This window comes from Leptolinea tardivitalis (assembly GCF_001050275.1).
Taxonomy (GTDB): domain Bacteria; phylum Chloroflexota; class Anaerolineae; order Anaerolineales; family Anaerolineaceae; genus Leptolinea; species Leptolinea tardivitalis.
Genome location: NZ_BBYA01000002.1, coordinates 1 through 57,671 on the forward strand (window position 1 = coordinate 1; position 57,671 = coordinate 57,671).

54 protein-coding genes and 1 tRNA gene (1 of these 55 running past the window's edge) are annotated in these 57,671 nt (G+C 47.3%); 24 read left to right on the forward strand and 31 right to left on the reverse strand.

Annotated features, from left to right (window positions below):
• The 3 genes from LTAR_RS01410 to LTAR_RS01420 all read right to left on the reverse strand — a co-directional run.
• Positions 1–1,873: TIGR03960 family B12-binding radical SAM protein (locus LTAR_RS01410; protein WP_062420355.1), on the reverse strand; the 1,873-nt coding region annotated here is incomplete at its 3' end.
• A gap of 49 nt (positions 1,874–1,922) precedes the next feature.
• Complete coding sequence (locus LTAR_RS01415; protein WP_062420356.1) at positions 1,923–2,714, reverse strand: SDR family oxidoreductase; 792 nt, start codon at positions 2,712–2,714, stop codon at positions 1,923–1,925.
• Between the two features lie 10 nt (positions 2,715–2,724).
• Positions 2,725–3,009, reverse strand: coding sequence for a DUF503 domain-containing protein (locus LTAR_RS01420; RefSeq protein WP_062420357.1), 285 nt, complete (start codon positions 3,007–3,009; stop codon positions 2,725–2,727).
• A 113-nt stretch (positions 3,010–3,122) separates the two neighbouring features.
• Between LTAR_RS01420 and LTAR_RS01425 the strand changes: the two genes are divergently transcribed.
• Positions 3,123–4,526, forward strand: a complete 1,404-nt coding sequence (locus LTAR_RS01425) for a bifunctional folylpolyglutamate synthase/dihydrofolate synthase (RefSeq protein ID WP_062420358.1) — start codon at positions 3,123–3,125, stop codon at positions 4,524–4,526.
• Between the two features lie 33 nt (positions 4,527–4,559).
• Positions 4,560–7,070: an endopeptidase La gene (gene lon / locus LTAR_RS01430; protein ID WP_081419736.1), complete on the forward strand. Its 2,511-nt coding sequence runs from the start codon at positions 4,560–4,562 to the stop codon at positions 7,068–7,070.
• Positions 7,071–7,122: 52 nt separating this feature from the next.
• Here lon and LTAR_RS01435 read toward each other — a convergent pair whose 3' ends face one another.
• Complete coding sequence (locus LTAR_RS01435; RefSeq protein WP_062420359.1) at positions 7,123–8,358, reverse strand: M23 family metallopeptidase; 1,236 nt, start codon at positions 8,356–8,358, stop codon at positions 7,123–7,125.
• A gap of 143 nt (positions 8,359–8,501) precedes the next feature.
• Between LTAR_RS01435 and LTAR_RS01440 the strand changes: the two genes are divergently transcribed.
• From LTAR_RS01440 to LTAR_RS01450, 3 genes are read left to right on the forward strand one after another with little or no spacing between them, the layout of a single operon-like run.
• Entirely contained in the window at positions 8,502–9,155 is a 654-nt protein-coding gene (locus tag LTAR_RS01440) for a TetR/AcrR family transcriptional regulator (RefSeq protein WP_062420360.1), read from the forward strand.
• Positions 9,156–9,159: 4 nt separating this feature from the next.
• The gene (locus LTAR_RS01445) at positions 9,160–10,095 is read left to right on the forward strand and encodes an ABC transporter ATP-binding protein (RefSeq protein ID WP_062420361.1); all 936 of its coding nucleotides are present in this window, start codon (positions 9,160–9,162) and stop codon (positions 10,093–10,095) included.
• Positions 10,079–10,858, forward strand: coding sequence for an ABC transporter permease (locus tag LTAR_RS01450; RefSeq protein WP_062420362.1), 780 nt, complete (start codon positions 10,079–10,081; stop codon positions 10,856–10,858). Before LTAR_RS01445 ends, LTAR_RS01450 begins: the two co-directional genes overlap by 17 nt.
• Before the next feature lie 57 nt (positions 10,859–10,915).
• On the opposite strand, the gene LTAR_RS01455 is transcribed toward LTAR_RS01450, so the two are convergent.
• The 3 genes from LTAR_RS01455 to recG form a co-directional block, all read right to left on the reverse strand.
• On the reverse strand, positions 10,916–11,377 hold the full coding sequence (locus LTAR_RS01455; protein WP_062420363.1) for an ATP synthase subunit B family protein: 462 nt from the start codon (positions 11,375–11,377) through the stop codon (positions 10,916–10,918).
• 75 nt (positions 11,378–11,452) lie between these two features.
• The gene (coaD, locus tag LTAR_RS01460; RefSeq protein ID WP_062420364.1) at positions 11,453–11,977 is read right to left on the reverse strand and encodes a pantetheine-phosphate adenylyltransferase; all 525 of its coding nucleotides are present in this window, start codon (positions 11,975–11,977) and stop codon (positions 11,453–11,455) included.
• The gene (gene recG, locus LTAR_RS01465; protein ID WP_062420365.1) at positions 11,978–14,656 is read right to left on the reverse strand and encodes an ATP-dependent DNA helicase RecG; all 2,679 of its coding nucleotides are present in this window, start codon (positions 14,654–14,656) and stop codon (positions 11,978–11,980) included. It abuts the gene before it with no gap.
• 48 nt (positions 14,657–14,704) lie between these two features.
• Here recG and LTAR_RS01470 point away from each other — a divergent pair, with 48 nt between their 5' ends.
• Both LTAR_RS01470 and tyrS read left to right on the forward strand, forming a co-directional pair.
• Positions 14,705–15,688, forward strand: coding sequence for a TIGR01777 family oxidoreductase (locus LTAR_RS01470; RefSeq protein ID WP_081419737.1), 984 nt, complete (start codon positions 14,705–14,707; stop codon positions 15,686–15,688).
• 88 nt (positions 15,689–15,776) lie between these two features.
• Positions 15,777–16,994 (forward strand): tyrosine--tRNA ligase, encoded by a 1,218-nt coding sequence (gene tyrS, locus LTAR_RS01475; RefSeq protein WP_062420367.1) that lies wholly within the window; start codon positions 15,777–15,779, stop codon positions 16,992–16,994.
• 16 nt (positions 16,995–17,010) lie between these two features.
• Here the strand turns inward: tyrS and LTAR_RS01480 are convergent, their stop codons facing one another.
• Together LTAR_RS01480 and mtnP are read right to left on the reverse strand one after the other, a co-directional pair.
• Positions 17,011–19,626: an FtsW/RodA/SpoVE family cell cycle protein gene (locus tag LTAR_RS01480; RefSeq protein ID WP_062420368.1), complete on the reverse strand. Its 2,616-nt coding sequence runs from the start codon at positions 19,624–19,626 to the stop codon at positions 17,011–17,013.
• A complete protein-coding gene (gene mtnP, locus LTAR_RS01485; RefSeq protein WP_062420369.1) occupies positions 19,623–20,495 on the reverse strand; it encodes an S-methyl-5'-thioadenosine phosphorylase in 873 nt (290 codons plus the stop codon). The genes LTAR_RS01480 and mtnP overlap by 4 nt, the downstream gene beginning before the upstream one ends.
• A gap of 76 nt (positions 20,496–20,571) precedes the next feature.
• Between mtnP and LTAR_RS01490 the strand changes: the two genes are divergently transcribed.
• Complete coding sequence (locus LTAR_RS01490) at positions 20,572–21,390, forward strand: class I SAM-dependent methyltransferase (protein WP_139044382.1); 819 nt, start codon at positions 20,572–20,574, stop codon at positions 21,388–21,390.
• On the opposite strand, the gene LTAR_RS01495 is transcribed toward LTAR_RS01490, so the two are convergent.
• From LTAR_RS01495 to LTAR_RS01510, 4 genes are all read right to left on the reverse strand, one after another.
• Positions 21,374–21,799, reverse strand: coding sequence for an FHA domain-containing protein (locus tag LTAR_RS01495; protein WP_062420371.1), 426 nt, complete (start codon positions 21,797–21,799; stop codon positions 21,374–21,376). The two genes, LTAR_RS01490 and LTAR_RS01495, sit on opposite strands and share 17 nt — an antisense overlap.
• A complete protein-coding gene (locus tag LTAR_RS01500; protein ID WP_062420372.1) occupies positions 21,796–22,578 on the reverse strand; it encodes an FHA domain-containing protein in 783 nt (260 codons plus the stop codon). The genes LTAR_RS01495 and LTAR_RS01500 overlap by 4 nt, the downstream gene beginning before the upstream one ends.
• Positions 22,579–22,667: 89 nt before the next feature.
• On the reverse strand, positions 22,668–23,153 hold the full coding sequence (locus LTAR_RS01505) for an aminoacyl-tRNA deacylase (protein ID WP_062420373.1): 486 nt from the start codon (positions 23,151–23,153) through the stop codon (positions 22,668–22,670).
• Positions 23,140–24,237: a CehA/McbA family metallohydrolase gene (locus LTAR_RS01510; protein WP_062420374.1), complete on the reverse strand. Its 1,098-nt coding sequence runs from the start codon at positions 24,235–24,237 to the stop codon at positions 23,140–23,142. The genes LTAR_RS01505 and LTAR_RS01510 overlap by 14 nt, the downstream gene beginning before the upstream one ends.
• A gap of 61 nt (positions 24,238–24,298) precedes the next feature.
• Here LTAR_RS01510 and secG point away from each other — a divergent pair, with 61 nt between their 5' ends.
• The 5 genes from secG to LTAR_RS01535 all read left to right on the forward strand — a co-directional run bounded on the left by secG (position 24,299) and on the right by LTAR_RS01535 (position 28,132).
• The gene (gene secG / locus LTAR_RS01515) at positions 24,299–24,523 is read left to right on the forward strand and encodes a preprotein translocase subunit SecG (RefSeq protein WP_062420375.1); all 225 of its coding nucleotides are present in this window, start codon (positions 24,299–24,301) and stop codon (positions 24,521–24,523) included.
• A gap of 85 nt (positions 24,524–24,608) precedes the next feature.
• The gene (locus tag LTAR_RS01520) at positions 24,609–26,294 is read left to right on the forward strand and encodes an ABC transporter substrate-binding protein (protein ID WP_081419739.1); all 1,686 of its coding nucleotides are present in this window, start codon (positions 24,609–24,611) and stop codon (positions 26,292–26,294) included.
• A 22-nt stretch (positions 26,295–26,316) separates the two neighbouring features.
• The gene (locus LTAR_RS01525) at positions 26,317–26,868 is read left to right on the forward strand and encodes a hypothetical protein (RefSeq protein WP_062420377.1); all 552 of its coding nucleotides are present in this window, start codon (positions 26,317–26,319) and stop codon (positions 26,866–26,868) included.
• A complete protein-coding gene (locus LTAR_RS01530) occupies positions 26,865–27,425 on the forward strand; it encodes a cob(I)yrinic acid a,c-diamide adenosyltransferase (protein WP_062420378.1) in 561 nt (186 codons plus the stop codon). Before LTAR_RS01525 ends, LTAR_RS01530 begins: the two co-directional genes overlap by 4 nt.
• Entirely contained in the window at positions 27,422–28,132 is a 711-nt protein-coding gene (locus tag LTAR_RS01535; protein ID WP_062420379.1) for a DUF554 domain-containing protein, read from the forward strand. Before LTAR_RS01530 ends, LTAR_RS01535 begins: the two co-directional genes overlap by 4 nt.
• Positions 28,133–28,189: 57 nt before the next feature.
• Here LTAR_RS01535 and LTAR_RS01540 read toward each other — a convergent pair whose 3' ends face one another.
• The 14 genes from LTAR_RS01540 to LTAR_RS01605 form a co-directional block, all read right to left on the reverse strand.
• Positions 28,190–28,861, reverse strand: a complete 672-nt coding sequence (locus LTAR_RS01540) for a DsbA family protein (protein WP_062420380.1) — start codon at positions 28,859–28,861, stop codon at positions 28,190–28,192.
• A gap of 98 nt (positions 28,862–28,959) precedes the next feature.
• Positions 28,960–29,832: a GNAT family N-acetyltransferase gene (locus tag LTAR_RS01545; protein WP_062531950.1), complete on the reverse strand. Its 873-nt coding sequence runs from the start codon at positions 29,830–29,832 to the stop codon at positions 28,960–28,962.
• Positions 29,833–29,849: 17 nt separating this feature from the next.
• Complete coding sequence (locus tag LTAR_RS01550; RefSeq protein ID WP_062420382.1) at positions 29,850–30,386, reverse strand: hypothetical protein; 537 nt, start codon at positions 30,384–30,386, stop codon at positions 29,850–29,852.
• Between the two features lie 3 nt (positions 30,387–30,389).
• Positions 30,390–31,298, reverse strand: a complete 909-nt coding sequence (locus LTAR_RS01555; protein WP_062420383.1) for a helix-turn-helix domain-containing protein — start codon at positions 31,296–31,298, stop codon at positions 30,390–30,392.
• A gap of 3 nt (positions 31,299–31,301) precedes the next feature.
• On the reverse strand, positions 31,302–32,612 hold the full coding sequence (locus tag LTAR_RS01560) for a TadA family conjugal transfer-associated ATPase (RefSeq protein ID WP_413784840.1): 1,311 nt from the start codon (positions 32,610–32,612) through the stop codon (positions 31,302–31,304).
• On the reverse strand, positions 32,612–32,911 hold the full coding sequence (locus tag LTAR_RS01565; RefSeq protein WP_062420385.1) for a DUF6812 domain-containing protein: 300 nt from the start codon (positions 32,909–32,911) through the stop codon (positions 32,612–32,614). Before LTAR_RS01565 ends, LTAR_RS01560 begins: the two co-directional genes overlap by 1 nt.
• On the reverse strand, positions 32,911–33,630 hold the full coding sequence (locus LTAR_RS01570; protein ID WP_062420386.1) for a response regulator transcription factor: 720 nt from the start codon (positions 33,628–33,630) through the stop codon (positions 32,911–32,913). Before LTAR_RS01570 ends, LTAR_RS01565 begins: the two co-directional genes overlap by 1 nt.
• 20 nt (positions 33,631–33,650) lie before the next feature.
• A complete protein-coding gene (locus tag LTAR_RS01575) occupies positions 33,651–34,853 on the reverse strand; it encodes a sensor histidine kinase (protein ID WP_062420387.1) in 1,203 nt (400 codons plus the stop codon).
• 34 nt (positions 34,854–34,887) lie between these two features.
• Positions 34,888–35,925, reverse strand: coding sequence for a sensor histidine kinase (locus LTAR_RS01580; RefSeq protein ID WP_062420388.1), 1,038 nt, complete (start codon positions 35,923–35,925; stop codon positions 34,888–34,890).
• A gap of 61 nt (positions 35,926–35,986) precedes the next feature.
• A complete protein-coding gene (locus LTAR_RS01585; protein WP_062420389.1) occupies positions 35,987–36,832 on the reverse strand; it encodes a ParB/RepB/Spo0J family partition protein in 846 nt (281 codons plus the stop codon).
• Positions 36,833–37,633 carry a ParA family protein gene (locus LTAR_RS01590; protein WP_062420390.1) on the reverse strand — a complete coding sequence of 267 codons (801 nt, stop codon included), beginning with the start codon at positions 37,631–37,633 and terminating at the stop codon, positions 36,833–36,835. It abuts the gene before it with no gap.
• Positions 37,630–38,496, reverse strand: coding sequence for a PfkB family carbohydrate kinase (locus LTAR_RS01595; RefSeq protein WP_062420391.1), 867 nt, complete (start codon positions 38,494–38,496; stop codon positions 37,630–37,632). The genes LTAR_RS01590 and LTAR_RS01595 overlap by 4 nt, the downstream gene beginning before the upstream one ends.
• Positions 38,497–38,504: 8 nt before the next feature.
• Complete coding sequence (locus LTAR_RS01600) at positions 38,505–38,990, reverse strand: double zinc ribbon domain-containing protein (protein WP_062420392.1); 486 nt, start codon at positions 38,988–38,990, stop codon at positions 38,505–38,507.
• A 21-nt stretch (positions 38,991–39,011) separates the two neighbouring features.
• Positions 39,012–39,350, reverse strand: a complete 339-nt coding sequence (locus LTAR_RS01605; RefSeq protein ID WP_062420393.1) for a PilZ domain-containing protein — start codon at positions 39,348–39,350, stop codon at positions 39,012–39,014.
• Between the two features lie 108 nt (positions 39,351–39,458).
• Between LTAR_RS01605 and radC the strand changes: the two genes are divergently transcribed.
• Positions 39,459–40,172, forward strand: coding sequence for a RadC family protein (gene radC, locus LTAR_RS01610; protein ID WP_062420394.1), 714 nt, complete (start codon positions 39,459–39,461; stop codon positions 40,170–40,172).
• Between the two features lie 16 nt (positions 40,173–40,188).
• On the opposite strand, the gene LTAR_RS01615 is transcribed toward radC, so the two are convergent.
• Together LTAR_RS01615 and LTAR_RS01620 are read right to left on the reverse strand one after the other, a co-directional pair.
• Positions 40,189–41,346, reverse strand: coding sequence for an HD domain-containing phosphohydrolase (locus LTAR_RS01615; protein ID WP_062420395.1), 1,158 nt, complete (start codon positions 41,344–41,346; stop codon positions 40,189–40,191).
• Between the two features lie 3 nt (positions 41,347–41,349).
• Positions 41,350–43,755: a CHASE4 domain-containing protein gene (locus LTAR_RS01620; protein ID WP_158423371.1), complete on the reverse strand. Its 2,406-nt coding sequence runs from the start codon at positions 43,753–43,755 to the stop codon at positions 41,350–41,352.
• Positions 43,756–44,038: 283 nt separating this feature from the next.
• Here LTAR_RS01620 and abc-f point away from each other — a divergent pair, with 283 nt between their 5' ends.
• The 10 genes from abc-f to LTAR_RS01670 all read left to right on the forward strand — a co-directional run bounded on the left by abc-f (position 44,039) and on the right by LTAR_RS01670 (position 53,870).
• Positions 44,039–45,691 carry a ribosomal protection-like ABC-F family protein gene (abc-f, locus tag LTAR_RS01625; protein WP_062420397.1) on the forward strand — a complete coding sequence of 551 codons (1,653 nt, stop codon included), beginning with the start codon at positions 44,039–44,041 and terminating at the stop codon, positions 45,689–45,691.
• Positions 45,692–45,730: 39 nt separating this feature from the next.
• Positions 45,731–46,900 carry a putative hexosyltransferase gene (locus LTAR_RS01630; protein WP_062420398.1) on the forward strand — a complete coding sequence of 390 codons (1,170 nt, stop codon included), beginning with the start codon at positions 45,731–45,733 and terminating at the stop codon, positions 46,898–46,900.
• A 21-nt stretch (positions 46,901–46,921) separates the two neighbouring features.
• Positions 46,922–46,996: transfer RNA gene (locus tag LTAR_RS01635), tRNA-Met, on the forward strand.
• 266 nt (positions 46,997–47,262) lie between these two features.
• Positions 47,263–48,921: a ThiF family adenylyltransferase gene (locus LTAR_RS01640; protein WP_062420399.1), complete on the forward strand. Its 1,659-nt coding sequence runs from the start codon at positions 47,263–47,265 to the stop codon at positions 48,919–48,921.
• Position 48,922: 1 nt separating this feature from the next.
• On the forward strand, positions 48,923–49,951 hold the full coding sequence (locus tag LTAR_RS01645; protein ID WP_062420400.1) for an RING finger protein: 1,029 nt from the start codon (positions 48,923–48,925) through the stop codon (positions 49,949–49,951).
• A gap of 21 nt (positions 49,952–49,972) precedes the next feature.
• The gene (locus LTAR_RS01650; RefSeq protein WP_062420401.1) at positions 49,973–50,824 is read left to right on the forward strand and encodes an EsaB/YukD family protein; all 852 of its coding nucleotides are present in this window, start codon (positions 49,973–49,975) and stop codon (positions 50,822–50,824) included.
• Between the two features lie 55 nt (positions 50,825–50,879).
• Positions 50,880–51,146, forward strand: a complete 267-nt coding sequence (locus LTAR_RS01655) for an EsaB/YukD family protein (RefSeq protein WP_158423372.1) — start codon at positions 50,880–50,882, stop codon at positions 51,144–51,146.
• Positions 51,147–51,211: 65 nt separating this feature from the next.
• Positions 51,212–51,856: a Mov34/MPN/PAD-1 family protein gene (locus LTAR_RS01660; RefSeq protein WP_062420403.1), complete on the forward strand. Its 645-nt coding sequence runs from the start codon at positions 51,212–51,214 to the stop codon at positions 51,854–51,856.
• A gap of 12 nt (positions 51,857–51,868) precedes the next feature.
• Positions 51,869–52,726 carry an FHA domain-containing protein gene (locus LTAR_RS01665; RefSeq protein ID WP_062420404.1) on the forward strand — a complete coding sequence of 286 codons (858 nt, stop codon included), beginning with the start codon at positions 51,869–51,871 and terminating at the stop codon, positions 52,724–52,726.
• A gap of 7 nt (positions 52,727–52,733) precedes the next feature.
• Entirely contained in the window at positions 52,734–53,870 is a 1,137-nt protein-coding gene (locus tag LTAR_RS01670; protein ID WP_062420405.1) for a vWA domain-containing protein, read from the forward strand.
• Positions 53,871–54,181: 311 nt separating this feature from the next.
• Here LTAR_RS01670 and LTAR_RS01675 read toward each other — a convergent pair whose 3' ends face one another.
• Both LTAR_RS01675 and LTAR_RS01680 read right to left on the reverse strand, forming a co-directional pair.
• Positions 54,182–57,160: a diguanylate cyclase gene (locus tag LTAR_RS01675; RefSeq protein WP_062420406.1), complete on the reverse strand. Its 2,979-nt coding sequence runs from the start codon at positions 57,158–57,160 to the stop codon at positions 54,182–54,184.
• Between the two features lie 157 nt (positions 57,161–57,317).
• Positions 57,318–57,671, reverse strand: the end of a protein-coding gene (locus LTAR_RS01680) for a glycyl-radical enzyme activating protein (RefSeq protein ID WP_062420407.1). Its footprint extends 570 nt past the window's final position; only the last 354 of its 924 coding nucleotides appear in the window; the start codon falls outside the window, past its right edge; it ends in the stop codon at positions 57,318–57,320.

The window sequence follows — 57,671 nt, forward strand, 5'->3', positions numbered from 1 at the left end:
GGGTGGGCGGGCAATTCCATTCGCCCGGTTTGATGCCGGTCTTAATGGCGGCATACGACGTCAAAATTCCACAATTATGGCAGCCTTCCCGGCAGTCATCGCGGATTTCACCCTTGAGACTCATCTCATAATCATGTTTTAAGTATTCCAGCTCTATGCCGCTCCCAAGATGCTGCCAGGGCAGAATTTCATCCAGATCGCGCGGTCGATGGCTGTAAGCAAAAGGATCAATACCGCACTCGGCAAACGCCTGCTGCCACAGGTCAAACCGGAAACAATCCTGCCAGGCATCGAAACGGCAGCCAAGCTCCCAGGCGCGGCGGATCACCTGTGCTGTCCGACGGTCACCGCGGGATAGCCAGGCTTCAAGCAAACTCGATTCGGGGTCAGCCCAGGTCATCTTCAGTCCGGGGCTGCGCAATTCATTGCGCAAAAAAGCCAGTTTCTCCCGGATGGCATCTGTGTTATCACAGGTGGCCCATTGGAAGGGGGTGTGTGGCTTGGGAATGAACGTGCTCACCCCGGCGTGTACTTTTACCCGGCCGCCGATTTTCTTCCGACCGATGGCATAAACCTGTTTGCACAGGTCAGCAATGGCGGCCACATCTTCCATGGTTTCAGATGGATGGCCGATCATAAAATACAGTTTGATGGAAGTCCAACCACGGTCAAATATCTCTCCGGCTGTCTGTAAGAGCTGTTCGGTGGAGACTGGTTTATTAATGATGCGGCGCATGCGTTCTGTAGCCGCCTCAGGAGCGAGTGTGAACCCCCCGGAGGGGCGCAGGTCATGGAGTTCTTCCATAAGATCAACGGAGAAGGATTCAATACGCAGGGAGGGAAGTGAGACAGTAATCTGCCGCCCGGCAAAACGGTCAAGGATGGCCTGTGTCAATTCGGTAATATGCGTATAGTCTGACGAGGATAAAGAGAGAAGAGCCACTTCCTCATAACCGGTCTGTTCCAAAGCTTCTTCGATGGCATTGACCACCTCTTCCACTGGACGTTCTCGCACCGGACGTAAGATATGTCCGGCCTGACAGAAACGGCAGCCCCGGCTGCAGCCGCGCATGATTTCAACAGCCACCCGGTTGTGTACAGTGTCAATATTCGGCACAAGAAAGCGGGTTACCGGAGGAGGCAGCGGAACAGCGAAACGTTTTAATATCTGTACAGGGGCATGAGAGTTATTCGTTTTGAAATCCGTCACCTGTCCGGTAGATGAATATTCCACATTGTAAAAAGATGGGATATACATCCCTTTAATTCCGGCCAGACGTTCCAGTAATTCCTGTTTGGTTCCGCCCGATCTTTTCCATTCCTGCCAGCAGGAGATCAGGTCATCCATCACGGCTTCACCATCACCCAGGAAGAAGGCATCCATAAAGGGTGCCAGAGATTCAGGATTGAATGTCGAGTGGCCGCCGGCAATGATCAATGGATAGGTTTCATCCCGCTCTGCGGACAGAAAAGGCAGTCCGGCAAGATCAAAAGCGTTCAGTACATTCGTATACAGTGTTTCGTATGGAACGGAAACCCCGATGATATCAAATGCTGTCAGTGGATTCTTGCTTTCCAATGAGTAGAGCGGAATACTGGCAGAACGCATTTCATCTTCCATATCCTTCCAGGGAAGGTAGGAACGTTCAGCCAGAGTATCTTCACGGCGATTGATGCAATCGTACAGAATGGAAATACCCAGATTGGGCAGGCCGATATCATAGATTTCCGGGAAGAGCAGCGCCACTCGTGTTTTAACGCTGCGCCAGTCTTTTTGAACCTGATTGTATTCACCGCCTACATATCGGCCGGGTTTTTGCACTTTTAATAACACCCGTTGTAACCGGGAGGATATCTCGGATGAAGAAATCAAACAAAATCTCCTGGAACGTATTATTTAACCGGATGGATTTTACCCGATTTTATAATGTTCCTTTATACATACCGCCATCTACCGGCAGCATTACACCTGTCAAATAGGAAGCTGCAGGAGAAAGAAGAAATACGGCGGATCGGGCAAATTCTTCTGGTGTCGCCATACGTCCTAACGGAGATTCAGCCGATTGCTTGCGCACTTCTTCGTCAATGGTTGTATGGTTGTTGGCCGCACGGATTGACAGCAAATCCGTTACCCGTTCTGTTGTCGTCCAACCGGGAAGGATGGAATTGAAACGGATCCCTTCATGCCCCAGCTCAAGCGCCAGGCTTTTGGTCAGGCCAATGGTGCCCAACCGTAATGAATTGGATAAAATCAGCCCTGAGATAGGCTGCTTGACGGAGATGGATGTGATGGTCAGCACACTGGCTGAATTTGACTTGCGAAGGTGGGGCAGGGCGGATCGGATCAAACGAACATGTGCCAACAGAACGAGGTCAAACGCTTTTTCCCAGGCGGCATCGTCAAAAGAATCAAAATTGCCGGCCGGTGGTCCGCCCGTGTTGGTAACCAGCAGATCAAGCGCTCCAAAATGGTTGATGGTCTGTGCCACAAGAAAATCAGGCACACCGGGATCAGCCATATCACCGGCCAGGGGGATGATTTCACCACCAGTCTCTGATCGCAGGGTTTCTGCCGCTTTGTTCAACCTTTGGGGATCACGGCTGTTGATGGCCAGACGTGCACCTTCCAGAAGAAGCTGTCTGGCAGTAGCATACCCCAGTCCTTTACTGGCTCCGGTAATAAGGGCGACCTTATTTTTTAATCCAAGGTCCATTGTGTGCTCCTTACACGCATTCTATGCGGTATTGAAGAATTTCGATATCCGGCCAATGTGAGGCGGTGAAATCAACAACTTTTTGGAGGAAAGCCTGCACCTCGCCATTGTTTGTACTTAAAGCTGCACACTGGATCAAAGCTTCTTCATGTTGATCAAGCCGTCCCGTTTCTGCGGCGGCGATATTGAATTCACGATGGAGACGGGCGATGATGGGTTGTACCCGGCTGCGTTTCTGTTTCAATGAATGACAGTCAGGAATGGAAAGGTGAAGAGTGAGCAGTCCAATGGCCATAGGGCACCTTCATTCATTGTAGGGAAATCCGTTCATCTGTCAAACTGGAGTCAAACAGCTTGCATAAACACCTCCGCATGGTTACAATCTTCTGTCAGAATCGAAGGAACCACATGGACAATACCGAAAAGAAATACCAGGAAAATCTGGATTACCTGTATAAATTTGTTGATTACAGTCTGACCCGCAATCTGCAATATTCACCTGAAAAGTTCAATCTGGACCATATGCGCGAGCTGGCAGAGGCGCTGGGTAATCCGCAGAATGCCTTTCCGGTAATCCATATCGCCGGGACAAAAGGGAAAGGATCCACGGCGGCCATGATCGCCTCCATATTGATGGCAGCTGATTATCGGACCGGCTTTTACATTTCACCGCACTTGCAGGATTTTGCCGAACGTATTCAGGTGAATAATCTGCCGATTCCACATGCCGCATTCAACAGGCTGGTTGATGAAGTCAGACCGCATGTCGAAAAGATCGGACGTTTGACGACCTTCGAGATCACTACGGCGCTGGCCTTTGAAGCTTTCCGCAAACAACATGTGGATGTTGCCGTTGTTGAAACCGGCCTGGGCGGACGGCTTGATTCAACCAATATTGTTGACCCGGTTCTGTCGGTTATTACGTCTCTGTCAATGGACCACATGAAAATTCTGGGAGATACATTGGAAGAGATTGCCGCGGAAAAAGCCGGGATCATAAAACCAGGCAAACCGGTTGTCTCAGCACCGCAACAGTCGAATGCCCTGGCGGTATTGGAAACGAGGGCAGAAGAAACTGGCAGCAAGTTCATAGTAGTTGGACGTGATGTTAAAACAAAGGTGTTAAAACACACGCTGGATGGGCAATGGTTTGAAGTGAGAGTTACCCCTCATGAAGGGGAGCGCACGCAGAAACACCTTCCTGCAAGCGGGAATGGGGAACATGGAAATTTATTCCCCCGGGAATATGAAAAAGGGGTGGATTTCTTTATTCCTTTGTTGGGGCAGCATCAGGTGGATAATGCCGCGACGGCAATTGCAGCTATCATGCAGCTGCGTCAACTCGGGTTTGAGATCAGCGAGAAAGCAATGGAAGATGGGCTGGCACATGTTGTCTGGCCATGCCGCTTTGAGATTTTGAGCCGAAATCCTTTGCTTGTGGTTGATTCGGCGCATAATCGTGATTCAGCTCACAAGTTGCGTCAGGCCATTGAAGATTATTTCCCGGGAAAACCAGTCACCTTGATATTTGGGGCATCGGAAGATAAAGATATATCTGGCATGTTTGCTGAATTACTACCGATCTGTTCGCGATTGATCGTTACCCGATCCACACATCCGCGTGCTGCGGATATCAATACTCTGATAAAATCGGCTGGCTCATACTCCTGCGCGGTGATTTCAGCCGAAACTGTGGAGATAGCCCTGCAATTCAGTATAGACCCGGGCGAACCAGACGGCGTAGTTCTGGCAGCTGGAAGTCTGTTTGTAGCTGCAGCTGTCCGTTCAGCCTGGTTCAACAGACAGAAGTAAATTGAGTCATAATGATTGACAGAGAGAATTAATATGGACGAATGGAATACGGGAAACGGTAACGACGAATATTCAGCCGCTTTACATCAACGGACGGAAGAACTGTACCGCATTCCGAATGCTGTCAGCGATGATGAAGGCATCATCGAACTTCCAGGTGTTGTGCTCACCGATCTGGTCATCTTTCCGCGTCTTACACTCCCGGTTTTTCTAACACCCGGACCAAATCTGCTGGCCATTGAAGAGGCGCAGGAAAATGTTGAACCCGTTATCGGATTGATGAAGCGCGAATGGGAATTGGAATTTCCTGATTCAGGAAAGTATCTGGGTATTGGTATTGAAATGGTAGTTGGACGTATTCTTACCATGCCCGATGGCAATAGCTCTGCCCTGGTGCAAGGTCGGCGGCGGGTCGAAATTGTGGAAGTACTGGAAGATGGCCCTTTCCCTCGGGTTCGCGCCAAAATCATTGAGGAATCTGTGCGGGTAACCCGCCGAATTGACGCCCTCATGCGCACCACTCGCGATCTGTTTGAACGCTGTGTGCAGCTTGACCGCAGCCTTCCGGAAGAAGCTCATCTGGTTGCCATGAACATCAACGAACCCGGCTGGCTGGCGGATATGATCTGCACATCCATTTCCCTGTCTGTGCATGAACGCCAGAAGCTGCTGGTAATCCTGGACCCTGAAGAACGGCTGAAAAGGGTCAACTGGCTGCTGGCACAGGAGCTGGATGTATTGCAATTGGAAGATGAAATCCAGACACGTGTGCAGAGTGAGGTTGACCGCAGTCAGCGTGAATTTTATCTGCGCGAACAGATGAAGGCCATCCAGACGGAACTTGGCGAAGGGGATATCTGGACTCGCGAAATTAATGAATTAAAAGAAAAAATTCAGACGACTGACCTTCCTACGGAAGCCCGGTCAGCGGCACTGAAAGAGATTGAACGCCTAAATCAGATGCCTCAAATGGCACCGGAAGTTGGAATTATCCGAACATATCTTGATTGGATATTGGAACTTCCGTGGAATGTTTCCACAGAAGACAATCTGGATGTCAAGCACGCGGCGGAAATTCTGGAAAACTATCATTATGGGCTTGGAAAGGCAAAGGACCGCATTTTGGAATATATTGCAGTTCGCAGCCTGAAACCTAAGAAAGACCGCCAGCCGATTCTGTGCTTTGTGGGACCTCCGGGTACCGGCAAGACGTCACTGGGGCGTTCCATTGCAGAAGCTCTGGGACGCAAATTTGTGCGGTTATCGCTGGGAGGCGTGCGCGATGAAGCTGAAATTCGCGGTCACAGGCGCACGTATATCGGTGCATTACCGGGACGCATTCTTCAGACCATGCGGCGGGCAGGATCCATCAATCCACTCTTCATGTTGGATGAAATTGACAAGTTGGGTGCTGATTTCCGCGGCGATCCCTCAGCGGCTTTGTTAGAAGTGTTGGATCCGGAACAGAATAATGCGTTCTCCGATCATTATCTAGAGCTTTCCTTCGATCTTTCGAAGGTGATGTTCATCACCACAGCCAACAGTATGACCACCGTACCGCCGGCTCTTATGGATCGTATGGAATTAATCGAATTCCCCGGTTATATTGAAGAAGAAAAAGTTGAGATTGCCCGGCGGTTCCTGATACCCCGGCAGTTGGAAGAGAGCGGGCTGGAAGAGCATGAAACCCGCCTTCAAGAAGTTGCGCTTCGCAAGATTATCCGGGAATACACCTATGAAGCCGGCGTTCGTAATCTGGAACGTGAAATTGGCCGAACATGCCGTAAGATTGCCCGGTTGAAATCCGAAAAGAAAAAGTTTCCACGCCAGATCACCCCGACTGTTATTGAGAAATTCCTCGGTCCGCCAGAATTCTTCCAGACCGAAGCAGAACGGACAGATGAAGTTGGAGTGGCCACAGCCATTGCCTGGACGGAAAACGGCGGCGAGATTATGCCGGTGGAAGTGTTGATCCTTGATGGAAAAGGCAACATGCAGATAACCGGTCAGGTTGGGGATGTAATGCAGGAATCGGCACAGGCGGCTTTTTCCTATATGAAATCACGCTGCCATGAATTAATGATTGATCCCGAAGAATTTGAGCATCTGGATATTCATATCCATATCCCCGAAGGTGCCATACCCAAGGATGGCCCCAGCGCCGGCATCACCATTGCCACTTCACTCATTTCTGCCATCACCGAACGTCCAATTTACAAGGATGTGGGGATGACCGGAGAAATCACCCTCCGCGGACGGGTGCTCCCTATTGGAGGACTTAAGGAGAAGATTCTGGCCGCCCACAGGGCTGGTCTCAAACGCGTACTGATACCGGTAAGAAATCAGAAAGACCTGGTAGATGTGCCAAAGAAGGTGCTGTCTGATTTGAAGATCATCCCGGTGATGCATATGGATCAGGTATTAGAAGTGGCTCTGCACCCACCCGTAGAGCGCAAGCCTCGTCTGCGTGCAGATAAGAAATCAGTAAAGAAACGTGCCGCAAAAAAAGCGGAAAAGACAGAGACCACCCAGCCTGCCTCCTGATTGTATTCTGGTTAAGGACCTCATTACCATTTGATAATGGGGTCTTTTTTTATCATGGGAATTCTGCTGGAGAAAAGGCTCTGGACCACACCTGCGCATAGGTTCCATTCGGATCCCCAAACGGATCAACACCTGTGTTGCCTACATCGAGGTGAACATGTGGTGCGCCAACATCTTTGCCAGTCCGTCCATTCGTTCCGATGATCTGACCGTTAAAGACTTCCTGTAATTCTGTGATTAAAATGGTATCCAGATGACTATAGGTGACGGATTGAGGAATATTATCGATCATAACCACAACCTGATTCCCCATAGTCTCTGATTTCCTGGCGGCTGCCATGCCGAATCCCATGGACAGGACAAAATCACCTTTCTGCCCGCCAATATCCACACCATCGAGATTGTCGGTCATCTTGTTGGGCGGATGGTTGTATGTTTTCGGTGTCAATCCCGTACGGCCGCGCCAATCCAGGCCGTATCCAATACGCGGATCATGGTCAAAGAAACTGTAAATATATGGTGACCCTTTCAACGGGGGATAGGGCAGAAAGCCTTGCATTAACCCGATCAACATTGGTTCATTATCAGCTGTGACATTGAATGTATTGGAAAGCTTCATGAGATTTGTCTGGACCAGGTGCTGTTCGGGTACTTTGACTCCATGCATCTCATATGCAGGAATTGTGACTGATTTAACATAGCGGTTCTGGTAACTCATCGTTCCCACTTTTTCTTCACGGGCATCGGATATGGTCAATCCGACTGCATCACCCAGACGAATAGACTCATTGGCCATCGAGAAATTCCCCTCGGCATCAGACACAGCGCACATGGATACGGTCTTCTTCAAGGTGGCACAAACCTGAAAACCGGAGAGGCCGGGTTCCATGATTGTGATGGTCGTGCCATCTTTTGTAAGGGGATGGAAAAGAATATATCTCTCGAGAACCTTAACCAGATCAGGGTTCTGACGAAAGCGGGGATTTTTCGGATGGATCAGGCCGTCATAATACTTCATCTCGATATTATTCCGGGATCCTGATCCATCAATGTCAAAGAATAAAGTTCCCTGTAAGGTTACAGGCAAGGGAGTCGCTGTTGATGTGGGTGAAGGGAGCGGTGTGGCCGTGCGGGTAGGTCTTGGTGTTGAAGTGAATGGCACTTCTGTTGGCCGGGCAGCAGTTTCTAAGGATTTTTCGGTTTGTTGGCTCTGCGGCGATGTGCAGGCATACAGGATGAAAACCAATATGACAATAGCGGAAAAAAGGGTAAGCCTTTTCTTGCTCATTTTCCCCTCCACTTTTGATTATGAGACAGTCATATCACTATTTATTATAGGATATCGAAAAAAAAGTATTCCACTTTTCAGAAAAATGTGCTAAACTAGCAGTGACTAAAAAACTAAAATAGTCATAGGGTTACAGGTGAACAATGCCAAAATGGTTTTCTGAAATTGAAAAAGAAACAATCCGGCAGAAACTGATTGATCAGGGATACCGGCAATTTTCCCAATTTGGTTTTAAAAAAACCAACGTAGATGAAATAGCCAAGGCAGCAGGAATATCCAAGGGAGCTTTCTACCGGTTCTATGAATCCAAAGAAATGCTGTTCATGGATGTGATCGAACAGGTGGAACAGAAAGGCCGGGTTGAAATCATGACGGTTATCGAAGAGACGGGGCCGTCACCACGTGCCCGGTTGTATACCATCTTGAAGAAAGCTTTTGATCTGTTTGGCGAACTGCCTATCCTGCATTTCTTTACCAGCAGCGACTTTGACATGATTGCCACAGGCGTTCCTGCTCAAAAATTTCAAGAACATATTGCCAGTGATCAGGGTTTTTTCGACGAGCTATTTTCCCGCTGCCAAAAGGCTGGTATTCCCATCAAGGTGACATCAACCGAGATGGTCAACCTGCTGTACCCGCTGGTCATTGCCTTTCTGATGAAAAACAAACTGGATGGAAAGGGATTTGGATCGAATATCGATAGTCATCTTGAATTGATCGCCGCATATTGCCTGGGTGAAGTCACATTGCAGTTCACCACACCAGAGAGTGTGTTTGAAGAAAAAAAGAAGGGATGAAAGAATGAATTTGATTGAAACAGAAAATCTCGGAAAGACATATGGAAACGTCAAAGCCGTCGAGGGTCTTTCCCTCAAAGTTTCCGAGGGAGAAATTTATGCATTTCTCGGCTTGAATGGGGCAGGCAAGACAACCACCATTCGCATGCTTCTCGGCATGATACGGCCAACTGAAGGCCGGGCTGCGGTTCTGGGAACGCACGTACAACCGGGAGCCTGTCACCTCTGGCAGGATGTCGGTTATCTGGTGGAGACGCCGCATGCCTATCCTGAATTGACTGTTCGCGAAAACCTTGAAGTTGCGCGGCAATTGCATCCCGGTACACCTGCAAAGGCGGTCGATTCCATAATCGAACGATTGGGATTGAGTTCCTATGCTGACCGGCGGGCTGATGTCCTATCGCTGGGGAATGCCCAGAGGCTTGGACTGGCAAAAGCGTTGATCCATAAGCCGAGACTTCTCTTTTTGGATGAGCCGGCCAATGGTCTGGATCCGGCCGGCATCGTTGAGATTCGTGAATTGCTCTTTGAACTGACCCGAAATGAAGGGGTTACGGTGTTTATGTCTAGCCACATATTGGCCGAGGTATCCCGGTTGGCCGGGAGGATTGGCATTATCCACAATGGACACCTTATTCAGGAAATGAATATGGAAGAAATGGAAAAAAAACGTCAGCGCCGATTGCTTGTACAAACACGGAATAACCAGCCTGCCATGCAGGTTCTTCAATCTGTCGGGAAAAAGACCTGTGTTCCGTTGAATGGAACCCTGGTCTTGAATGATGACGAATCGATTAATATGCCGGACAGGGTCAATCAGATCCTGGTACAGGCAGGTTTCCCACCGACTCGTCTGCTGGTAGAAGAAGAAGAATTGGAAGATTATTTCCTCCGACTCGTTGGGGTTGGAAAAGGAATGGAAAATGGAAAATCTCATTAATATGATTCAGTTGGAATGGCTTAAAGCATATCGTTCGCGTATCCCGTTATGGACGACTATTGGAGCGATATTCCTTCCATCAGCTGTTGCCCTGATGATCATCATCTCGCGCAACCCTGAGGTTTCACGAAAACTTGGTGTGATCAGTGCCAAAGCGGACCTAATTGCATTTTCGGCCACTGATTGGTCTGCTTATCTGATACTGACGGCTCAGATTCTGGCGGCAGCCGGTTTCTTTATGTTTGTGGTCATACTGGCCTGGATATTTGGGCGTGAATTTGCGGATGGCACCCTCAAGGATCTGCTGGCTGTTCCGGTTCCGCGTACCATCATCCTGCTGGCAAAATTTCTGGTTTTTATTAGCTGGTCTTTTATCATGACACTGGTCATCCTTATCGTAAGTCTACTCACGGGAGCTATCATAGGTTTGCCCGGTGGATCGAATGGGATTATCTGGCAGGGGAGTCTGATAGTGCTGGCAACGGCTGGAATGGTGATGCTGGTTGTCATTCCATTTGCCCTGCTTGCCAGTGTGGGCAGGGGATACCTTCTGCCGTTGAGCATGGGCGTATTAACGTTGATTCTGGCAAATGTGGCGGCTGCCCTGGGAAGGGGTGATGTTTTTCCCTGGAGCATCCCTGGTTTGTATTCACAAAACACCGGGATGACCACATCCATAAGCTATATCATTGTTTTGATAACAGGTCTGCTCGGGTGGTATTTCACCAATATGTGGTGGAGCAAGTCTGATCAAAACCGATAATCCAAAAAACGAAAAAAACAGCCCGAATTTTCCGGGCTGTTTTTTGGTGATATCAAATTATTTTCCTTTGGCCTGTTTTTCACTCTGCAACGTACGGATACCGTTGCGTACCTGCGTAAGAGAACGTTCCATTTCCATCTCGAGTTTAGAGAGGGATTGGAGAACATATTCATCCGCCTCCATGCGGGTATTTTCTGCTTCGGCTTTGGCATCATTGATGATCTGATTTGCACGTGTTTGGGCAGCCTGCACCAGTGAATCTTGCTGGATAAGCTGCTCTCCTTTTTCTCGAGCCAGTGCAAGCGTCCGGTTGGCTTCTTCCTGTGCCTGCGCCATGATGCGATCTCGCTGGGCCAGTAATTGTTGGGCTTTTTTGATTTCATCTGGTATGGAAACCCGCATCTGGTCGATCAGATCCAGCATGCGATCTTCATCCACAACCACACTGTGGGTGAACCAGATCGATCGGCTTTCGTTGAACAATTCTTCCAGGCGGTCAACCAGATGTAAAATATCCATACCAACCTCCCAAGCGTACGCTGTGCCTTAAGTTGCAAGGAATGGGCCAGGCAGTCATCACCTTCCGGCCAGGGTTTAATCTCTTAAGGATGTCATGTGAATGTTGGTGCGTCCGTCCGCAATTTCAATAAATTTGTTTGTCAATGCTTCTGCCACATGAGGGGGAACCATGGTGGAAATATCGCCACCTAGAGACGCAATTTCACGAACCGTTGTAGAGGAAAGAAAGGTGTGTTCTTCATTGGTAATTAACGCCACTACTTCAATTTCCGGTGACAGGCGGTGGTTGGCGAGTGCCATTCTAAATTCATATTCAAAGTCTGAGAAAACCCGCAGACCGCGAACGATCACTTTGGCATCAATCTGTTTGGCAAAATCGACAGTCAATTTATTGTAGCCAACCACATTGATTCTGGGTTCATTTTCAAAGGTCTTTTTTGCCAGCGTCATGCGTTCTTCGGGTGAAAAAAGCATGTTTTTGAGGGACTTGTTGTATACGCCTACGATCACTTCATCGAAAAGTCTGGATGCCCGCCAGGCGATATCAATATGCCCGTAATGGATCGGGTCAAACGTTCCGGGGAAAAATGCGCGAATCATTTAGCTAACGTCTCCTTTGCCATTGCCCCAGAAATCACTCAAGGCTCCGGCAAGTTTCTTGTTTTCTGGATTATCCAGGGATGGATCAGTTTCAAAAACTTTCTGAGCGTGATGCCGTGCCAGTTCAATCAACCGGATATCCGTCAACTTGGCCATTCGAAGGTCGGCAAAACCAGATTGTCTTGTCCCGAGGAAATCGCCGGGCCCGCGCTGCTGCAGGTCTCTTTCGGCAAGGATGAACCCATCATTGGTTTCTTCCATCACTGCCAGACGTTCATTTTCGATGGCGGTATCAGAATCGGGGATAAGCAAACAGTATGACTGGGCATCACCCCTGCCAACCCGTCCACGGAACTGGTGAAGCTGGGAAAGACCGAAGCGATTGGCACTTTCAATCAACATTACTGTGGCATTGGGAACATCCACACCGACTTCAACAACCGAAGTGGATACCATGATTTTTGTCTCTCCATCACGGAAGGCATTCATGACAGCATCTTTTTCTTCCGGTTTCAAGCGCCCATGCATCAAACCGAGTTTGTAATTGGGGAAAATCTCTGTTTGCAGCCGATCGTATTCCTGGACGGCGGCGTTATTCTCATCACTGTCTTCACCCTGTTCGACCAATGGATAAATGATGAATGCCTGAAAGCCTTTGTCCACCTGTTTGCGGATCAGCTGGTAGGCGCGTTCTCGTTCCAATGGGTGTAAAACATGAGTTTCGATGGGCAGGCGTCCCCGGGGCATCTCATCCATTACAGACAGGTCAAGATCGCCGTAGATTGTCAGAGCAAGAGAGCGGGGAATGGGTGTGGCTGTCATCACCAGCAGATGGGGATTATCCCCTTTCTGCCGTAATGCAGCGCGCTGGGCTACGCCAAAGCGGTGCTGCTCATCGATAACCGCCAATTGAAGCTGCTTGAATGTAACCGGATCTTCGATTAGAGCGTGAGTACCGACAATGATCTTGATGGTTCCGTCTGCCAGTGCCTGGCGGATTTCAGCTTTCTCTGTTTCGGAGGTATCTCCAATGAGCAGGCGAATTTCTTCCGGTTTCAACGGTGCATTGTCGCCTTCTGTCAACAGGCGGCTCAATCCGCGGAAATGCTGGTCGGCCAGAATACTGGTGGGCGTCATGAAGGCAGATTGTGCCCCTTCACGAGTGATGAAAAGGGCGGCCAGCGCAGCCACGATAGTCTTTCCGGAGCCTACATCACCCTGTAACAGGCGATTCATGGGGCGGCCGGATGCCAGATCTGCCTGGATATCGGCCACTGCTTTCTTCTGGGCAGAGGTCAATTCGTAAGGCAGACGGGCAATTTGTTCATCCAACCAGCCTTCAGGCGATGTAAATACCCGGGCTGTGTTGGATTGCCATAAGGCTTTCTGACGGAGGACGCCCATTTGGAGGAGGAAGATTTCATCAAAAGCAATCCTTCGGCGGGCGTTATCAAGCTCTTGTAGTGAATCTGGGAAATGTACCTGTTGAAGGGCATCGGGAAGAGTTGTCAGATTGGCATCGTTACGGATTGAATCAGGCAGGTAATCGGTTACCCGGCGGGCATTGAAATCGACAGTTTGTTTCATTACCCGGCGCATAAATTTCTGTGTGATTCCAGCCGTGAGCGGGTAAACCGGACTGATGCGGTTCGTTGACAGATTCTCCGCTTCCAGCGGTTCTATTTCAGGGTTATCCATCATCAATCGCCCGAGATACTGCTTTACCGTACCGCTGACGGATACCTGATCTCCTGGATGATACTGATTGACAAGGAAACGCCGGTTGAACCAGGTGATGCGCAGATTGCCGGTTGAATCACCTATGACGGCTTCTACGATGCAAACCTTGCCGCTGCGGGCATCTCGGGCATGAATGGACTGGATCGTGCCGATCACCGTCAATGTATCGCCGTACATGATGCGGTTGATGGTTTTAGCCTGGCTGAAATCATGATAATCGCGCGGAAAGTTATACAACAAATCTTTCAGCGTATGCAGGTTCAGGTTGTGCAGCTTTTTGGCTGTTTCCTCGCCAATGCCATTAATTACAGTCAAAGGGGCATTAAGGGTGACTGGCGTAAGGGAATCGGGAAGGTGCGAACCAGGTGTTACCCGTCGAGGAGATACCGTTTCTCGATGGATCGGGGTTGTAGTGTGATGAATTGTCCGTGATGCCTGGTTGTGGAGATGGGCAGATGGAGCCTCGGAATTTGTTGGAGCCGGGATTTCTTCATTTTTCGGAGCAGGGGTGGCTTTGTGTACCGGGGGAGTGGCAACAGGTTTTTGAACCGGCTGTGGTACTGTATGAGGTTTTGATGGAGCAGAAACGGAGCCTGCCGCCGGCCTGGATACAGTATTCAAAGGGCCAGTAGATTTGCGAACCGGAGTCAAAGGACCGGTCGGTTTCTTTACAGACTGCGCAGGCGGCAGGGAAATGCCATCCAGATGAATATTCAGCTCCTGAATGATGTCCTGCCTGCGGCCGCCTTCTGCTGTGCTGTATTCTTCGAGGAGTTCCGTAACAGTTTTGATGGTATCAGCCGGTATGGATAGTGACCGGGCTTCGTTTTCCCAGTAAGGAACTACTTTATGCAATCCGCCAATGATGGCTGTGTTCTTAAAACCGCGTTCTTTTTCGAGGTTTAAAAATTTGGATAATGATTCAACAATTGATGGCATTAGAAGATTTTACCTTAATTAGCTGTTTCAAGTTTATCTGCCTGAGTAATGATGCAGATACTTGCCTTTTCACGCCCTGCCTGTACAATGGGATCAGGGATTGTACGAATGTCACTGGCATTGATCAGCGGTGGAAGCGGACTGATTGGCACCGCCCTGGCTCGATCGCTTCTTGTTCGAGGACACCGGGTTGTAATTTTAACGCGGAATTCAACAAAACAACCTACATATGGAGAGAGCGTTGTATGGGATGGGATTCATCCTGGACCCTGGATGGATTGGATAGGGAAAGCGGATTGGGTAGTAAATCTGGCGGGGGAAAACATCGGTGCTAAACCCTGGACGGAACGGCGCTGGCAGGAAATTCGGGAGAGTCGTGTATTTCCCGGTGAATTGTTGACAGAAGCCGTTATTCGATCGCCTGTTCGTCCATCAACATTTCTTCAAATGTCAGCCATTGGGTATTATGGCATCCAATCACCATCGGATAAATCTTCCTGGGACGAAACAACACCACCCGGTAATGATCGTTTGGCAAATCTATGCAAGGAATGGGAATCAAGTTCAGCCAAACTCGAATCACATAATGTCCGTCGGTTGATCATTCGCACTGGTCTGGTGCTTTCACACAGGGGTGGGGTGTTGCCGCGGCTTGTTCTTCCCTACCGGTTTTTTATAGGTGGTTCGTTGGGCGGCGGCCGGCAGATCTATTCATGGATCCATCTGGATGATCTGGTTCAGGGGATGCTTTTCTTGCTGGAAAATCCAGAAGCCAGAGGTCTGTATAACCTGACTTCACCGCAACCTGTGACTCAACACGAATTTGGGTGCATGATTGGCAGGGTATTACGCAGGCCGCATTGGATTTCTGTTCCTGCCATAATCATAAAGTTGATCCTGGGAGAGATGTCAACGCTTGTATTGGATGGCCAACGCGTTTTACCAGCCCGGCTGCTGCGTGACACCACCTTTCAATTTGCATTTCCCTCCATAGAATCGGCATTGGCCAATATTTACCAAAATCGAATCTGAACTTGCCGATTTTTCTCTATCGCCATACTGGTATAATCGGAGCGGAAAAATTCAGCGCCGGCGGCGCTTTAAGGTTGCGGAGGATACGGTGAATATTGACGATCAAGTAGAGTTGTTCATGCAAGGCACCGAATACGGGGATGAAGCCCTGAAACAGGCTATGAAGACGGAATTGAAACAACGTCTTCTGGAGGCTGAAAAAGAACACCGGCCGCTGCGTATTTATTGTGGTTTTGATCCGCGAAAAGCCGACCTACACCTGGGACATACGGTCCCTATGAATAAATTACGCCAATTTCAGGATTGTGGGCATGAAGTGACTTTTCTGATTGGCAATTTCACTTCTCTGATCGGAGATCCATCAGACAAGGATATTCTGCGTCCGCAATTAACCCCGGAAGAGGTGGCCGAAAACGGACGTACTTATGCCGAACAGGCCTTCCGTATTTTGGATCCGAAAAAGACGATCATCCGCTATAATGCCGAATGGTTGTCAAAACTTTCCTTTGCTGACCTGATCAAGCTGGCGTCCAATTTTACGGTGCAGCAATTCCTTACACGCGAGAATTTCAAACTTCGTTGGGAAAAAGGCGATGCTATTTACCTGCATGAAACATTCTACTCTATCATGCAGGGATACGATGCCTATGCTATGCGGTCTGATGTACAGGTGGGAGGCACTGACCAGCTTTTCAATATTGTCACGGCAGCCCGCAAGGTTATGACCTATATGGGTGAGAAACCCAATATTGCCATCATTCTCGGCATTCTGCCGGGAACCGACGGTGTTGTTAAAATGAGCAAATCACTCGGGAATCACATTCCTATCAATACAAATGCAGAAGATATGTTTGGCAAGGTGATGAGCATACCTGATTCTGCGATGCCGACCTATTCTCGCCTTATTACGCGATGGACCCCGGCAGATATCAAAGTGATCGAAGATGGACTGAAGGACGGTTCACTGCATCCGCGTGATGCTAAGATGAAATTGGCCCGTGAAGTGACAGCCTCTTTCTATGGTGAATCAGAAGCTGACCAGGCACAGGATGCTTTCATTCGTCTGTTCCAAAAACACGATGTACCTGATGAAGTTCCGGAAACTATAATCTCTCGTGATCAATCATTGCTAGACATACTGGTTGCCTGTCAGTTGGTTGGTTCGCGAAGCGACGGCCGCCGTATGGTGGAACAGAAGGGTGTAAAACTTGACGGTGTGGTATTAACCGATGGAAAAGAACCCCTACAGCATGAAGGTGTATTGCAGGTGGGAAAACGCCACTTTGTGCGTGTCAAGTTTGCCTGATCTGTAACCAGAGTGTTTATTGCATCATCACAGAATTGAGCAGATTTATGCCCAATTCTGTTGTTGTTTCAGCCGTATTTCCCTCGATGACCAGTGTCAGCGCCAGGGGAGTACCCTGCCATTGCTGGGTTGTTCCGGCAACAAACCAGTGGATCTGTCCTTCACTGGTGGGAACACTGGCGGTGGTATGCCACAACGGGGAATCGTCATCAGCATATTGCGATAAAGCCATCTGGATTCCATCCGATGTAAAAGATTGAGTTTTTTGTCCGGCAGGTAAAATGACCCAACCCTGAGCGGGTGTATCCACAGCCATGGCAATTCGTGGAGAGGGCCGCAATCCTTTTGCTGTAATCGATGCAGCTGCCAGTACCATTTGCAACGGTGTGGCGGTGGCGCTGTTATTCACCAGAATTGTGTCCTTTCGATCCAGCGCATGAAATGAGCTGGTTGGAGCCTGTGCAAGGGGAATATCCGGAAGGCTGAAGAACCCGGCCGCATTATAAATATCTTCCAACCGGTTGACAGTCAAGTGATCCATCAGGTCAAAAAGCGCTCCCGGGCAGCCGGCTTTTAATGCCTCTCCCCAGGTGGGAACGATCTTTTCATCCAACGTCAGGGCGCAGCCAAATCCATCAAGGTTGATGCGATCGGGGGTGGTATTCAAGGGGATTGTGCCGGATTGTGAAGCCAACACAAACGGTCCAATCGCGGTTCCTACTGGATAAACACCCTGAGTCACCCGATTGACCAGTGGACTATCCTGGCGGGTTGTCCATGACAGCCAGTTTTCATCCAGAGTGTTCGGATTAAAACCCGGTTGTGATGAAATAGCCAGAATTTCACCGGTGGAGGCATTCATCAGGATCGCGGCACCTTTCTTACCCTTAAGGGCTTGATCGGTTAGATTCTGGGTTTCTGTTTCGATGCTTAGCCGGATATCCAACCCTTCAGGAGGTTGTCCATACAACATCTGGCTGGACCATACTTGCATTGATGGATTGCCCTGCAAACCTCGCAGGTAATTATCATACGCCTGTTCAAGTCCACTCAATCCATACACGGGATGAGAATATCCTGTTGTTGCCGCAAGTCCCGGCAGGAAATATTTCCTCTGGAAATTTCCAGAAGTTCCAACGGATTCACTGATCGGTTTGCCTGAACGATCCACCAGCGAACCGCGCTGTACATATCGCTCGGCGATGGACCGTCTCGGATTATCTACCCGGTTCGAGAGATCATCAGAACGGATCACCGACCACCAGCCCGAAACGATGGAAGCGGCAACCATACCCATCAGAATCAGCTCACCGGTAAGAATAAATGGTTTCACATTAAGTGTATTAATTACCTGACGGCTGGATTGATGAGAAATTAAGAGCAAAATCCAAGCGGCCAGGAAGCCGGTCAGAAGAGAGGAGCCACCGTAGGATACAAATGGAAGGGTCACCCCGCTCAAAGGAAGCAAGCGAAGGTTGCCGCCGATAATGAATATACTTTGAATGGCAAAGTAGATGGAAATGCCGGCAGCCAGATTTCGCCGGTAAATATCTGCGGCATGCAGAGCGGTGTTCAATCCACGGCTGAAAAGCAGGGCAATGACAGAGAGCAGGCCAATGATGCCAATTAATCCGGTTTCTTCCGCTATGGCAGAAAAGATGAAGTCAGACTGCGCCACTGGGATGATTCCTGGGCTTCCAAGGCCTGGCCCGCGCCCAAATACACCGCCTGTTGCCACAGCAATAATCGACTGAACAATCTGGTACGACCGGCCTGAAGGGTCAAGCCAGGGGTTGATCCAGGCATCTATACGTATACGGATAACATCATAGAGCTGGTAACCGAACAAACCGGCCGCTGCCACCAGGAAGAGGCTGATAAGGATCACCCTCCGTCGTCCGGTGGCAAGATACACAATGAAGGTAAAGATCAAGATAAAGATGGTTGCCGTTCCCAGATCACGTTGAGCCAGAAGGATCAACAGTGACGTTCCCAGGATGACCAGTGCTGGCATAAGCCATTGAAGGAATGTCAATTGCCGCTGCATTCGAATATCTGCCAGGTATGCAGCCAGATAGACGATCAGGAGAAGCTTTAGCGGTTCGGAGGGTTGCAGGTAAAGGCCGAAGAATTGAAGCCACAGATGGGGTCCACTTCCTCCGGGATATGTGCCAATAAAAAAGGTCAAAGCCGTGAGGGCGAGTCCGCTGACAAGGCAGATGTATTTATATCGTCTCACCAATTCAAGGACAGCCGGACGGGCAGATAACAAGAGCAGAACGCCGAGGCAGACTGCCAGCCAGATAGTCTGACGAAGACCAAAGGAAGGAGATAACCGCCAGACTTCCAATAATCCCCAACCAGTCATAAGCATGATCAGCGGAAAGATGAATGGATCCCGGTCGGCCAGTGTTTTATTCAAGCTACGCCATGCCACGGCAGTACAGACAAGCCACGCGGCATATCCGATCCATTGTTCCCAGCGGTATGTAACCTGCCAGGAGTGCATGCGGGCAGCGGGTGCCAGAGTGATTGCGAGAGAATAAAAACACAGGAACCAGGCTGCCAGGGTGAGCAGACGGCTCTCAACTTGACTGTGATACGAAGTGGAAACAGGAAAAATGCGGATCAACTCGGTAAGTATTTATCCACCAGCAGGCGCACCTTTCGACGGGTTTCACTCTGAATCAGACCTGGATTGGTGATGATCGTGTCTTTTAGAGCGTCTCCGCATCCGCAGTTGCGTTTTTCTGGCAGTAACCCTACCAGATTTTCCAAAGCCTGTTGGGCAGCGTGGGTATTATTATTCAGGGTTTGAACAACCATTTCAACACTGACTGGTTCTGTGGATGTCCGCCAGACATCATAATCGGTGACATGTGCCAGCGTTACATAACAAATCTCGGCCTCACGTGCCAGGAAAACCTCTGGGCAGGCTGTCATACCGATGATTGACATTCCCCAGGAGCGGAATAAATTAGATTCGGCTTTTGTTGAAAAACGTGGACCTTCCACTGTGATTAATGTTCCGCCAGCGTGGGTGATTACACCGGTCTGCGAAACTGCTTGATAAACACGCGCGGTCAGATCTTCACAGTAAGGATTGGCTGTGCCAACATGCACCACCAGTCCATCACCAAAGAAAGATTGGAGGCGGTTGCGGCGTGTGAAATCAAAAACCTGATCTGGAATCACAATTTGGCCGGGGGCGTAATCTTCACGCAAGGAACCACATGCGCTGATACTGACAATTTGCGGAACCCCCAGCATTTTCATGGCATAAATGTTGGCACGGTAGTTAACTTCTGTCGGGTTGATGGTGTGCCCGATTCCGTGCCGGGCCAGAAATGCCACGCGTTTTTCATTCAGGGTTCCCACAACCAGTGGCGCACTGGGTTTCCCGAAGGGAGTATTCATTTCCAGGGTTTCAATATCTTTTAACGATGAGATGGCGTATAGACCTGAACCGCCAATAACACCTAATATGGGTGTGTTGGACATGATTCCTCCAAAGCTACGGCAAATTTTATTAATCTGAATCATAGCACAAGAATGTTCATCGAAAGTAACAGGTCGGGTGGATGATATACTATCTGAACATATGAGCCCATCCCATGAATCCTATGATCCTCATTATTTTGAGCCCTTATTTGCCGCTGAAGATCGTCATTTCTGGTTTTCAGCCCGGAATGATGTGATATGTTCATTAATTAATAAAAAACTCAGCACACCCAACGGGTTTCAATTCCTGGAGGTTGGTTGTGGAACAGGTAATGTTTTAAAAGCGATAGAACACAGATTCCCGTCCATTGCATTGACAGGAATGGACCTGTTTCATGAAGGATTGGACTATGCTCGACTGCGGGTAAGTTGCGGGCTTGTTCAGGGTGATCTTGCATACCCGCCTTTCAAGTCCCTTTTTGATATGGTTGGTATGTTTGATGTATTGGAACATATCGAAGATGACAGAACTGTCTTAATGCAAATCTACAACCTGATCAAACCCGGCGGTTATCTTTTCGTGACAGTCCCTGCTGATATGAATCTCTGGAGTTATTTTGATATTGCCAGTCATCATGTTCGACGATATTCATTAGTAGAGTTACGAGAAAAAATCACCGGTGCGGGATTTGCTGACGAATTTTCATCCGCCTATATTGCTGCCACTTATCCATTGGTATGGTTGGAACGACGGATTAAAGACATACTGTCTACCAATCAGGCAGACAGTATTCAGCGTCAGGCAGAAGATGACATAAAAATATACCCGGTGATCAATGAACTCTTGCGAGGGATATTAACTATTGAAGCCGGGTGGTTATCCAAAGGACGAGAATTGCCTTTTGGATCTTCACTGGTGATGATGGCGCGTAAACCGGTTATTTCGGAGCGATAAGGATTTTTAGAATCGCCTGGCCGCAGCGAATCTCATCTCCACTGATCACGACGGTTGGTGTGAAAACACGATCATCATTGAGAAACGTGCCGTTTGTGGAATTCAAATCTTCAAGCCACCATTGGTTATGGTGGTAGCTTAACCGTCCATGCCGTGAGGAAACCGTTTCATCTGTGACTGAATAATTGCAGAGAGGATCTCGCCCGATGACAATTTCGGGCACGTTAAATTCTACCGGATTGTTGTCATCTGTAATTGGTGTAATGGTTAAGAAAGGTACCTGTGCTGCCTTTACCAGTTCCGAATGCATCTGCAAATCTTGCCATAAAATGTATAAAACAGTAGCCAGAAACGCATAGAGCGTTATAGCTACCAGCAAACGGATGATTAAGACGACGATCCCGCTCATTGACCTTTCTTTTCTCCAGATGGTGTAAAGAATGGTTCAACCGGCCCAGTTTTCGAAGCGGAAGCGGCTGTATCCTGCCCGTAAACAAGAGGTACTCCGGCCAGTGATATCACATCACCGGGGTAGAGCGGTTGCTGCGAAATACGCACCGAGTTGACAAACGTACCTCCGGTGGAATTAAGATCAAAGATCACATACTGGCCTTTTATGGCTCGAATCTGGGCGTGTTCGCGGGAAATCCGTTGATCTTCAATCACAAGATCATTTTCCAACCGCCGTCCGATATTGAAAACTGATTGTGTGATTTGGACCGTCTGGAGCCCATTTACGATTAAATAGGCATTCTCCGGAAGAGCATCACCAAGGAAATTTTCTTCTGCCGGCGTAAGGGCGGGCATTGATGCAGTCCTGTCAAGCGAAGGGCTGGTCTCGCGGGCATCTCTTAGTCGAATTTCACCTTTGAGGAGCGTTGGATTTTCTCTGACCATAATTTGCGGCAATTGAATGACGGATTGCCCTGTCTCTTGCAGGATGGATCGCAAAATCTCATCAAATGAGAATCCATCCCACTCGATAAGAGCCCCGGATGGCACTTCCAGTACCAAATTATCGGGCAGGGTTGACTGGTTTGCCGGCGCTTCTTTTTGAAGGTAAGTCTGGACTGCTTCCGCCAATTGTGAAACCCGTGTGTCTTCCACCGGGTGATTGGATAATAGATGAGAACTGGATTCAACCAGAGACTTTAATCTGGATTCAATGGCATCAAAATTTATCTTCACGGTTTTATTATAATGAACTCGACGATTTGCAATAGTAGTATGAGGATTTCCTCATTTTCCACCCATATTTATTATCGGCGAATAATGTTTCACTGATTATTCTCTGGATGACTGATCACAGCCATCCGGGCGTTTGTGAGGGTGATAAGCGCATCAACCGGCAGACGGATATTCAAACCACGTTGGCCGCCGCTGATATGGATTTCATCAAAGTTCCTGGCTGATTGATCTAACCAAACCTGAAACCCCTTATTTAGTAAAGCAAGGGGAGATATTCCTCCGGCAAGCAAGCCGGTCAGTTTTTCTGCCTCTGCCTGGGTGGAAAGCTGCAATTTTTTCTCACCAACTGCGGAAGCCAGAGCCTTCAAGTCTACTTCACTGCCTCCTGGCACAACGGCCAGAATCGGTTTACCGGGTTTATTTCGAAGAACAACAATGGTTTTGAATACCTGTTTTGGAGAAACACCCAATAATCGGGCGGATTCAATGGCGCCTAATTTTTCTGCAGGTAATTCAAACGCCTGATATTTCACTTTTTTTGAATCCAGAAAACGGGTGACATTATTGATTGTCATGCAACCTCCGGCGCACAGGATTCGGTCGAATATAGATGGGGTTGCTAAAAATCCATCCGCGGCGTTTCCCCAGATAATTAATATATGCTTCCACCCTGTAAACTCCTGGCTGAGTGGTAACCAGAGCTCCATTGGTAGTATTCTGCCAGTGACGGATTACCTCCCCATTGCATAATAATTTCAATTCTGCCGTACGAGGGAGTTTGACCTGAAGAGTAACACCATCTTCAACCTTGATCTCATCACCCATAGATGCATTGCCTTTGCGGTTGTTTGCAGAAAAACGGAAACCTTTCGTCTGAGCAGCACGGTCGTAACCGATGAAGTTGTTCCCTCTGGCCAGAGCTGTCAGAATGGCACCCCGATCGTATGCTAAATCTCCACGAAGCGGGGTGGGTAAAAGAATGTGGTTATTAATGGCGGAAAAATGGAATGTGTACGGAAAAATCGTATGGTGGATGAAACCAAGACTTTTTTTCAAGGCATGAGAATCTGATCCGGCTACCGCAGAAACCGGTCTGCCGGATGCCAGCAGACGATCCCAGTTCTTCAAGGTTTCAGGGATTGGTCCGTGTGCCATAAATTGTGGAAAGAAGGCATAAAAAAGGGCTGAACCCCATCCACTTACAACAGTTTTCAATTCACTGAAGCCATTCCAGAGTTCAATCCCTGTAAATCCGGTGACTGACCAATCTTCCCACGATATATCTCCTTCACCAAAAAGGGGTAAGGCGGGGTCAATTGGGTGGGCAATGAAACTGCTTCCACCCGAAATGCGTACCTGGTTGATGAGATTCTGCGAATCTTGAGCAAAACCTGCCATTTCACGATTGGTGCCAAACACCAGAAGGTGGTTCTTTTGTGGATGTCTGGCTTGATTATGAACCTCTTCTCCAACGAGCATCAAGACCTGGCGTCCATTGAAGGTGTAGTAACCTTCTTTCCCATCGACCAAAACATTATGGTCGGTTACAATCAGGGCATCCAAACCTGCTTCACAGGCTGCCTGAGCAATTTCTTCATGACTGCCACTGCCATCTGAGTATTTTGAATGAATGTGGAGATTCAGACTGATTTCTTCCATTTTGGTTTGACGATTTGCTCCAGGTACAGGTATAATCAGGCTTTGCTTCAGGAGGATAAACGTGACGACTTATTTTGATATTGCGCTGATTATAATCTCGGTGACTCTAATCGTTAGTGTCATATTGCAGAACAAAGGTGTTGGACTGGGTGGTTTGACAGGTGCCGACACGGGTGGAGTATTCTCAGCCCGTCGTGGGATTGAAAAAACCCTGTTCTGGATCACGATCGTCCTCAGTGTTGTGTTTGTCATTCTGACACTGGTTACCATCGTCATCAGCAAATAACCGTAGAGCTATTGTTACGACCTCTGCGCAGATTTTTAAAGGGCGACGCTCCAAAGCCTGAAGCGCACGCCCTTTTTTCATTCTAATGATGAAGAACTTACGCTGGCAATTTGTAATCATATTTCTAACCGGTCTGGTGATCGGAATTTTGCTGCTGGGTGAGCAAAAAGACGTCGGATCCCTGGCAGCCACCCCACGTCCTGCACAGGGTGGTATTTACACAGAAGCTGTTGTGGGCAACCTGCAACGGCTGAACCCTCTGCTGGATAGTAAGAATCAACCAGATCGGGATATCGATCGTTTGCTGTTTAACGGTTTGGTCAAATTTGATTCCCGTGGCCTTCCCAAGGCTGATCTGGCCGAATCGTGGGGCATATCACAGGATGGTACAACCTATAATTTCACTCTTCGAAAAGACCTCAAATGGCATGACGGTCAGCCTGTTACGGCTGATGATGTCATTTTCACGGTTGAAACCATGCGCCAGGGTACGCCCACCCTCTCGTCTGACTTGCAGGATTTCTGGAAGTCTGTCGAAGTTAAAGGCTCCGGCTTGAACCTTCAATTTCGATTGAAGGAAGCCTTTTCACCATTCCTTGATTATGTCACTTTCGGAATCCTTCCAAAACATCTGTTGAATGGTCTCTCTGGAGATGCTTTTGTCAATTCTCCGTTCAACTTGCAGCCGGTGGGAACTGGTCCGTTCCAATTTGAGCGGTTGATTGTTGATAATGGCAATATCACCGGACTGGTTTTGCGAGCGTATAAAGATTACCATGGGCAAAAACCAAACCTCTCGCAGATCGTTTTCCTTTTTTATCCTGATTCTATTGGCGCTTTGACAGCGTATAAAGAGAACAGGGCGCAGGGTATCAGTCAATTAACACCAGATGTGTTACCCCAGGCATTAAATTATCCAAATCTGGCGTTGTATTCGGGAAGAAAACCTGAACTGACCATATTGCTTTTGAACCTGAAGAATACGGAAGTCCCCTTCTTCCAGGAAAAGGTCGTCCGAAAAGCCATTATGCAGAGCTTAAACCGACAATGGATGATCGATAATCTACTGCAAGGACAGGCTATCATCGCTGACGGCCCCATATTCCCTGGCACATGGGCATTTTATGACGGCATCAAACCAGTAGCCTTTGAGCCAGAAATTGCCACCCGTAACTTGAAAGAAGCCGGCTGGGTATTAGCCGGCGAGACGGATACCGTTCGATCGAAAAAGGATGTATTCCTTAAATTCAAATTATCCGTACCCGATATCGACCGCTACAAAAATTTGGCAGGCGCCATTCAACGAGATCTCGCTGCGGTAGGAATTCAAGTAGATCTTGAAGTGATGCCATTTGAATCGTTGATGTCGGATCGTTTAAATACCCGTTCATACCAGGCGGCGCTGGTTGATTTGAGCATGTCAAAATCTCCAGATCCTGATCCATATCCCTTCTGGGACCAGTCTCAATCGACCGGCGGGCAGAATTATTCACAATGGGATCAACGAGTCGCCAGTGAAATGGTAGAGCAGGCGCGCATCACCACGGATATCGATGAAAGAATGCGGCTTTACAGGAATTTCCAGTTGATCTTTGAGGATGAAATTCCGGCCATTCCCATGTTCTACCCGGTTTACACCTGGGGAGCGGATAATACTATCCGCGGGGTACGGATGGGACCTCTGTATGATTCATCAGACCGTTTCAACAACGTGACCGATTGGTATTTATCGCTTAATCCGATTACGGTACAGGTTACTCCAACCCCGTAGTTTATAATGCAGGTGTTATTTTATGACCGAGATGCTAAAACGAGATGTTGAGTATTTAAAAGCTTCTCCCTCTGAATTAGAGGCATACTTATTATCACATGACATCATCCGACAACTCCCGGATTTTTCATTCTCCGCCGGTGGTATCCTGCTGGCATATAAACGACTTGAATCAGCCAGTTTGATTAATGAGCAGGTGGAAGCGAATTGGAAAGAGATCCAGACAATACGAGATCATTGGAAAACTGCCTGGGCAACCAAATGTCATCAAGAATACAAGATGCGTCTCCGGCAATGGGGTGACTTTATTCTCGGATTCGCGTCTGACAAAAATGAACCGTCTACGGCATTCCGGCACCAGGTTCGCAATCGGGTGATCATGCATTTATTAGATTCAAGCAACCCGGCAATAACAGCGGAATTTGCCGAGAGTATTCAGCGAAAAGATAAAATCTTAGATAAATATTCTGTTGAGAATGATTTTGTATGGGAAAAAGAGGTCCAACCTGGATTTCCCAGAGAAGACTACTGGTATTTATACCGGGTTATGCGATATGAAAAGGATGGAAAATGATCCATTTTTTCACCGGCAAAGGCGACGATGGTCTGACCACCTGGATTGGGCGGGGTAGATTAAAGAAATATGATCTGCGTTTTGAAGCCCTTGGATCTGTAGATGAGGCTTCGGCGTCATTGGGTGTGGCTCGTTCTCTATCATCGACTCCCATGATAAAAGACCTTCTTTTACAAATTCAACGCGATCTGAGTTCTATGATGACAGAAGTTGCCTGTGACCCGGATCAGGCAGGTCGGTTTCGGACGATTACGGCAGAAAAAGTGACATGGCTTGAAGAACAAACTGATGCCGTTACACAGATGGTTGAACCTCCAAAAAGTTTTCTTATGTCTGGTGATACCGCCGGGGGAGGTGCCCTGGACCTGGCTCGAGCAGTAATCCGCAGGGCAGAGCGTCGGGTGATTGAACTGGCAGATTCCGGGGGAATACAAAACCCTGATATTGTTGCCTACCTTAACCGGTTGTCTTCCTTGATGTTTGTGTTGGAGCTACTTGAATTGAAAACCGCCGGTCAAATATCTCCCAGCCAGGCTGTTAAGCATTCTGACAAATGACCGGAACATTACTGAACAGCGGGGCAATTATTCTTGGAGGGGTAATCGGTCTCTTTTTGGGCTCCCGTTTCCCTGAAAAAGTAAAACAGTCCATTGTTCTGGCATTGGGGATGTTTACGATTTTGTTCGGTATCCAGTTGTTCTTGAAAACCGAAAATGCCATCATTCCATTGTTGAGTATTCTATTTGGTGTACTGACCGGTGAATGGTTGAATATTGAAGAACGATTGACTTCCTGGAGTTCATTTCTTGAGAGACGGTTTTTACCTAAAAACGCCGGGGAGAAAACCGGGAACGGAAATTTCGTTCAGGGCTTTTTATCAACAGCCTTGATTTACTGTTCTGGGCCAATGGCCATCCTGGGAGCAATACAGAATGGTTTGACTGGCGATATCAGCACGCTCTCGGTAAAGGCAGTTTTAGATGGATTCGCTTCACTGGCGTTTGCGTCCAGTTTGGGCATTGGAGTGGCTTTTTCAAGCATTCCTGTGTTGCTTTATCAGGGATGTATTTCTCTTTTTGCCTCACAGGTTCAAATGTTTTTATCAGATTCCATGATCAACGAGCTAACCTCGGTTGGCGGCATTATCCTGGCATCCATAGCCATCAGCAGCTTTCTGGATATCAAAAAGATACGCACGGCTAACTTCCTGCCGGCATTGATTTATGCTCCTTTGGTCACCTGGGTAATTCAAAGAATCTCATAAAAAAACGGTTCCTGATAGGAAAGATCAGGAACCGTTTCTTATAATCCGGTTTTGAGGTTACTGTTCCTTCAGGGCTTTTTCTACAGTCTCGATTAGTTTGGAAGAATCGACGAGTGTGCCATTAACCATGAAGTATGGAGTTCCATTAACCCCTTTGTTCTGTCCATATGTCATGTTATCTTTGACTTTCGCTGCATTCGTTCCATTATCAATACAGGTCTGGAAGGCGGCTGTGTCAAGAGAGAGATCTTTGGCAAATTGAAGAAAAAGGGAACGCGTGAAATTTCCCTTGTTCTCACCATTCTGGTTTTCAAATAACAAATCATGGTATTCCCAGAATTTGCCCTGGTCAGCCGCACAATACGCCGCTTCTGCCGCTTTGACTGATTCTTCTCCGATAAAGCTGAATGGGGTAAAGGTTACAAAAACCTTTCCTGTTTCAACATATTGTTTGACGAACTCTGGTTCGGCTTTTAAGGCAAATTCACGGCAATAAGGGCATTGGAAATCGGAAAATTCTTCCACTTTTACTTTGGCGTTTTTATTTCCCATAGAGTTATAGTCTGCCATGGGGCGCGGATTGGGTTTTACCACCTGCCTTTTGATGGAAGGCCAAATGAGGGCACCAGTGATCAGCAGGGCACCCACTGCAATAATGATAATGGTAATGGTATTCTGCCTTCGGCGGTCGGCTTCTCGTAATGCCTTCATTTCTTCTCGTTTGCTCATTTCGTCTCCTTGCACATTGATATCACTCCCCATTCTACCCGAGGTGGGCTTATTCGTCGATTTTCTGTATGGTGTTTTCGTGGAAATGTAAATTATTACTAAGGTTTGGGATATTCGTAAACGTAAACGGGAAAACTTTCGCCCGTCAATGTGAAACCGAGTGAATCATATAATGCCAGTGAGGCAATATTGTCACCCTGTGTGTTTACTGTAACCTGCCAGCTGTTCAATTTAAGGCTGTCTGTCAGCATCTGTCTGACTAATTCAAACCCGATATTCCTTCTCTGGAATTCAGGATTTACGGCCAGGCGGGCAAGATGGGTATTGATGGGAGTAGAGGTACTGATCTGATAGCCGATTATCTTACCGTCCAAAAGTGCCACTGAGGCCAGCGATGCTTTGTGGAATGCCAGAATGAGGGCGTCCAATGAATTTTGCCAGAGAGGTTTAAATGCCAGGCGGTCAACGGTGGCAACAGAAGGCAGGTCAAGAGCTGTCATAGGTCTTATGACCAAATTTTCAGGAATTGGTTTGGCCTGACGGATCTTAAAATCCCACCCAAGAACGACGATCTGTTGTCGTAATAGGAAGTTATTCGCTTCCAATGTTTTTTTGAACCATTCCTGCAAACCCAATCCAGCCAGAATGGGACGCGGTTCGCCTTCAAGATCCTTGAGACAGCGTTCCAAAAGAATGGGGAATAATTTCTCCGGTGGTAATTCCATCGAGGCTCCATACACTCGAATCCAGGCAACTCCAACCGGATCAACAGGCGCTGCCATAGCGGCAAGGATTTCTTTTTGTCGGAGTAAAAGATAGTATGGTTGGAAGCCAATCCATTCCAATGAAGTGCGCCAATCCAGATGATGTTGGATGTTGACACGGCTTTTGAAAAAAGTAGACAGGGCATTTAAGTCAGTGCCAACGGCCGGCCTGAGCAAAAATTTTCCGGTGGGAATATTATGCTGCATCCGATAATCCATATTGACTACTTGGGCATCATCCGAGATGCTACAGAGAACAACCAGCGAAGGAATTTTTCGCGCATGGTTAATTTCTCTTTAGTCCGGAGGGCATCTAGCATGGCACTCATGGCACCCAGGTTATCGCCTGTTTCCATTTCAAGAGCAGCGATGGTCTTGTGGACAATCGCCAGATTTTCTTTATCCCCTGTCTCTTCCAATTTCGATGCTGAAAGGCGAAAAAGCCGGAGGCTTTCTTTCTTCAATCCCAGTTCTTTATACGCAGCCGCCTGATTGCCCAATGCCAGTCCTTCCCGAAGTTTATCCCCGGCTTCCGAGAAAACATGCTCGGTACCAAGGCAGGCATCCAGGGCGGCCTGTGCTTCACCTGCCTGAAGCAACGCAACGCTTCGGTTGTTGGCCATTTCAGCGGCCATCAGCGTATCGTGATCTGCTTCAAATAAATGGCTTGCCTCAAGGAACATATCAGCCGCAGACTGGTAATTACTGGCTTCATAAGCCAGTTTTGCTTCTTCGCATAGTTGTATTGCTTGTTGACTCATGATTTAGAATGTGATCTCCAACAGCGATTCGGCAATACGACGAAGCTGGTCGGCGGGCATCTGACTCAGATTGTTGGCCAGTAAAAGGTATTGTCTGTTAATTGGATTCGTGACGAAATCAATCAGTTCCTTGGGAAGGTTTTCACGGGCAAGAAGGTCAATTTCTGCCTGAGATGGTTGATTAACCGAAGCTGGTTCTTTTTCCGCAGAGGAAACAGCTGGTTCATGTTTTGCTTGAACTGACTGGGTGGGCTCCACCATAGAAACGGGTTCTGCGGCAACCGGTTCAACTTTTTTCGGCGCAGGTCTTTCCGGTTCGGCTTTTTCAACCGGTTCGGGTTCCCGCGACTCTTCCTCTTCTTCTGTCTGGCGGGAAGATAGAGTGAATGGTTTGATGATCATATCCCTTGTTGGGATGGCATAACTATCAATCCAATCTTCCACACGGATCTGAAGAATGTGGGTAATATCTTCCAGATCTGTCACCGGGATAGGGATTTTACCGAGTTCATAGTCAGTGATCAATTCAAGCGGCAAATTGGTGGCCATGGAAAGGTCATCTCGTGAGAGGTTTTTACGCAAACGTGCCTGCATAATCATGGCTCCCAGTATGCGATTGCGGAGTTCAAGACGCTGACGCATGGTATCCACCCGGAGTTTGGGCATTTCATCTGACAGACTGGTTGAGCCAAAAAAATGATCTACTGGAACGGCATAAATGGCCGCCAGGGCTTCCAATTCCGGCAGGGTGGGGGTTATGGCGGCAGACTCCAAGTCTAGAAGATGTCTGGTATCCCATCCGAGCAGCGCACAGGCTTCCTCGGGTGTTCTACGGGCGTACAGACGAGCATCCACCACCAGAGCGGCCAGTTTATGTGCCCGAAGTGTTTTTACTTGAGGTTTAGATGCCAATGGTTATCTCCTCCGATTTCCCAGCATTTCATTCAGATTGGCGCCAAAGATTTCAGGCCCTAAACGGTAACCGGCTGCTTCAAGCCGCTGGCTGAATCCTGGGCGGATACCTGTTGGACGGAGCTCCCCGATAATGGTGCCATCCGGTTGAACTCCGGTTTGCTGATATTTGAAAATATCAGTCATGGTGATGGTATCACCTTCCATGCCAGATACCTCGGTAATGGCGGTAATTTTACGGGTTCCATCTTTCAAACGTGCCTGCTGAACGATAAGATCAATGGCTGCGGCAATCTGTTCGCGAAGAACCTTCACTGGCAGGTCAAGACCTGACATAAGGCACATTGTCTCCAGGCGGCTGACTGCATCACGGGGTGTATTGGCATGCAACGTCGTCAGAGAGCCATCATGCCCGGTGTTCATGGCTTGAAGCATATCCAGAGCTTCTCCACCGCGGCATTCACCCACGATAATCCTGTCTGGACGCATACGTAAACTGTTGCGTACTAAATCTCGAATCGAAACAGCATGCTGCCCATCAGAATTTGGCGGTTTGGTTTCAAGACGGACAACGTGAGGCTGCTGCAATTTCAATTCAGCAGCATCCTCAATCGTCACAATACGTTCGTTTGCTGGTATATAGCCAGAAAGAATGTTGAGGAAGGTTGTTTTTCCAGACCCGGTACCACCGGATACCAGGATATTCAACCGAGAAACTACACAGGCGCGCAGCATTTCAGCCATTCCACGAGTAATGGACCCCAGAGAGATCAACTGGTCCATGGTAAGTTTGTCTTTCATAAACTTCCGAATTGTGATAGATGGACCGTCGATAGCCACCGGTGGAATGACTGCATTAACACGCGATCCATCTGGCAGGCGGGCATCTACCGTAGGATTATCTATGTCAACATTTCGCCCCAGAGGCAAGATGATCTTGTCAATCACTCTAAGAACGGCATCATCATTTTCAAAATGGATATCTGTAAGCGTAAGCTTGCCGTTTTTTTCGATATAAACCATATTGGGACCGTTAACCATCACTTCACTGATGGTTGGGTCATCTAATAATGGTTGAATTGGGCCAAAACCCAGCATTTCATCAAGAATCTCTTTGAAGATCGCATTCCGAGCCTGTTCGGGAAGGTTGAGCCGGGTTGACTCATACGCCTGTTGCAGATATTGCTGAATGGCCTCACGCCGCTGGCGCGGTGATGGAGGACGGGCTTCTATCTCACGGGATATGGAATTAACCAGATAGGCTTTTAATTTTGCCTGATCTGTTGGATTAAGAGAATAACCACCAGAAGGAATCATTTTAGACCTTTTGCCGGCTTAACTTCTTCATCTGGCATGAGCCAGATGATCTGTTCGGTATTTACAGAAAGGAATCCGCTGAAATAAATCGCCTCTCCGGTAGGAGAAAACACCGTTGCATCTGTGACCGCAATAAACAGGTCTTTGCGGTTCAATTCATCTTTTACACGGTCTTCAGGGCGAATATGGATTTTTCCACGAATCAATTGATTTGTAGTCTGTATCGTTACATTGATGGGTTTCTTGGTTACAACCTGTGTAAAAATCTTACCTTTTTCTTCAAAATTGGAATACATTATTCCTTCTTTCCTTTCGCAGGAGCCGAGACTTCTGCCGGCATCAGGTATCCCAACCCGGAGCGGGTTACAATATGGCATGGGCTGTGGGGATTATCTTCCAATTTTTGCCGCAGGCGGGCAATGCTTACCCATAAAATTTCCTTGTCATCACGATATGATGGACCCCAGATGGCTGTCAACAATTCTTCACCGGTTAAAATCTGCCCGAGGTGGTGGGCAAATTGAATGAGCAGACGGTATTCCGTGGCGGATAAGAAGATGGCTTTATCCCCTTTCCAGACTTCAGCACGGGCAAAGTCGATTTTGAGGTCAAGATGTTGGAAGAAGCGTTCCCCCAAAGCCGTATCGTCTTTTCTTGCCCTGCGCAACACGGCCCGCACCCGGGCAACCAGTTCAGTGGCAGAAAATGGTTTGATCACATAATCATCGGCTCCCACATTCAAACCTTTAACACGATCCTGCTCTTCACCTTTGGCTGTTAACATGATGACCGGCACATTGGAAAATTGGCGGATGCGCTCGCATGTGGTAAAACCATCCATCCGGGGCATCATCACATCAAGTATGACCAGATCTGGCTTTTGCGATGAAACCAATTCAAGGGCATCTTCCCCATTCATGGCAAACAATACATCATATCCTTCTGCCTGTAGATTTACCTGCAGGAGGTGAATATATTGTTTTTCATCGTCTACCACCAGAATTTTTGCTGGCATTTTATTCTCCACATAATTAATTACGTCAGAGCCGGAAGCGTTATGGTAAATACCGACCCTTTACCTACTGTTGATTCTACTGATATTTTTCCCTTATGCGCAGCTATGATTTGCTGGCAGATATATAATCCAAGTCCACTTCCGCGGGCTTCCTTAGCCGACTGCGGATCACGGTAGAAACGCCAGAAAATTTTATCCAATGATTCCGGTGGAATTCCAGGGCCTTCATCGCGGAATTGGATAATTAAGTTTTGTTCATCAGAACGAATGGAAATCCACAGAGGTGAATCAGGCGCGTATTTGAATGAATTGGTCACAAGGTTTTCAAAAACCTGTTCCAACCGGCGTGGATCTGCTCTGACGGTTTTTAATGGTTGAATCACTTCAAGATGGGTAACCATTTCAGGATGATGGAGTGATGTTCTGGCGATAATGTTGTTCAATAAACCTTCAACCATTACAGGCTGCATATGCATTTCCAGCATGTTGCTTTGCAGGCGAGCGGAATCCAGAAGATTATCAATTAAATCCTGCAACTGGTCAGTCTCTGCATCAATGATTTTCAAAAACTCCTGACGGGTTTCTGCGTTCCAATTGGTATCAGGACGAAGAAGGGTAGTTGTGTACCCTTTGATAAAACCCAATGGACTGCGTAACTCATGGGTAATCATTGAAATGAAATTGTCCTGCAGTGTGGCTACCTTGCATTTTTCCGAAAGCTCCTCCACTTTCCTGCGGAGATTGATATTCCCAAGGATCAACCCGAGAACGGCAGCAAATCCCTGGGCCTGTTCAATATCCATGGGGGAATAATCCGGTCCGCCAAACCGGATCATAACTATGGCGCCCAATGTTTCTTCAGCAATGGAAAGAGGCATGGCGAGGCCGTACGGACAGTCTAATCGGTTCGATCCGGGGGTTTTTTTAGGCAGGGTAGTTATTGGGTGGTTTTCCTGGATAGCCTGCATAACGATGCTATCTCCCCAGGCGGTATCTGCTTCTGAAGAACGACCTCTACCAACGGCGCGGGCGTAGATTGGTTCAAGATTGCCGCCGCCATTCTTTTTATATACCACCAGATGATCATAGATCAAACCCATGCGGATTTGGTGAGCGAAATCATCCAATCCTGTTTTCCAATCATCTGGTTTGTTTAATTTTCCGAGTGAACGCAGTAAATAGATATTCGGGGTTTCTTCAATTTGTTCGGTTTGTGGAGGCATTTGGACTGAATCTCCTGCACCGATGAAGATTTTTTCAGGCCGCGCGCAATGTGAACTCAAATTCGCTTCCCTGATCAATAGCAGACCGTATGCGAATCACTGAACCATGGGCTTCAATGATTTTCCTCACCAACGCCAGACCTAATCCGGTTCCCCCATATCTGCGGGTAGAAGATCCGTCCAGCTGATGAAAAGGTTCGAAAATCTCATCAAAGCGATCCGCAGGAATGCCGATTCCGGTATCTTTCACAATGATCTTCACAGAATCTGAGTCTGCGGTGCAATTAAGTTCCACTTTTCCTTCTGAAGGTGTGAACTTGATTGCATTGTCCAGCAGTTGACCGATTGCCCAGGAGATTTTTTCTTCATCGATTTGAACTTTCGGCAAGTCGGTATCTGATACCAGATCAAGCTGAAGATGTTTCTCTTCTGCTTTAATCCGCGCACGGTTGACCAGGGTTTGACCCAGGCGGTGCATATCAATAGGCTGCAAGTTTAGGGCCACTTCTGTACCGTCTGCGTCTGAAAATAACAGCAGGTCTTCAATCAGCCTTTCCAATCGGTCAGAGGCTTTTTGCATCACTTTCAACGCATTCTGTTGATCGTCTGTCAGGGGGCCCAGAACCGATGTGATCATTAACTCAAGATAACCCTTAATATGGGTCATCGGTGTGCGCAATTCGTGGGAGATATTCGCCACGATATTGGCTTTCATACGGTTAAGATCTGCCAGCTTAATCATGGCAGCTTCCAGTTCAGCAGTTCGTTGTTTGACACGTAATTCCAGGCTGGCATTCGCGCTTTGCAGAGCAGAGCGTAATTGAATGATCTGTTCGGTGATAGCCTGATCGAGATCAGTTTTACTGATCATTTTTTCATTAACCAAAATCTGGCCTAAAAGGACGTTTTCCCCTTTTTCTCGAGCCATTTTTTGAAGGTAAATGGCATGGGTCAATTGCGCAGCTGTGATCAGACCACGCTCAATCAAGTATTCACCAAGGCGCGGAACCAGAGATTCCGGTGTAAGTCCCGAATTGTTTTGTGTTGGGTTTGATTCTATCTTTGTTTCCATATATCTAAAATAATTGTACCTGTAAAAAGATGAACCTCAAACGCCATGGTTGGATGGAATCTCAACCTTTCAATATAGTATCCAGAACAGAATTCAATTCTTCATTTGAATAGTAATAAATCACCAGGCTTCCGCCCTTTTTCCCGTGATTTACGGTCACACGAGTTCCCAAATGTTCCCGAAGTCGATTTTCAATTTCCTTGACTTCCACCGGAGGTTCCGGTTTTGGTTTTGAAGGCGTTTTTTCCCCACCGTATTTTTTGACCAGTTCTTCTGTCTGGCGAACACTCAGACCGTTGCGCAAGATGATCTGCAAGACGGCCGTTTGCGCCTGTGAAGTTGAAAGGCTCAATAGTGCCCGGGCATGCCCCTCACTGATTTCTCCGGAAAGAATGGCATTTTGAACCGCTTCTGGCAGTTTCAATAAACGCAGTGTGTTAGTGACCGCTACACGGCTTTTGCCAACTCTGAGGGCAATTTCGTCATGGGTGAGATTGAACTCTTCAGCCAATTGACGGTATGCTTCTGCGGTTTCAAGGGGCATCAGATCAGCCCGTTGAACATTTTCTATTAATGCTAATTCAAGGCGGTCACGATCGTTAGCTTCCCGGAGTATTACAGGAACAACATCGAGGCCTGCAATATGCGCAGCCCGCCATCGGCGTTCACCGGCAATCAGCACATATTGACCTTCGGCTTCTTTTGTCACGATCAGGGGTTGAAGGATGCCATGCTGTTTGATTGATTCTGCAAGCTCCTGGAGACCTTCTTCCACCATGATCGTACGCGGCTGTCGTGGATTGGGAATAATCTGGTTGATCGGAACAGACTCAACGCCTCCCCTGGGCTCATTCGAAGCCGGAATAATTGCATCTAATCCACGTCCTAACCCGCCTTTATATGCCATTTATTTCTCCTGCTCAACCACCTGGGGAATGGAAATACCATCTTGACCGAGAATCTCGCGTGCCAGTGCGGCGTATGCCTTTGCCGCGCCTGAATCGGGTGCATACATGGAAATGGGTATGCCATAAGAAGGGGCTTCTGCCAACCGGATGGAACGTGGAATAACCGACTGGAATACCTGAGTGGGGAAATGTTTTCGCACTTCGTTTACCACATCAATAGCCAGACGGGTACGTCCATCATACATGGTTAAAATCACCCCCCGGACGATGAGGCCAGGGTAGAGGGAATTTTTTACCCGGTTGATAGTCTGGGTGAGTTGCCCCAATCCTTCAAGAGCGAGGTATTCACATTGCACCGGGATGATTACACCATCCTTCGCCGCCATCAATCCGTTGACTGTCAGCAAACTCAGGGATGGCGGGCAATCAATGAGGATATAGTCATACCGGTCAGCCACACTGTTTACTACGTCACGCAAACGATTTTCACGATTTTGACCGTCAATCAATTCGACATCGGCACCAGCCAGGGCGGGAGAAGATGGTAAAAGGGAAATCTTAATCCGTGGATTGTGTAAGATATGAGGAGCCGCTTGAGCAGCACCTATCAATACCTCGTAGGTGCCTGTTTTTACTGTGTTTTTATCGATTCCCAGAGATGAAGTGGCGTTAGCCTGAGGATCAAGATCTACCAGTAAAACACGCTGCCCATAATACCCCAGAAAGGCACCCAGGTTGATGGCTGAGGTGGTTTTTCCCACACCGCCTTTTTGATTTACAAATGTAAAAATTTTTGTCATGTTCGTTGTTCCGCATCGAGAATTTCGGTACTGGCCATGGTTATTTCATATTCTGTGGGAATGCTGTCTATCCCTCGGCGGGTTACCGAACAGGATGCCAGTTGGACAGCAAACCGCCCGGCAATCCAGGGATCGCGGGTGGCAAAATATTTCGCAAAGAAACAGGCAGCGAAAATATCGCCAGCGCCTGTAGAATCTACTTCTTTGACACGGGGAGCAGGAAACCGACGGACATCACCATTCCAGTATATCCGAGCACCCTCTTCACCTTCTGTGATCGCAAGAACGCGAATGGACCGCAAAAATTCTTCAATACGATCTTCGTCGCCATTGATATCTTCAATGCTCAGTACAGCGGCTGTGGAATTTTGAAGAACAAAATCTGCTTCTGGCCATTCTGAAGCTGTTACCTGGCCAGCCATATCCCATGCGCGCATAAAACCCTGTGGGGTGACGCAAACGGTGCTTTCAGAAAATGAACGCGCCAGTGTGGGATCCACTTCCCGGGCAACAGGTCCAAGATGTACGATCGGGGTCTGCCGCCATATTTCTGGAACAGCCTGAAATTGGATTTGATCGGCTGTCTGATGCAGAACTTGAATCCGTCCTTCAGGTGTGTAGATATTTTCAAATGTGGTTGTTTTTTCCGATGGGAAACCGGTTATTGCAATTCCTTCAAATTCTGGAATCGGGTATGCCTCATCACAGGTGGTAACAATTCCCACTCGCAGCCCCAAGGCGCGAGCCGTAAGTGCAGAGTACAGTACAGTCCCCCCCGGTACCAATCCCTGTGGTGTGATATCGAGCGTAACATGACCGACCGCCAGATAATCGACCGGCTCAAGCTGCTTTTGATTAAACATAAGATGAATTATACCTGAAGCGATTGGTCAAAGTCCGAAGTCATGGAAGCGGTATTCTCACAGGACGAATTGCCACAATATGGACAGGTATTCCAGGGCAATTCCATGAGCTTCTGGCATTTTGGGCAGCTTTTTTTCAACCGGGTCTGACAGGTGGGGCAAACGATCCAATCTTCGCGGGTATGTCGCCCGCAGCCCGGGCAGGTGTTGATCTCTTCGATGGCTTTGAGGAGAGCTTCTTCTTCCAGGGTGCGTTGGTATTCTTCTTCCAGAGTCCTTTTGGGGCGCAGGATCAAGTACACCACAATACCCGGAATAGATAAAATTGCCACCACCAGAATTGCCAGAATGCGGGCAAAGCTATCTCGTGAACGGGACTTGATATCCCGATATGCCCAGTAAATCAGACTGATCCACAGAGCAACAAGAAAAGCGGCAGAAAATCCGACCAGGTATTGGAGAATTCCACTTAAGGCGGCAGGTTCAATGGGCATCAATGTTAATCCGGGTAAGGGCTAATCTTGATAGTTTTCTATCAGATCGCGAATTATCGTAACATGGGTCGGTGTGACAGGGATCAGTTTGCAACCTACAGAAAAGAGATCAGGATCCAATTGATGATCGCACCAGATAGCCTGTGCATTTAACTGCACTTCGCGTTCCCCATCCACCTCTTCGGGAAATTCCATGCGAATTTCAAGAAGTCTCCCTGGTTCAATGGGGGTTTCGCTGATCAATTGCAGACCTTCGGAAGTCAGATCGACCAGGTTGCCAATGAGATCGCCGGTTTTCCGGTCAAAAAGACGAAGGTAATGGATCAGGTGAATCCGATTGAATTTCCTTTTTTCAGGCATTTTCACCTCCGATTAAATTAGACCGGTGTTTTGCATTATATGCTGTTCATAACCCTTTTGCAACCACAACCAAGAGGCGGCGTTATAATTAATCTGCTGGGGATAAATATGAAAAATAAAGATATTGCCGTTATCCATCGAATCCAGGATTTTGACGTAAACGACCGGCCGAGGGAAAGACTGGCGGAAGTGGGTGCTGGTGCCTTAACAAATGCAGAGTTATTGGCCATTCTTTTACGCACCGGGTTACCCGGAGAGAATGCCGTTCAGGTGGGGCACCGCCTTCTCCGGCAATTTGGGGGGTTATCGGGGTTGCATCGGGCGACTTTTGATGAACTTTGTCATCAAAAAGGCATCAATATGGCCAAAGCCTGTCAGATCAAGGCTGCCATTGAGCTTGGACGCCGGCTTCCCAGAGAAGAGTCAGATGAGAAGCCAGTCATTAAAAGTCCATCAGATGCGGCCATTCTGATTCAATATGAAATGGCCGGACTTCCACAGGAAAACCTGTGGGTGTTTTTACTGGATACCCGCAACCGGGTGATAAAGATTGAAAAACTGTACCAGGGTTCATTGAATTCTTCTTCGGTCCGTATCGGTGAGCTTTTCAAAGCGGCATTAACCAACAATGCCGCATCCATCATCCTGGCACATAACCATCCAAGCGGAGATCCAACCCCCAGCCCAGAAGATGTCTCCCTTACCCGGGCAGCCCAACAGGCTGGGCGATTACTGGATATTGAAGTTCTCGATCATATTGTCATCGGGCTGAATAAATTTGTCTCCCTGAAAGACAGGGGGCTGGGTTTCATTTCTCAGTAAGAAAACAACTATTTCCTTACCAATCACGTTTTCGTAAAACTTTGAAAGGTTCTGCCAGATAATTTGGCTGCGCGCCAAGTTTAATCATCTCTATCATAATTGATCGAGATATGAAGGTATGTTCCTTCACCAGAATATTTCCTTTTGAATCTCTAATCGGTTCCACCAGCAGCATCCCCACTTCCAGATCTTCATGGGTAACCAATTCAATGCTGCGCAGTTCAGGCAGCGATTGAGCACTTTGCAGCGTTTTCAATGCATTGATGATTTCCTGGTGGTAGACCGAAGGTTTTGATTGCATGGTTACCAGTATCTGGTCGTGCAATAACCCCTGCATCATGAATTGATCATAATCTACACAGATTTTCAGAATATGCGATCCCATATCGACCTGATATTGATCAGGGTACGCTGGATTCAAACAAAGGTCATCGATCGATCGTCCCTGTCCGGCAATCATGCGGCTGATCTGTTCCAGCCGGGGGATTTTTTCTAGCAGTTTTCCCGCTGTGAATGGATGTTTTGAAAAAATTACCATTTCTGTTGCGCTCAAAGGCTGACCGGAGTCGATTTTTTCCAACATGGATTGGGGGAAAATAATCCATCCCAGTTGAGATAATGCAGCCGCCATTTCATACTGCCAGCTATCCTGGAATTTCATCTCCCGGCATATATGGGCGACCAGTTGTTGCATCCGCAGTGAGCGACCATAGGCCTTTGGGTTGACAATAGCCAATACTTCTGTGAGCAGACTGACAGATTCTTTTAGCGTTTTTTCAAGTAATTCTTTTTCTGCCATCACCAGTTGATACTGACGCAAACCGGCATCCAATGATTGGGCGATCATGTCGCCATTGCAGGGTTTTGTGAGAAATCGAAAGATTTGCCCCTGGTTGATGGCATCTATTGCTGTTGGAAGGTCGGTATTGCCTGTCAACATCATTCGGACAGAATTGGGTGCAATTTCTTTCACCTGCTCGAGAAATTTGATTCCATCCATTACAGGCATACGAAAATCTGTCACGATAACTGCATAAGGGCCGGAGATTCGTATTTTTTCCAACCCTTCGGCTCCACTTAAAGCCGTATCAATTTCATAACGAAAGTTTAGCTCGCGTTTGAGGGAATCCAGAAGGAGCATTTCGTCATCAACGAAGAGGATTTTTTTTGTCATGTTTTATTTCCATGGCAGGCTGATAATAAAAGTTGTTCCCCGGCCGACTTCTGTCTCAAATTCTATCGTACCACCATGTTTCTTGACTATTACAGAATAGCATATTGCCAAACCCTGTCCGGTGCCAATCCCAACATCTTTTGTCGTAAAGAAGGGATCAAATATCTTACTGCGAATCTTCTCCGGGATTCCTGAACCGTTGTCAGCCACACGTACTTCAATATTATGGTCAACCTGGCGGGTAGTTATTTCAATAACACCTTTTTTGTCTAATGAAGCATCATAGACTTCTTTGATTGCATAAACAGCGTTAATAATCAGATTGAGAATAACCTGACTTAAGTCACTGGGCAGACACTCTATCAATGGCAGATCAGTCTGGAGATTTGTCTTAATTTCTGCCACATTTTTCCATTCATTGCGAGATAGAGATAAAGCATTTTGAATGATCTGGTTAAGATTGGCCAATTCTTTTTCATCGGTACCTGGATGTGAAAAATAACGCATGGCTGAAACGATATGCGTAATTCGGTCGATGCCTTCCAGGGAATCGGCGATGGCTTTGGGTGCTTCCTGTCTGAAATACTCCAGGTGCGCTTCACTTGCCGCTTTTTCGAGAGAATAACCCATTTCAGGTGAAGCTGAATTGGATTTGATATATTGGTTAATTACCTTGACTTTATCAATCAGTTCCAAAATACCCTGTAACTGGTTGCCTAAAAATCGAAGGTTACTACCTACTAATTGAGTGGGAGTGTTGATTTCATGGGCAATTCCTGCTGCCATTTGCCCGATGGCTTCCATTTTATTGGATTGCCCCAACTTTTGTTCGAGGTGCCTTCGTTCTGTAATATCTGCACCTACGAGAAGAAATCCGGGATGCTCATCTTCGGTATTTAATGGTGTAAGGGTGATTCCCAATATCCTGTGATCATCATCAGATTTTTCCAGAATAATATCATCCATACGGATTTTCATATTCCTGGTGGAACATTCTTCTGTATCATGTTTCAAACGGTCCCAATCCCATTTTATGGGAAGTTCGAAAAAATTCCGTCCGATCACTTCGTTTGCGGATAAACCCAACAAGTCCGTGGCTACGTCATTCCACTCTGAAATGCTGTGATCGCTGGTAACTCCGATGATCATGGATGAGATGGAGCCGAGAATCTGATTGATCTCGTTATATGTCTCGATCAGAGCTTTTTCACTGAGTTCGCGTTCACGAATTTCATGTGTAAGGTTGAAATTTAACTCCTGCAATTCTGCTGTACGCTCTTTGATACGTTTTTCAAGATCATCGCGTGACTGACGGAGGCGGGTATCGTATTCTTCCAGGGAATCCAGCATATTATTGATTTCCTGTGAAAGGGATGAGATCTCATCAGATCCGCTGACGGGTACCCGGTTAAAAGGTTGAGCATCCAGATTGATGTTCCCAACAGAATGGCCTAGTGTTGCAATGCGTGAAATAACTTGCCGGTCAAGCAGCATATAAATGGCAAATACAAAGAATATGCAACCTAAAAAAACGACCACAATAAAAAAAAGGATTGTGGAATAACCCTGCCGATAAATATCCCTGTCCATACTGGTCCTGAGGATTAATACCGGTTGATCAGATACATCTTTTATCAAGGTATATCCGGCAATGGTCTGGCTATCTATTTCCTTGATATATGTTTCTGGCCGGGAGTTAGGAAGAAATGCGGCTGTTTTAAACTCGCGGCTGAGAGATGATTCTGAATAGGGTTCAATCTGGATGGCGGATTGGGTGGATTTTGAAAGATGTTCTGCATAATCGTCCCCAATAAACCGGCCAACCATAAGCAAGCCATGGTCAGGTCCAAGGTGTTTGCTGGTAAGAACAGGGTGAGACGCGAAGAGGAGAGACCCTTCATTCAATTGAATAAAACCAACAAATCCATCCGGTTGTTTGATTTTCGACATGAAGGTCTTATCTTCCAAAAGATTTTTAAGCTCGGGTGAAAGATCAATTCTCCTTTTTGTTTTCAGATCAATGGCAAACGAATTGTAGAGGTGATCTTGTTTATCAATAAAAAGAAAGAGATTCAAATTTAATCCGGCCAGTGTTTCGGGGATGATATTTGAATTCATGTAATTATTGTTCATATCTGCCATGAATTCATATGTGTCATCCCAGGCAGCATAATCGCCGGCTGTTGATAACAGATTATTATTTTCATTCGTCATCACATTGAAGGCACGTTGAACATTTTTCTTGCAATAATCGTCCTCGAGCAGATAGAGACTCTCTAATAGGATGAACCGTGACGCAACTACGATGAGGGTGATCAATAAAAGGGAGATGGTATATATAATGATCAGTGTTTTTTTACGCAGGGTCATAGTTAAAAGCAGACCGGGAATAAATGGAATGACTGCCATTATTATAAAAAACATATTCATGTCACTGGCATAAAAGTATATAAATTCTTTGCTGATTGAATTTTGTGAAAAATTTATGTGTTTTTTATTTACCTATTTCAACAAACGAAATATTGATTTATCACGAATTGGCCGGTATACTATTGGTCGGTAAAGGTTCAAAGGAAATCACATGCGTGTTAGCAGCCATTAATTTTTGAATTTTCTCAGGGAGCGTTTCGCTCGGTTTGTATTTAACCGGGGGCGTTGCCTCCGGTTTTTCTTTTCAAAAAAAGGCTGCTTCATGCTTACAGTGAACAAGGTTTCAAAATCCTTCGGGGTAAAACCCGTTTTAGTCGATGTCAGTTTTCAATTAAATGAAGGCCAAAAACTTGGTTTAATCGGGTTGAATGGCTGTGGAAAAACTACACTCCTGCAGATCATTACCGGCAGTCTCAAACAGGATGCCGGGAGTGTGACCTTCACTCCGGTTGATGTCCGGATTGGATATTTGATGCAGGGATTGGCGCTGCCTGACAATACAACAATTTTCAGTTACCTTAATCACCAACAGGGTGACCCGTTGGAATTAGCCAGGGAAGTCGAAAAACTGGCAGGCCAATTATCTGCCAGACCGCAGGATAAACAACTGGCAGACGCCTATGATCAGGCATTGACCAGGCTTCAATTGGCTGATGAGTCAACCAGTGATACCGAACAAACTTTGTCTATGCTCGGGTTGGGAGATATCCCGCCAGACACATTGATTCGTCAACTCAGTGGCGGACAAAAAACCCGCCTCGGGCTGGCAGGTGTGCTGCTTTCAAGGCCGCAATTGTTATTGTTGGATGAGCCGACCAATCATCTCGATATGGAGATGTTGGAGTGGCTGGAGGAGTGGATCCAAAAGATACGCTGCGCTGTTCTGCTGATTTCTCATGATCGTATGTTTCTTGATGATGTGGTGGATGGAATACTGGAATTGGATGAACACACTCATACAATTCGGGAATTTGCGGGTAACTACAGCGATTACCTCCAGCAGAAACGGGTTGAACGTGAAAAACAGTGGCAGGACTATGTCAATCAACAGGATGAAATCAGGCGTCTCCGTAAAGCGGCTGAAGGAGTTCGCGACCTGGCCCGGTATCATAAAGGCGGGAAGACTGATCCCAGAAAGGCAGATGGTTTCAGTATCGGGTTCTTCGCCAACCGTGGAAAAGAGACCACTCAGCGGGCGAAGAACCTGGAGAAACGTATCGAACATCTGTTGACTGATGAGCGGGTTGATAAACCATCTCGAACATGGCAGATGAAAGTGGATTTAGATACTGTCTCCGAATCCGGACGCGATGTTGTGGTGATGGAGAATTTATCCATAGGATATGGTGAACGTCTGTTATGCGGCCCAATCAACCAGACAATACGATATGGTGACAGGATTGTTCTGACCGGGGCCAATGGTTGTGGAAAATCGACATTATTGAAAACAATCATGAACCAGATTCCAGCCCTGGGTGGAATCTGCCGAATGGGGACAGGTGTGCACTGCGGCTACATGGCACAGGAACAGGAAACACTCAGCGTCAATCTCTCAGTTTTGCAGACCTTGCAGCAGGTTGGGAATCAATCTGAAACAGAAGTACGGTCGTTCCTTTCAAAATACCTTTTCATGGGAGATGATGTCTTCATTCCTGTTGGACAGCTTTCTTATGGAGAGAGAGTACGCCTTATGCTGGCCTGCCAGGTGGCACAGGGATGCAATCTGCTGCTTTTGGATGAGCCGATCAACCATCTGGATATTCCATCACGTGAACGTTTTGAACAGGCGCTTTCTGAATTTCAGGGGACTGTTCTGGCAGTGGTTCACGACCGTATGTTCATCAAGAATTTTGCTCGAACGGTTTGGAAGTTTGCCCATGGTCAAATCACACCTGACTACAAATGGAACTTATAATCAGAGAAAGCACTCTTTTTCAGGAGACAGGTCAGGAAATTGACAAATTTCTGGCAAAAACCGGTTTACAGGTACTTCATTATTGCTTTCTTGATAATGGTTTCTATTGCTCTGCGAATTGCTTTATTCCCTTATATGAATAACGATTTGAGTGTGGCAGTCATTCCCTGGTACCAATATCTACTGGATCATGGCGGACTGACGGGTATTCAGGGATTGGTGTATGGGTCATCGTATTTTCATCCGTATTCTTATTCGCCGGTGTATCTATATTCACTTCTCGCCGCCAGTCCGCTTACCCGTTATTATTCTCTCAGTGTTGTGATCAAAATTGTCTCGATCCTGTTTGACTATGTATCTGCCTTTTTTGCCCTGAGGCTCATCAGCCTGAAGTATCCGAATGGATGGCAGAGGTGGATCGGATTCTTTTTTGTGTTATTTGCTCCGACAGTTTTCATCAACAGTGCCTACTGGGGGCAATGTGATGGAATTTATGGCGCCTTCCTGATGGGAGCTCTATATTACCTGCTCGCCGATAAGAAACCGTTATCTCTGGGAGTCTTTTTCTCTGCCGTGCTTATAAAAATTCAGGCGTTGGTTTTGGCGCCAGTCTATGCTGCCCTGATGATAAAAAGGCAGATGGACTGGCGCTGGATATTTATCTGTCCTTTGATTTACATCCTCTGGATGGCGCCGGCATTCATGGCCGGATATCCTCTGAATGGAACTCTTCTTACCTTGACGGGCGAGACGAATGCCTTTAACCAACTGACTATGAATGCTCCCAATATCTTCGCATTTTTCCCCCATGCGCCCTATGAGGTATTCTCTCTGTTCGGTCTGGCATTGTCGGCTATTGTCTGCTTCATGTTGATATGGAGAGCGGCATGGTATCAAGATTCAATGTCAAATGAGCAGATAATCCTTTTGGCCGTGCTGGTTTCGATCGCCATGCCTTATTTCCTTCCCAGAATGCATGAACGATATTTTTATGCCGCCGCTTTGATTTCCCTCCTCTTACCGTTCTACCTTCCGAAACTGCGCCTGGTTCCTCTGGCATTGCAGGTGACATCGCTGCTCTCGTATACCTTCTTCCTGCGTGGATATGAGGTAGCACCGCTGTCTCTCCCGGCGGCGATTAATGGGATTGTGCTGATTTATCTAGGATTTTCATTTATCGCTTCGGTTGACAGGAAACCGGCAATATAGTAAACTTTTCCGCACGAAATTGGCGAGGTAGCTCAGTGGTAGAGCAGGGGACTCATAAGCCCTTGGTCGTGGGTCCAAATCCCACTCTCGCCACCATTTTCTCTGGAGAAGAGAATTCCCTGAAAGTCAGGAAACCGGAAGTCCTTGGTTCCCTGATTTTTCTTTAATCCAGGAGCTATTAAACGTGCCACCTGATAGAGAAGACAAAATCATCTTATTGAACTGTTTCTTCTGAAAAAAAACATATCTTGACTTAATTTAAGAGAACCGTGGGGGGAAATTTAAGATAACCGTCGGCAAAAAAATGTTGACTTTCTGCAGGGACGGCATAAAATCTGGTATGAAGGTCAGACCAAAATACCATGAACATACCAAACACCCCAATTGCCCGTAAGTCGCTTGCTGAGATTATTGCCGGAAAACTGGCAGCCAGCATTCTTGAAGGACGCCTCTCACAGGGGACACAGCTTGCTCCTGAAAGAGATCTGGTCAAAGAATTTGGCGTAAGCCGATCCACGCTTCGTGAAGCATTAAAGATTCTGCTTGACAGCCGCCTGATCGAATCTCGTGTCAGTGTAGGCTGGTTCGTGTGCGAAATCACGTCAAATAACCTGGCGAGGGCGCGCGAACTGGCATCATGGGCCCGATCTGAAACGGCGCCGGTAGTCCGGCCAGCCGGGCAGGAACCTCCCACCGGTCCACGGCGGCTGCCTGTCAACCCTGAAAAACCATTGCAAATCCCCAATTTGAAAACTGACCGTTCCGGAACCTTTCAATTGATTTCCTGGTGGGAACGGGAAAAAGTGGAAAATGCCCGCGTTATGGTGGTAGGGGCGGGTGCGCTGGGTAATGAAGTCATCAAGAACCTGGCACTCATGGGAGTGGGACACATCTTGATCGTTGATTTTGATACGATCGAAATGGCAAACCTGAGCCGGTCTGTACTCTTCCGTGAGAGTGATGCCTCACGCAACAAGGCCGAGGTTGCGGCGGCCCGGGCGAAAGAACTCAACCCGAATATCAAAGTGCAATACATCCACGGGGATATCACCAACCAGATAGGTCTCGGCGTTTTCAGACGCATGGATGTGATCATCGGTTGTCTGGATAACCGGGAAGCCCGCCTGGCTCTCAACCGGTTCGCCTACTGGGTAGGCAAACCCTGGGTTGATGGTGCCATTCAAGAGTTATATGGATTGGTGCGGGTATTTATCCCCGGAAAGGGTGCCTGTTTTGAATGCAGTCTCACTGAACAAGCCCGCCGTGACCTGGCCGTGCGTTATTCGTGCCCCTTACTGGCACGCGAAAATGTTTTACTGGGAAAAGTCCCCACCACACCGACCATTGCTTCCATAATAGGCGCCATGCAGGCGCAGGAGGCATTGAAAATCATTCATGGAATGCCGGTCGAACCGGGAAAAGTGACCCATTTCAATGGCCTCACCAACGAGATGCATACCTCTGCCTATACAGCGCGTGAAGATTGTGAAAGTCATTGGAGCTATGGTGAGATCACTGAACTGCCGTTGAATGCCGGTACCACAACGCTGGCTGAATTTGCCCGGATTGTCCAGGCAGATCTGGGACCTGAGACTGTGATCGAGTTGGACCAGGAATTGATCCTTTCGCTCACCTGTCCGCAATGTGGCACACGTGAAGAGGTTATCCGGCCAATGTCAGAGGTGGGATTCAAAGCGGCTCACTGCCCGGTTTGCGGCATTTTACGTGAAATTGAGATGACCCATACCATCACTGGCAAGGAATCATTTGCTCATCTTTCACTATCGGCGGCAGGCATACCACCATTGCATGTTCTGCGTGCGTTCAATGCTTTGGAATACCGGTTTTATGAATTAACCGGTGATTTAAAAGACACCCTGCATTTCCGTCATTTTGAACGTCAGGATAATCGTCTGATGGCTACAGCCATCCGTGAAACCATTCGTCTGCATGATGTAACGGTTTCTGACGAGCCATCCACCAATCCGGCACATGGCCGGGTAACCCTGTGGAAGGACTGATATGGAAATGGGCATGCAATCACCGGTGATCATACAGACAACCCATCATCGATTCACATCGGTTGTTCTGAGTTTTATCTTGAGAATAGGACTGGTATTTTTCCTTACTGTGGATGCCACCGCAGGTCTGGCGTATGTTCTGATTACCTTCGAATTCCGCTGGGGTGAGTTGATTCCATCTGTTCTGGCGGTATTTTCCGGTCTTTCTGCTGGATTTTTTTCCCGGTTGATCTTGCGAAAATGGGCACGTTTTTTTCGCTGGTTAATTTCTGTAATGGTTGTCACTGGCACGATGGCCGTGGCTGGTCTGGCGGGATTGCAGTGGTTGAAAGTTGACCTGACGCTTGTGCAATCTGCCCTGGTGCAACCAGATTTTTTTGTCCTGGTGTCGATGGGGTGCTTCACCGCCTGGCTGGTTGTCTTTGCCTGGCGGCGGAGGGTTGGGAAGAACTCTGCCATTGAAACCTCATCCACTTTTCCGGGTTCGACGTATTCCTCTGTTCAGGCTTCTTCTCCGGTGAATGACCGGTCAGTTATCACCAGACGGCCAGTTTCCCGCAGAAAACGATCTTTCTCCATTCTTCCCGATGATTTTAGAAGGCGATATTTTCGTAAGGGTACCTGGCGCCGTTGGCGCAGAGCAGTAAGAATCCAGTGGACATCATTTTGCCGCATGGTGGAAAAAGGATTTATCCGACCGCTTCAATCCATCTTTAGACCTGGAACTTCACCCAGCCGAACTGTTCATCAAAGAGCTGCAAGACTTCAAATTCAAGTTCCTGAACAGCGGATCACACCACCGACCTCATTTCCAACCCCCTTGCCCCGCAGGCATTCCACCCGAAAAGCTCACAAGACAGTACGGTTGATTGGAAAAGAAGAAATGCGGTGTCCGTATTGCCTTCAGATTATAGAACCCCATGATCCAAACGGAATTGTAGTCTGCCCCATATGCCACACAGCGCACCATAAGGAATGTTGGGATATCACCGGTTCCTGCCAGGTACCCCACAACCATGCCATGCTTTAACCCTGTTTTTGGAGGATTTTTATGTCTGACCGTTCCATCACGATCGTATTGCCAAATGGCGGAGCCCGCCGGGCGGATATCCCTTCAGATGTTGCTGTAGGAGATATCCTGACTGAACTGACATCTCTGTTGCAGCTTCCCACCATCGGCCCAGATGGCCGACCTATGGGATATCGGTTGGATAGCAAAGCCCTTGGTCGTGAATTATTGGAAACCGAAACGCTCGCGCAGGCGAATGTTCCGGATGGTGACAGGCTGATCCTCACAGCCGATATCACCGCGGGTGCCGGTTCGCTTGATCAGAGCCCCCGGATGCGTCGTCTGCGCGCAGACCATGAACTCATTCAGGAATTAAATGCCCGGAGCGATCTGATCTCAGTGGAAGCAAAATCAGCTTTCCCCGGAATGCCGCCGGAAAGGTACATTGTCACATTCAAATGCAAGTCTATTACAGGTATTGATGCGAAAGGTAATCCGAAGATCGGCGAACATCATCAGGTCGAAATCTACCTGCATGCACAGTATCCACAGCGCTGGCCGGGCATGAATTGGTTGACTCCTATCTGGCATCCAAATATTAATCACCTGAATGGCAGTGTTTGTATTGATGCCGCCTGGTGGGCGGCCAGCCGTTCACTGGACCGGCTGGTGATCATGCTGGGTGAAATGTTGCAGTACAAAAATTTTCATGATGATCCCACCAAGCCGCCATTCCCCTGGGATGCAGAAGCGGCCAAATGGTGCAGAGCATACCGCACCGTTCATCAGGGCGTCTTTCCGCTGGATAAACGGGAATTGCTTCGGCCTGAGAGGGTGAAACTCAAATCCATTGAACCGGCTCCCCGGCCAAAAGTGAAGCTTAAATTGAAATAACCGACATCAAGGTGCACCTTGTTTAGGAACTCAATGAAACCAAATGGAGGTAACAATGTCTGACAAAAATGTAACGTTTGTTTTGCCCTCAGGAGGCAGCCGAACCGCAGAAGTGCCCGATGACGTGGCTGTATCTGACCTTATTCCTGAACTGGCAACATCGCTTCAACTGCCTACAACTGGTCCGGATGGTCGTCCTATCAGCTACCGGTTGGATAGCAAAGCATTGGGCCGCGAACTGCAGGAGAGTGAAACTCTGGCTGCAGCCGGTGTACCGTCAGATGACCGTTTGATGGTCACAGCCGATATTACGGCGGGGTAATCGTTCCTGGCCAGGCGGCGTTCTGGTGGTCAGAGCCGCCTGGCAATACATCCAACGAGGTTCCTGTGAATCTGACATCACGAATTCGAATCGGTACAGATAATGGGTTGAAATTTCGGCATAACCGGGCGCCGTTTCACCGAGCACAATACTGGCTGCCACAGGTACGAGATGATCATGCCATTCCGGCAGTTCAGATCTTCCTGACCCAGCATGCCTTTATCCGGATATGCGCTCATGCCGGTTCGGATCTGCAAAATGAAGTGGGCGGATGGCTGGCCGGGAAGGCGTATCTGGATAAAGAAACCGGCAAACCATTCATAGTAATCAGTGTCGCATTACCAGCGGAATTCACTGTGCAGGGAAGTGCATCGCTCACCTTTACGCAGGAAAGTCAGGTAAAGCTGCATGCCATTTTAAATGAAGATTATCCAGATTTAATGCTGCTGGGATGGTTTCACACACATCCACGTATGGGAGTTTTCTTTTCAGAATGGGACCGATGGCTGCATGAAAATTTTTTCCCAGAACCGTGGCAGGTTGGACTGGTTATTGAACCATATAGCGCGGCGGGCGGCTTCTTCCAGAAACAGGAAGATGGCTCATTGAATACTCGGTGTTATTTTGGTTTCCATGAACTCTTCCAACGGCGCAGGCGGTCTATTGTGCACTGGCGGAATCTCATTCCGGCAGAAAACGAGATGAACTGAAACGAGGCAACTATGAGCCGATTTTTGAAAATATATTATTATGCGGTGCTGGGCGGGATTGGTGGTCTATTCGCCTGGCAGGTCAGCAATTTGACTGGACTATCGTTCACGTCTAATCTTTACTTTAATGCCCTGGTCGTGGGGGGATTCATCGGTTTTTTGATCGGTTTTATGATCGGTGCCGTGGAAGGAATCTCCGCCCGAAATTTGGAAAAGGCATTGACATCTGGTGCCATTATCGGCAGTCTGGGTCTGGTTGGCGGTGCACTTGGACTTCCGATTGCAGAAGGTTTTTTTCAAGCGATAGGCGGATTCGCTTGGGCTCGACCGCTGGGTTGGGGATTATTTGGGCTTTTGACCGGAACAGCCGCTGCTTATAAAGGCGGCGCCCAAATCTGGAAGGGAGCCGTTGGTGGTTTTGTGGGTGGAATCCTGGGAGGATTATTACTCGAATTTGCCCGCGGCAGCCTGGCTGATCCGCTGCTGGGTAAAGCAGCTGGTCTTGTGATGATGGGTATGGCGGTGGGAGGTTGTATCGCCTTAATTGTCTATACATTGTCAAAAGCCTGGTTTGAGGTAAAAACCGGCAAGTTGAAAGGAACAGAGTTCATCCTCGATAAATTCCTTCAACCCAATGGCCCATCTGCCATCATCGGGAGCAGTTCACTGAAAGCGGATATTGCCCTTCCTGACCCAGATATTGCCCCCCAACATGCCATGATGCAGGGTGGAGGCAATTATTTCAACCTCAAAGATATGAGCATGACCGGTACGTTTGTGAATAACAAGCGTATTGAACAAGCCCGGTTATCCAATCTTCAGGTTGTTCGAGTGGGGAACACCGAATTGGTGTACCACGAGAAGAGGTAGCTCGATTATGAATACAACACGAAAACTTTACGTTTCCACTACTCTGTTGTTGATAGCCGGTTTGTTAATGTCATTTCTGCCTGCTTCAACTGTTTTGCCGCAAAGTGATGACCTGACGATCAAGATTACTCAGGTGGATAATTCCAAATTCCCTCAAGTGACGTTATATGTCTCCGTTCTGAATAGAAAGGGTGAGCCTGTTGCTATAAACCCGGCTGACCTGGTCATCCGCGAAAATGGGAAAGTGATACCGGCCAGTAATGTCAAAGGAGCAGGCCAGGTAGGTCCATTAACCACATTGCTGGTGATGGATATTTCCGGCAGTATGAACAAAGGCGGCAAGATAGAATCAGCCAAAGCAGTAGCACGTGAATATGTTGCCCAGATGCGTGAAGGTGATTCTGCCGGAGTCATTCTATTCAACACGCAGGTGCGTACATTACAGATCATCAAAAGCGACCGCGGTCAGTTATCAAAAGCCCTCAATGAAATATCTGCTGGCGGTGATACTGCCATGTACGATGCGTTAATTACGGCCGTGAATCAATTGAACGGAATCACCGGGCGAAAAGCGATTCTCGTCTATACCGATGGATTGGATAACCGAAGTAAATCTACAGCCGATGATGTCATCTCAGCCATCGGAACAGGCGGATTAACCATTTCGACCGTTGGTTTCGGGGATGTGAATCAGGGGTTGGGTTCCCAGGAAGCACTGGACGAAGCTGCCTTGAAGAAACTTGCCAGTAAATCCGGTGGTTTGTATGGTTATGCGGCAAATCGAGATGAGTTAAGCGCGTTGTATGCCTCATTTGGCGCATCCATGCGAAGTGAGTACGCACTTACATACACATCGCCATATAGTCTCCGTAATGGAATCAACCGGTCGTTATCTGTTACGCTTGAATCACCTCTGGGAGGATTGTCACGGACTGGTGCATCTGCTACATATAATCCTGGAGGATTGATCCCGGAAGTACCGGTGAGCGGTTCCTGGTCAATTTTCTTTGGATTATTGCTATTTCTGGGAATACTCGCTGCCGCCCCCATGATTGTCCCAAGAATTCAGACGAAAATCCAGAAACCAAAACCGGCTGTGAAATTGAAAGAACCGAAAAAAGTCGCCATAAAATTAAAGGATTGAAAAAATTCGCCAAATAAATTGAGGCTGTCCCAAAAGTTACTTTTTGTCTTTTGAGACAGCCTCATATCTTGTACCGCTGTCAGTGTTATTCGTGTCAGAACAAATACTCAAAAAGCATAAGTGTTTTCGAAAGCCTCGGGTTCTTTTAATCAACGAGTTTGTTTTCAAACGAGGTGACATTACTCTATTGGTCACATTCTCTTATATGGCATCGGTTTTTCAACCAATTCATTGACAATTCTTGAAAAGAATTGCCCAAGTATCAGTTTCTTTTTTTGTTTCATGTGTTCCAAAGACGCCCCTACGGTTAATTACCAAATTTCTGTGAAATCCAACTCGCTGTAACTTACTGTGCTGTTTCGCCCGCGTTTTTTTGCCGAATAAAGGGCTCGATCTGCACATTCAAACAATTGATGGATTGTGTTCATGTTTTTATCAAAACTGGCGACTCCAATGGAAGCGGATAATGGGATCGATTGTTCATCGAAAACCATAATTGCCGTTTCTATTGTTTTACGCAAACGTTCAGCCGCCTCACGAGCATGGTCTTGAGGGGTATCTGGCAGAATGATGGCAAATTCATCTCCGCCGAAACGGGTGATCAGGTCAATTTGACGGAAGGTTTTTTTGCAGCAATTAGCAACTTTCTTGATAACGTCATCCCCAGCCGTGTGACCGTATGTATCATTGATATTTTTCAGGTAGTCTACATCTACCAGCAGCATGGATAGGGGAGCGCTGGTACGTATGGAACGGTGTATTTCACGTTGGCCTAATTCTTCAAAACCTCGCCGGTTATATAATCCCGTCAAAATGTCTGTAATGGCGATTTGCTGAAGCTCAGTATGCAATTGAGCATTTTGAATGGCTGCTGTGACAGTATCTGCAAAACTGACCAGTACATTTACATCATCTTCGGTAAATGAGAAGGCCTTCGCCGCACAGAGTTCAAGCACACCATAAACTTTTTCATGTTGCATCAATGGAGCCGTTATCCAACATTTTTGATCGGCAAGTGCCTGCTTTTTTGGAGAGAAGCTGATAGATTTCTCTTGCGTAATATCTTGAAAGAGGAGTGCTTTCTTTTCCGTTGCAGTTTTACCAGCCATTCCTTCATATGCGCCAATCTGAATGGTAAATACAGCTGGATCAGAAAAACCATACTGAGCCCTGACATGGAAGATGTGTTTTTGTTCGTCAAAAAGGAACAACAAACCTTTTTCAGCAGTAGGAATGGCGTTGGTGGCTGTTTCAATTATGCGTTCAAAGACTTCCTGTAGATTTAGCGTAGATGTCAATGTTGAAGCAGCCACCCGTAAATTCTCGGCTTCTTTTGCCCGATCATTGGCAAAAGCAATTGACATATTTTTTGATACAGCCAGGGCGACCTGATCAATGATCTGTTCGTAAAAATCCACCTCTTTTTTCTCAAAAGATCTGGGATTGAAATAGCCCAATACAGCCGATCCCAGATAAATACCATCGGCCATTAAGGGATGAAGGATGAATGCCTTAAAAGGATTATGGCGTTCGGCATTCTTTAGCGATTGATGTCGAGAGTCATCAGTAACTACAGCTTCTGAAAAATGGGCGAGCTTAGTGCTGAATTCAGGATCATTGGTGAGGTTTTGCAGAAGCTCGTTAGTTTTTTGATCTGCGGCTAATGCCAGTCCGTTCATGATTCTGCGCAAAGTTGGATGCGAGAAACTGATGATGATTCCATCTGGCAAAAGTGTCTCAAACAGTATTTTGATCTGTTCTGTGAGCATATCTTTCAAATCAGTCGTTTTCAGGGAGATCTGAGTCAGCTCGTTTATTAATGTCATCTGGAATTCACGTTTTTGAAGGCTTTCAATCAGAAGAGCATTTTCCAACGCCAGGGCTGCCCGTTTTGCATATGTATAGATAATTTTTCGAGCCTGTTCATCAAATCCATTAATTTCCGGACTTTCAAGATTCAGGACTCCGATGGCAGTATTGTTTATTACAAATGGAATATCATATTCAGATCTGGTGAGATGTGAATCAGGAAGATAATGTATGTCTTTGGAGGTATCTTCAATATAAATTGCTTTTTGTGATTTGATCGCTTCCATTGTCAGGCTGTGACCATCTACATCGTCCAATGGATGTGTCTGTTCAGATGGATACCCGGCCTGGGCAATTTGCTCCAGTTTGCCTGTGGTTTCATTAATCAACAGGATAGCAACATGGGCTGTTGAGAAATCCTGGTGAACAGTCTGGGTAATCTGATTGGCGAGGGACGAAATATCACTGGTGGTACTAAGCAGGGCAGTTGCGGCTTTAAAGAGTGCTGAAGTTTCTCTGGCTTTTTGATCAAGAGCTTCATACAGATTCGCGTTATTAATAGCTGTTGCAGCCAGGTCGGCAAAAGCCTGCAATCTGATGGCATCTTTTTCGCAGAAAAAGTTGGGGGAGCCACTATCAAGGTTAATTACACCTATGACTTTCCCTTTGGAACGCATTGGTGCACCAACATACGAGAGGATCCAATTGAATTCTGGTGCGGTCTTCCAATCTGGGAATAAGCGGGTATCTGGAATCACCAGTGGCAAGCCATTTTGCGTCATACGGCACAGAGATGGCATATCACATATTCTGGAAGATATATTCATGGTGAAATCATGCAATTCTTTTGTTTTGTACCCGCGGGCACGAACCACTTGAACAAATTCACCATTAATCAACATAATATTGGCCGAATCATGGGGAACGACTTTACCAACCAATTCCAGAATTTTTTCCAGCACATCATCCAGATGCAAAGAACTGCTTAACAGGGCAGACGAACTGATTAACGCATCGGCCAGTGTGCGTTCTTCGTCTTCCGCCTGAAGCAAATTTGATTGTTCGGGAATATGACGGTTGATGATCAGGCAGCCGGTTGTGGAGCTTGCTTTCAGAGAAGGTTGATAGACATCGATTTCTTGATAGAAAGAAGATCCGGTTTTCCGAATTCCCCGAATAGGAAGATTGGAAACATGACGGGCTTCATCTGATTCCAGGTCATGTTGAGAAATTTTCGGTAAATCATCGGGATGGATGATCATTTCGCGGGTGATATCGCCGCCAGAAAATTCCTCTACTGAGTAACCGTACATTTCGGCCGCGGCTGAGTTGGCAAAAATCACCCTGCCTTCTTCAGAAAACCAGACCACACCTATTGGTAATATCCCAAGCAGTTTCATCAGCAGGTGGGTTTCTTCCTGATCGAAAAGACGGTCAACAGTTTCCTGAAGATCGTTTTTCTTGCTGTTATCAGAATCCATTTACCCTGGCACTCTCTCTTCGTCCGAAAAGATGTTTCTGTTATTTTGCTATGTACTCCGCATTTCTACTATCGAGTATAGAGTATTTTTTGATAATTTACATCTGAATACAACGCTATAAGGTGGATTAATATCCATCAGAATAAATTTGAATAGTCTATCCTCCGACCTGACAGTCAATTCCATGTTGAGTATACATTGTATGAATCTTTTCCAACCGGTAAAGCAAATCAGCCTGTTTACCAAACAAAGGATTGGTTTCAAGTGGATAACTTCGGCCAAGACGCCGATATTTTTCACGGCCGAATTGATGGTAAGGCATCAGATGAATCTGATTAATCCCATTATCGGTGGCAATTTTCATGATGGCGAGAATATTTTCGTCATCATCATTCAATCCGGGGATCACAGGAAAGCGTATAACCACAGTTGCAGAGTTCTGGCAAAGCTTTACCAGATTTTCCAAAATCAGCGTATTGGGAACACCGGTCAATTGGTTGTGTTTTTCCGG

Coding starts and splice junctions, on each gene's coding strand:
- LTAR_RS01415 (WP_062420356.1), bottom strand. CDS start 2,714: ATGGACCTTGGATTAAAAAATAAGGTCGCCCTTATTACCGGAGCCAGT.
- LTAR_RS01420 (WP_062420357.1), bottom strand. CDS start 3,009: ATGGCCATTGGACTGCTCACTCTTCACCTTTCCATTCCTGACTGTCAT.
- LTAR_RS01425 (WP_062420358.1), top strand. CDS start 3,123: ATGGACAATACCGAAAAGAAATACCAGGAAAATCTGGATTACCTGTAT.
- lon (WP_081419736.1), top strand. CDS start 4,560: ATGGACGAATGGAATACGGGAAACGGTAACGACGAATATTCAGCCGCT.
- LTAR_RS01435 (WP_062420359.1), bottom strand. CDS start 8,358: ATGAGCAAGAAAAGGCTTACCCTTTTTTCCGCTATTGTCATATTGGTT.
- LTAR_RS01440 (WP_062420360.1), top strand. CDS start 8,502: ATGCCAAAATGGTTTTCTGAAATTGAAAAAGAAACAATCCGGCAGAAA.
- LTAR_RS01445 (WP_062420361.1), top strand. CDS start 9,160: ATGAATTTGATTGAAACAGAAAATCTCGGAAAGACATATGGAAACGTC.
- LTAR_RS01450 (WP_062420362.1), top strand. CDS start 10,079: ATGGAAAATCTCATTAATATGATTCAGTTGGAATGGCTTAAAGCATAT.
- LTAR_RS01455 (WP_062420363.1), bottom strand. CDS start 11,377: ATGGATATTTTACATCTGGTTGACCGCCTGGAAGAATTGTTCAACGAA.
- coaD (WP_062420364.1), bottom strand. CDS start 11,977: ATGATTCGCGCATTTTTCCCCGGAACGTTTGACCCGATCCATTACGGG.
- recG (WP_062420365.1), bottom strand. CDS start 14,656: ATGCCATCAATTGTTGAATCATTATCCAAATTTTTAAACCTCGAAAAA.
- LTAR_RS01470 (WP_081419737.1), top strand. CDS start 14,705: ATGATGCAGATACTTGCCTTTTCACGCCCTGCCTGTACAATGGGATCA.
- mtnP (WP_062420369.1), bottom strand. CDS start 20,495: ATGTCCAACACACCCATATTAGGTGTTATTGGCGGTTCAGGTCTATAC.
- LTAR_RS01495 (WP_062420371.1), bottom strand. CDS start 21,799: ATGAGCGGGATCGTCGTCTTAATCATCCGTTTGCTGGTAGCTATAACG.
- LTAR_RS01505 (WP_062420373.1), bottom strand. CDS start 23,153: ATGACAATCAATAATGTCACCCGTTTTCTGGATTCAAAAAAAGTGAAA.
- LTAR_RS01510 (WP_062420374.1), bottom strand. CDS start 24,237: ATGGAAGAAATCAGTCTGAATCTCCACATTCATTCAAAATACTCAGAT.
- LTAR_RS01520 (WP_081419739.1), top strand. CDS start 24,609: ATGATGAAGAACTTACGCTGGCAATTTGTAATCATATTTCTAACCGGT.
- LTAR_RS01525 (WP_062420377.1), top strand. CDS start 26,317: ATGACCGAGATGCTAAAACGAGATGTTGAGTATTTAAAAGCTTCTCCC.
- LTAR_RS01530 (WP_062420378.1), top strand. CDS start 26,865: ATGATCCATTTTTTCACCGGCAAAGGCGACGATGGTCTGACCACCTGG.
- LTAR_RS01535 (WP_062420379.1), top strand. CDS start 27,422: ATGACCGGAACATTACTGAACAGCGGGGCAATTATTCTTGGAGGGGTA.
- LTAR_RS01540 (WP_062420380.1), bottom strand. CDS start 28,861: ATGAGCAAACGAGAAGAAATGAAGGCATTACGAGAAGCCGACCGCCGA.
- LTAR_RS01545 (WP_062531950.1), bottom strand. CDS start 29,832: ATGCAGCATAATATTCCCACCGGAAAATTTTTGCTCAGGCCGGCCGTT.
- LTAR_RS01550 (WP_062420382.1), bottom strand. CDS start 30,386: ATGAGTCAACAAGCAATACAACTATGCGAAGAAGCAAAACTGGCTTAT.
- LTAR_RS01565 (WP_062420385.1), bottom strand. CDS start 32,911: ATGTATTCCAATTTTGAAGAAAAAGGTAAGATTTTTACACAGGTTGTA.
- LTAR_RS01570 (WP_062420386.1), bottom strand. CDS start 33,630: ATGCCAGCAAAAATTCTGGTGGTAGACGATGAAAAACAATATATTCAC.
- LTAR_RS01575 (WP_062420387.1), bottom strand. CDS start 34,853: ATGCCTCCACAAACCGAACAAATTGAAGAAACCCCGAATATCTATTTA.
- LTAR_RS01580 (WP_062420388.1), bottom strand. CDS start 35,925: ATGGAAACAAAGATAGAATCAAACCCAACACAAAACAATTCGGGACTT.
- LTAR_RS01585 (WP_062420389.1), bottom strand. CDS start 36,832: ATGGCATATAAAGGCGGGTTAGGACGTGGATTAGATGCAATTATTCCG.
- LTAR_RS01590 (WP_062420390.1), bottom strand. CDS start 37,633: ATGACAAAAATTTTTACATTTGTAAATCAAAAAGGCGGTGTGGGAAAA.
- LTAR_RS01595 (WP_062420391.1), bottom strand. CDS start 38,496: ATGTTTAATCAAAAGCAGCTTGAGCCGGTCGATTATCTGGCGGTCGGT.
- LTAR_RS01600 (WP_062420392.1), bottom strand. CDS start 38,990: ATGCCCATTGAACCTGCCGCCTTAAGTGGAATTCTCCAATACCTGGTC.
- LTAR_RS01605 (WP_062420393.1), bottom strand. CDS start 39,350: ATGCCTGAAAAAAGGAAATTCAATCGGATTCACCTGATCCATTACCTT.
- radC (WP_062420394.1), top strand. CDS start 39,459: ATGAAAAATAAAGATATTGCCGTTATCCATCGAATCCAGGATTTTGAC.
- LTAR_RS01615 (WP_062420395.1), bottom strand. CDS start 41,346: ATGACAAAAAAAATCCTCTTCGTTGATGACGAAATGCTCCTTCTGGAT.
- LTAR_RS01620 (WP_158423371.1), bottom strand. CDS start 43,755: ATGGCAGTCATTCCATTTATTCCCGGTCTGCTTTTAACTATGACCCTG.
- abc-f (WP_062420397.1), top strand. CDS start 44,039: ATGCTTACAGTGAACAAGGTTTCAAAATCCTTCGGGGTAAAACCCGTT.
- LTAR_RS01640 (WP_062420399.1), top strand. CDS start 47,263: ATGAACATACCAAACACCCCAATTGCCCGTAAGTCGCTTGCTGAGATT.
- LTAR_RS01645 (WP_062420400.1), top strand. CDS start 48,923: ATGGAAATGGGCATGCAATCACCGGTGATCATACAGACAACCCATCAT.
- LTAR_RS01650 (WP_062420401.1), top strand. CDS start 49,973: ATGTCTGACCGTTCCATCACGATCGTATTGCCAAATGGCGGAGCCCGC.
- LTAR_RS01655 (WP_158423372.1), top strand. CDS start 50,880: ATGTCTGACAAAAATGTAACGTTTGTTTTGCCCTCAGGAGGCAGCCGA.
- LTAR_RS01665 (WP_062420404.1), top strand. CDS start 51,869: ATGAGCCGATTTTTGAAAATATATTATTATGCGGTGCTGGGCGGGATT.
- LTAR_RS01670 (WP_062420405.1), top strand. CDS start 52,734: ATGAATACAACACGAAAACTTTACGTTTCCACTACTCTGTTGTTGATA.
- LTAR_RS01675 (WP_062420406.1), bottom strand. CDS start 57,160: ATGGATTCTGATAACAGCAAGAAAAACGATCTTCAGGAAACTGTTGAC.